The sequence below is a fragment of the uncultured Photobacterium sp. genome (assembly GCF_947502415.1).
Taxonomy (GTDB): Bacteria; Pseudomonadota; Gammaproteobacteria; order Enterobacterales; family Vibrionaceae; genus Photobacterium.
Genome location: NZ_CANMZV010000028.1, coordinates 1 through 55,292, shown reverse-complemented (window position 1 = coordinate 55,292; position 55,292 = coordinate 1). Strand labels below are relative to the sequence as shown.

Annotated in this window: 53 protein-coding genes; 35 read left to right on the top strand and 18 right to left on the bottom strand. The window is 48.7% G+C overall.

Going from position 1 to position 55,292, the window contains the following annotated elements; genetic code table 11:
- Positions 1-239: 239 nt before the first annotated feature.
- Entirely contained in the window at positions 240-1,400 is a 1,161-nt protein-coding gene (locus Q0852_RS21105; protein WP_299021820.1) for a 2-octaprenyl-3-methyl-6-methoxy-1,4-benzoquinol hydroxylase, read from the bottom strand.
- Positions 1,401-1,802: 402 nt separating this feature from the next.
- Between Q0852_RS21105 and miaB the strand changes: the two genes are divergently transcribed.
- The 6 genes from miaB (at position 1,803) to Q0852_RS21075 (ending at position 9,349) form a co-directional block, all read left to right on the top strand.
- Entirely contained in the window at positions 1,803-3,227 is a 1,425-nt protein-coding gene (miaB, locus tag Q0852_RS21100) for a tRNA (N6-isopentenyl adenosine(37)-C2)-methylthiotransferase MiaB (protein WP_299021818.1), read from the top strand.
- 84 nt (positions 3,228-3,311) lie between these two features.
- Positions 3,312-4,391: a PhoH family protein gene (locus tag Q0852_RS21095; RefSeq protein WP_299021815.1), complete on the top strand. Its 1,080-nt coding sequence runs from the start codon at positions 3,312-3,314 to the stop codon at positions 4,389-4,391.
- Positions 4,391-4,855 carry an rRNA maturation RNase YbeY gene (ybeY, locus tag Q0852_RS21090; protein ID WP_299021813.1) on the top strand — a complete coding sequence of 155 codons (465 nt, stop codon included), beginning with the start codon at positions 4,391-4,393 and terminating at the stop codon, positions 4,853-4,855. Before Q0852_RS21095 ends, ybeY begins: the two co-directional genes overlap by 1 nt.
- Before the next feature lie 87 nt (positions 4,856-4,942).
- The gene (corC, locus tag Q0852_RS21085; RefSeq protein ID WP_299021823.1) at positions 4,943-5,815 is read left to right on the top strand and encodes a CNNM family magnesium/cobalt transport protein CorC; all 873 of its coding nucleotides are present in this window, start codon (positions 4,943-4,945) and stop codon (positions 5,813-5,815) included.
- Positions 5,816-5,818: 3 nt separating this feature from the next.
- On the top strand, positions 5,819-7,372 hold the full coding sequence (lnt, locus tag Q0852_RS21080) for an apolipoprotein N-acyltransferase (protein ID WP_299021811.1): 1,554 nt from the start codon (positions 5,819-5,821) through the stop codon (positions 7,370-7,372).
- Between the two features lie 408 nt (positions 7,373-7,780).
- The gene (locus Q0852_RS21075; protein ID WP_299021808.1) at positions 7,781-9,349 is read left to right on the top strand and encodes a S8 family serine peptidase; all 1,569 of its coding nucleotides are present in this window, start codon (positions 7,781-7,783) and stop codon (positions 9,347-9,349) included.
- 66 nt (positions 9,350-9,415) lie between these two features.
- Here Q0852_RS21075 and Q0852_RS21070 read toward each other — a convergent pair whose 3' ends face one another.
- Positions 9,416-9,898: a zinc ribbon-containing protein gene (locus tag Q0852_RS21070; RefSeq protein WP_299021806.1), complete on the bottom strand. Its 483-nt coding sequence runs from the start codon at positions 9,896-9,898 to the stop codon at positions 9,416-9,418.
- Positions 9,899-10,085: 187 nt separating this feature from the next.
- Here Q0852_RS21070 and leuS point away from each other — a divergent pair, with 187 nt between their 5' ends.
- The 12 genes from leuS (at position 10,086) to lipA (ending at position 22,842) form a co-directional block, all read left to right on the top strand.
- Positions 10,086-12,662, top strand: coding sequence for a leucine--tRNA ligase (gene leuS, locus Q0852_RS21065; protein WP_299021802.1), 2,577 nt, complete (start codon positions 10,086-10,088; stop codon positions 12,660-12,662).
- 153 nt (positions 12,663-12,815) lie between these two features.
- Positions 12,816-13,472, top strand: coding sequence for an LPS assembly lipoprotein LptE (lptE, locus tag Q0852_RS21060; RefSeq protein WP_299021799.1), 657 nt, complete (start codon positions 12,816-12,818; stop codon positions 13,470-13,472).
- Positions 13,469-14,497, top strand: a complete 1,029-nt coding sequence (gene holA / locus Q0852_RS21055; RefSeq protein ID WP_299021797.1) for a DNA polymerase III subunit delta — start codon at positions 13,469-13,471, stop codon at positions 14,495-14,497. Before lptE ends, holA begins: the two co-directional genes overlap by 4 nt.
- Before the next feature lie 117 nt (positions 14,498-14,614).
- Positions 14,615-14,932 carry a ribosome silencing factor gene (rsfS, locus tag Q0852_RS21050; RefSeq protein WP_299021794.1) on the top strand — a complete coding sequence of 106 codons (318 nt, stop codon included), beginning with the start codon at positions 14,615-14,617 and terminating at the stop codon, positions 14,930-14,932.
- A 7-nt stretch (positions 14,933-14,939) separates the two neighbouring features.
- The gene (rlmH, locus tag Q0852_RS21045) at positions 14,940-15,410 is read left to right on the top strand and encodes a 23S rRNA (pseudouridine(1915)-N(3))-methyltransferase RlmH (RefSeq protein WP_299021792.1); all 471 of its coding nucleotides are present in this window, start codon (positions 14,940-14,942) and stop codon (positions 15,408-15,410) included.
- A 6-nt stretch (positions 15,411-15,416) separates the two neighbouring features.
- A complete protein-coding gene (gene mrdA / locus Q0852_RS21040) occupies positions 15,417-17,375 on the top strand; it encodes a penicillin-binding protein 2 (RefSeq protein ID WP_299021791.1) in 1,959 nt (652 codons plus the stop codon).
- Positions 17,372-18,493 carry a peptidoglycan glycosyltransferase MrdB gene (mrdB, locus tag Q0852_RS21035; RefSeq protein WP_299021789.1) on the top strand — a complete coding sequence of 374 codons (1,122 nt, stop codon included), beginning with the start codon at positions 17,372-17,374 and terminating at the stop codon, positions 18,491-18,493. Before mrdA ends, mrdB begins: the two co-directional genes overlap by 4 nt.
- Entirely contained in the window at positions 18,494-19,300 is an 807-nt protein-coding gene (locus tag Q0852_RS21030; RefSeq protein WP_299021787.1) for a septal ring lytic transglycosylase RlpA family protein, read from the top strand.
- A gap of 192 nt (positions 19,301-19,492) precedes the next feature.
- Positions 19,493-20,668 (top strand): serine hydrolase, encoded by a 1,176-nt coding sequence (locus tag Q0852_RS21025; RefSeq protein ID WP_299021785.1) that lies wholly within the window; start codon positions 19,493-19,495, stop codon positions 20,666-20,668.
- A 162-nt stretch (positions 20,669-20,830) separates the two neighbouring features.
- Complete coding sequence (gene ybeD, locus Q0852_RS21020) at positions 20,831-21,106, top strand: DUF493 family protein YbeD (RefSeq protein ID WP_299021783.1); 276 nt, start codon at positions 20,831-20,833, stop codon at positions 21,104-21,106.
- Positions 21,107-21,226: 120 nt separating this feature from the next.
- Positions 21,227-21,874 (top strand): lipoyl(octanoyl) transferase LipB, encoded by a 648-nt coding sequence (gene lipB / locus Q0852_RS21015; protein WP_299021781.1) that lies wholly within the window; start codon positions 21,227-21,229, stop codon positions 21,872-21,874.
- Complete coding sequence (gene lipA, locus Q0852_RS21010) at positions 21,874-22,842, top strand: lipoyl synthase (protein WP_299021778.1); 969 nt, start codon at positions 21,874-21,876, stop codon at positions 22,840-22,842. The genes lipB and lipA overlap by 1 nt, the downstream gene beginning before the upstream one ends.
- Positions 22,843-22,965: 123 nt before the next feature.
- On the opposite strand, the gene bamC is transcribed toward lipA, so the two are convergent.
- Entirely contained in the window at positions 22,966-23,994 is a 1,029-nt protein-coding gene (gene bamC / locus Q0852_RS21005) for an outer membrane protein assembly factor BamC (RefSeq protein WP_299021776.1), read from the bottom strand.
- Positions 23,995-24,024: 30 nt separating this feature from the next.
- Entirely contained in the window at positions 24,025-24,906 is an 882-nt protein-coding gene (dapA, locus tag Q0852_RS21000) for a 4-hydroxy-tetrahydrodipicolinate synthase (protein ID WP_299021774.1), read from the bottom strand.
- A gap of 257 nt (positions 24,907-25,163) precedes the next feature.
- Between dapA and Q0852_RS20995 the strand changes: the two genes are divergently transcribed.
- The gene (locus Q0852_RS20995; RefSeq protein WP_299021772.1) at positions 25,164-25,703 is read left to right on the top strand and encodes an ACT domain-containing protein; all 540 of its coding nucleotides are present in this window, start codon (positions 25,164-25,166) and stop codon (positions 25,701-25,703) included.
- A 9-nt stretch (positions 25,704-25,712) separates the two neighbouring features.
- A complete protein-coding gene (gene bcp / locus Q0852_RS20990; protein ID WP_299021769.1) occupies positions 25,713-26,180 on the top strand; it encodes a thioredoxin-dependent thiol peroxidase in 468 nt (155 codons plus the stop codon).
- A 98-nt stretch (positions 26,181-26,278) separates the two neighbouring features.
- On the opposite strand, the gene Q0852_RS20985 is transcribed toward bcp, so the two are convergent.
- Entirely contained in the window at positions 26,279-27,067 is a 789-nt protein-coding gene (locus tag Q0852_RS20985; RefSeq protein ID WP_299021766.1) for a DUF4198 domain-containing protein, read from the bottom strand.
- A gap of 46 nt (positions 27,068-27,113) precedes the next feature.
- The gene (locus Q0852_RS20980) at positions 27,114-27,428 is read right to left on the bottom strand and encodes a hypothetical protein (protein ID WP_299021764.1); all 315 of its coding nucleotides are present in this window, start codon (positions 27,426-27,428) and stop codon (positions 27,114-27,116) included.
- A gap of 258 nt (positions 27,429-27,686) precedes the next feature.
- On the opposite strand from Q0852_RS20980, the gene Q0852_RS20975 reads away from it, so the two are divergent.
- From Q0852_RS20975 to Q0852_RS20965, 3 genes are read left to right on the top strand one after another with little or no spacing between them, the layout of a single operon-like run.
- Positions 27,687-27,914 (top strand): FeoA family protein, encoded by a 228-nt coding sequence (locus Q0852_RS20975; RefSeq protein WP_299021763.1) that lies wholly within the window; start codon positions 27,687-27,689, stop codon positions 27,912-27,914.
- 40 nt (positions 27,915-27,954) lie between these two features.
- Positions 27,955-30,492, top strand: coding sequence for a ferrous iron transport protein B (gene feoB / locus Q0852_RS20970; RefSeq protein ID WP_299021760.1), 2,538 nt, complete (start codon positions 27,955-27,957; stop codon positions 30,490-30,492).
- Entirely contained in the window at positions 30,492-30,770 is a 279-nt protein-coding gene (locus tag Q0852_RS20965) for a FeoB-associated Cys-rich membrane protein (RefSeq protein ID WP_299021758.1), read from the top strand. Before feoB ends, Q0852_RS20965 begins: the two co-directional genes overlap by 1 nt.
- A gap of 113 nt (positions 30,771-30,883) precedes the next feature.
- Here the strand turns inward: Q0852_RS20965 and Q0852_RS20960 are convergent, their stop codons facing one another.
- Both Q0852_RS20960 and Q0852_RS20955 read right to left on the bottom strand, forming a co-directional pair.
- Positions 30,884-31,951, bottom strand: coding sequence for an AI-2E family transporter (locus Q0852_RS20960; RefSeq protein ID WP_299021755.1), 1,068 nt, complete (start codon positions 31,949-31,951; stop codon positions 30,884-30,886).
- Between the two features lie 7 nt (positions 31,952-31,958).
- Positions 31,959-32,186 carry a sulfurtransferase TusA family protein gene (locus Q0852_RS20955; protein ID WP_299021754.1) on the bottom strand — a complete coding sequence of 76 codons (228 nt, stop codon included), beginning with the start codon at positions 32,184-32,186 and terminating at the stop codon, positions 31,959-31,961.
- 193 nt (positions 32,187-32,379) lie between these two features.
- Between Q0852_RS20955 and Q0852_RS20950 the strand changes: the two genes are divergently transcribed.
- The 4 genes from Q0852_RS20950 to Q0852_RS20935 all read left to right on the top strand — a co-directional run bounded on the left by Q0852_RS20950 (position 32,380) and on the right by Q0852_RS20935 (position 35,360).
- Entirely contained in the window at positions 32,380-33,834 is a 1,455-nt protein-coding gene (locus Q0852_RS20950) for a M48 family metalloprotease (RefSeq protein ID WP_299021752.1), read from the top strand.
- Positions 33,835-33,974: 140 nt separating this feature from the next.
- Positions 33,975-34,325, top strand: a complete 351-nt coding sequence (arsC, locus tag Q0852_RS20945; protein WP_299021750.1) for an arsenate reductase (glutaredoxin) — start codon at positions 33,975-33,977, stop codon at positions 34,323-34,325.
- Positions 34,325-34,915 carry an NAD(P)H:quinone oxidoreductase gene (wrbA, locus tag Q0852_RS20940; protein ID WP_299021747.1) on the top strand — a complete coding sequence of 197 codons (591 nt, stop codon included), beginning with the start codon at positions 34,325-34,327 and terminating at the stop codon, positions 34,913-34,915. The genes arsC and wrbA overlap by 1 nt, the downstream gene beginning before the upstream one ends.
- Positions 34,916-34,925: 10 nt before the next feature.
- Positions 34,926-35,360 carry a DUF2069 domain-containing protein gene (locus Q0852_RS20935; protein WP_299021746.1) on the top strand — a complete coding sequence of 145 codons (435 nt, stop codon included), beginning with the start codon at positions 34,926-34,928 and terminating at the stop codon, positions 35,358-35,360.
- Between the two features lie 53 nt (positions 35,361-35,413).
- On the opposite strand, the gene Q0852_RS20930 is transcribed toward Q0852_RS20935, so the two are convergent.
- Complete coding sequence (locus tag Q0852_RS20930; protein ID WP_299021745.1) at positions 35,414-36,610, bottom strand: DUF2066 domain-containing protein; 1,197 nt, start codon at positions 36,608-36,610, stop codon at positions 35,414-35,416.
- 359 nt (positions 36,611-36,969) lie between these two features.
- Between Q0852_RS20930 and Q0852_RS20925 the strand changes: the two genes are divergently transcribed.
- Positions 36,970-38,220 (top strand): uracil-xanthine permease family protein, encoded by a 1,251-nt coding sequence (locus Q0852_RS20925; protein ID WP_299021743.1) that lies wholly within the window; start codon positions 36,970-36,972, stop codon positions 38,218-38,220.
- 218 nt (positions 38,221-38,438) lie between these two features.
- On the opposite strand, the gene upp is transcribed toward Q0852_RS20925, so the two are convergent.
- Positions 38,439-39,065: a uracil phosphoribosyltransferase gene (upp, locus tag Q0852_RS20920; protein WP_299021741.1), complete on the bottom strand. Its 627-nt coding sequence runs from the start codon at positions 39,063-39,065 to the stop codon at positions 38,439-38,441.
- Positions 39,066-39,263: 198 nt separating this feature from the next.
- On the opposite strand from upp, the gene purM reads away from it, so the two are divergent.
- Positions 39,264-40,304: a phosphoribosylformylglycinamidine cyclo-ligase gene (purM, locus tag Q0852_RS20915; RefSeq protein ID WP_299021738.1), complete on the top strand. Its 1,041-nt coding sequence runs from the start codon at positions 39,264-39,266 to the stop codon at positions 40,302-40,304.
- 4 nt (positions 40,305-40,308) lie between these two features.
- On the top strand, positions 40,309-40,953 hold the full coding sequence (purN, locus tag Q0852_RS20910; RefSeq protein ID WP_299021735.1) for a phosphoribosylglycinamide formyltransferase: 645 nt from the start codon (positions 40,309-40,311) through the stop codon (positions 40,951-40,953).
- 64 nt (positions 40,954-41,017) lie between these two features.
- Here the strand turns inward: purN and Q0852_RS20905 are convergent, their stop codons facing one another.
- The 3 genes from Q0852_RS20905 to dauA all read right to left on the bottom strand — a co-directional run bounded on the left by Q0852_RS20905 (position 41,018) and on the right by dauA (position 44,193).
- Positions 41,018-41,797: a class II glutamine amidotransferase gene (locus tag Q0852_RS20905; protein ID WP_299021732.1), complete on the bottom strand. Its 780-nt coding sequence runs from the start codon at positions 41,795-41,797 to the stop codon at positions 41,018-41,020.
- 25 nt (positions 41,798-41,822) lie between these two features.
- A complete protein-coding gene (gene lpcA, locus Q0852_RS20900) occupies positions 41,823-42,404 on the bottom strand; it encodes a D-sedoheptulose 7-phosphate isomerase (protein ID WP_299021729.1) in 582 nt (193 codons plus the stop codon).
- 61 nt (positions 42,405-42,465) lie between these two features.
- On the bottom strand, positions 42,466-44,193 hold the full coding sequence (gene dauA, locus Q0852_RS20895) for a C4-dicarboxylic acid transporter DauA (protein WP_299021725.1): 1,728 nt from the start codon (positions 44,191-44,193) through the stop codon (positions 42,466-42,468).
- 430 nt (positions 44,194-44,623) lie between these two features.
- On the opposite strand from dauA, the gene fadE reads away from it, so the two are divergent.
- Positions 44,624-47,080, top strand: a complete 2,457-nt coding sequence (gene fadE / locus Q0852_RS20890; protein WP_299021722.1) for an acyl-CoA dehydrogenase FadE — start codon at positions 44,624-44,626, stop codon at positions 47,078-47,080.
- Positions 47,081-47,152: 72 nt separating this feature from the next.
- Here fadE and Q0852_RS20885 read toward each other — a convergent pair whose 3' ends face one another.
- Both Q0852_RS20885 and dnaQ read right to left on the bottom strand, forming a co-directional pair.
- Positions 47,153-48,394 carry a TIGR03503 family protein gene (locus Q0852_RS20885; protein ID WP_299021720.1) on the bottom strand — a complete coding sequence of 414 codons (1,242 nt, stop codon included), beginning with the start codon at positions 48,392-48,394 and terminating at the stop codon, positions 47,153-47,155.
- A gap of 7 nt (positions 48,395-48,401) precedes the next feature.
- Positions 48,402-49,133, bottom strand: coding sequence for a DNA polymerase III subunit epsilon (gene dnaQ / locus Q0852_RS20880; RefSeq protein ID WP_299021718.1), 732 nt, complete (start codon positions 49,131-49,133; stop codon positions 48,402-48,404).
- A 51-nt stretch (positions 49,134-49,184) separates the two neighbouring features.
- Between dnaQ and rnhA the strand changes: the two genes are divergently transcribed.
- The gene (gene rnhA / locus Q0852_RS20875) at positions 49,185-49,646 is read left to right on the top strand and encodes a ribonuclease HI (RefSeq protein WP_299021715.1); all 462 of its coding nucleotides are present in this window, start codon (positions 49,185-49,187) and stop codon (positions 49,644-49,646) included.
- Positions 49,647-49,671: 25 nt separating this feature from the next.
- Here the strand turns inward: rnhA and Q0852_RS20870 are convergent, their stop codons facing one another.
- On the bottom strand, positions 49,672-50,415 hold the full coding sequence (locus Q0852_RS20870; RefSeq protein ID WP_299021713.1) for a class I SAM-dependent methyltransferase: 744 nt from the start codon (positions 50,413-50,415) through the stop codon (positions 49,672-49,674).
- A gap of 40 nt (positions 50,416-50,455) precedes the next feature.
- On the opposite strand from Q0852_RS20870, the gene gloB reads away from it, so the two are divergent.
- Both gloB and Q0852_RS20860 read left to right on the top strand, forming a co-directional pair.
- Positions 50,456-51,214, top strand: coding sequence for a hydroxyacylglutathione hydrolase (gene gloB / locus Q0852_RS20865; RefSeq protein ID WP_299021711.1), 759 nt, complete (start codon positions 50,456-50,458; stop codon positions 51,212-51,214).
- A gap of 70 nt (positions 51,215-51,284) precedes the next feature.
- Complete coding sequence (locus Q0852_RS20860) at positions 51,285-52,907, top strand: LysM peptidoglycan-binding domain-containing protein (RefSeq protein ID WP_299021709.1); 1,623 nt, start codon at positions 51,285-51,287, stop codon at positions 52,905-52,907.
- Between the two features lie 135 nt (positions 52,908-53,042).
- Here the strand turns inward: Q0852_RS20860 and Q0852_RS20855 are convergent, their stop codons facing one another.
- The gene (locus Q0852_RS20855; protein ID WP_299021708.1) at positions 53,043-53,888 is read right to left on the bottom strand and encodes an endonuclease/exonuclease/phosphatase family protein; all 846 of its coding nucleotides are present in this window, start codon (positions 53,886-53,888) and stop codon (positions 53,043-53,045) included.
- Positions 53,889-53,966: 78 nt separating this feature from the next.
- Entirely contained in the window at positions 53,967-54,302 is a 336-nt protein-coding gene (locus Q0852_RS20850) for a DUF1904 domain-containing protein (RefSeq protein ID WP_299021706.1), read from the bottom strand.
- A 344-nt stretch (positions 54,303-54,646) separates the two neighbouring features.
- Between Q0852_RS20850 and Q0852_RS20845 the strand changes: the two genes are divergently transcribed.
- Positions 54,647-54,988, top strand: coding sequence for a hypothetical protein (locus Q0852_RS20845; protein WP_299021704.1), 342 nt, complete (start codon positions 54,647-54,649; stop codon positions 54,986-54,988).
- Positions 54,989-55,292 lie beyond the last annotated feature (304 nt).

Here is a 55,292-nt window from a genome sequence, read left to right as displayed (position 1 = left end):
AATTGGTAGACGCACCAGATTTAGGTTCTGGCGCCGCAAGGTGTGAGAGTTCAAGTCTCTCCTTCCGCACCATTATTTAGAAACCCACCTTTTGGTGGGTTTTCTTATGTCTGCAGTAAAATCGACTGCTGATAATACTGATTTTACAACCTACCAAATGATCGTATCTCTCTGGTTGTTAAGCCGAATGTTGTTAATAACACTCGGCTTTTTCTTTATCTGCCGATTATATAATCGTCCTACATCCCCATTGCATATTTCAGCACCTGCTTTTTCAACGGGCCAGTATGATCAGCCAGCTTCAAACCAATATTGCGCGCCATTTTTACCGGCAGCAATGAGTTACTGAAAGTGGTATAGAAAAAATCCATCCCGGTTTGCATCAGCAAATTATCCGGACGGCGACGACGTTCATACGCTCGAAGCACTGCCGGTTCGGCCCACTCTTTACCGCCCTTCTCCACCTCATGAAGCAGGACATCGACATCTTTAAAGCCCAGGTTAACACCCTGCCCAGCGAGCGGGTTAATCGTATGGGCGGCATCACCGAGTAAAACCACACCAGGCTTAAAATAAGTCTGGGCATGACGGCGAGTAAGCGGGAAACTACCGGAATTAAGCACCTTAAATTCGCCCAGCTCATCGGGGAAATGGGCACAGATCTGCTCATGTAGCTGAGCAGGTGCCATCGCACTGAGCTGTCGGATCCGCTGAGGACTGTCATACCAGACCAGCGATGCTTGATGGCCCGGCAACGGCAAGAAAGAACGAGGACCATGAGGAGTAAACATCTGCCAGGTAATATCCTGTTGGGGCAACGCCGTCTCTACATTGATCAGCATGCAGTGCTGGCGGTAATCCCAGGCTGTAATGCCGATACCTGTCTGTTGCCTAACCTGGGAATTGGCGCCATCCGCACCAACCAACAAGCGAGTATAAATCTGATGGCCATTATCCAGTACCACCCGGTAACCACCATCGACTGGCTCAGCCTTTTCCATCCGAGACGGGCAAAGTAACGACAACGTAGGATAGTCAGCAAACTGCTGCCAAAGGCCCAGCTGAATAATGCGGTTTTCGACAATGTAGCCCAGGCGATCAAGGTTCATCTCATCAGCATTGAAGCGAGTACGGCACTCAGGATGTTCCCATGTTTCCAGGCGTTTAAACGGACATAGCCGCATCTGCAAGATGCTGTCCCAGGCCCCCAAGCGCATCAGAAGGGCAACAGAATTTGGGGAAATGGCTGACACCCGCAAGTCCATTGGCTGCTCAGGATGATAAGGCTGTGGCTCTTTTCCCTCAATAACGGCAACGCTCATTCCCTGCTGCGCCAGTCCTAGTGCGGTCGCAGCACCGACCATACCGCCGCCTGCCACCACTACATCAAATTGTTCCATGTCTGTTCTCATCTCAGTGCTATACCCAATAACTCTCTGAATCTGACTCTCTATATCCGGGTCAGACAATACCAAACAGAATAATTGCTCATGTTACCTGATTCCCCCCAAGCCAGCAGCGATAATTAGCTGGCAAAACTTGATAATATGATATGTTCCATTTGTTATCAGGAAGAAACACCACCGACTCGACAACGGAATGCAAACTACAATATAGACAGCAATTATCCCTCGATGAAATAAATCCATATTTTATTCGGGGTGGTGATGTTCTGGTCAGGCCGAGCTTAAAGCAGTACAATACGCCGCTTGCTACAGCTAACAGCCGCTCTTTCGCCGCCGTTAGCCGAATGATGCAATGTTGAATGCAATGAATAAAACACTACGAGCGAAGAGTTAGACATGGCTAAGAAACTGCTTATAAAAACCTGGGGCTGCCAGATGAACGAATACGATTCATCAAAAATGGCCGATCTTCTCAATGCAGCCAATGGCTTCGAATTAACGGAAGAACCAGAAGAAGCAGACGTTCTGCTACTGAACACCTGTTCAATCCGTGAAAAGGCGCAAGAAAAAGTTTTCCACCAGCTAGGTCGCTGGAAAACACTAAAAGACAAAAAGCCTGATCTGGTGATTGGTGTAGGTGGTTGTGTAGCAACTCAGGAAGGCGACTCTATTCGTCAGCGTGCTCCTTATGTTGATGTAATCTTTGGCCCGCAAACCCTGCACCGCCTGCCAGAGATGATTAAGCAGTCTGCTTCTGATCATGCACCAGTAATGGACATCTCTTTCCCTGAAATTGAGAAATTCGACAGCTTGCCTGAGCCTCGTGCCGAAGGGGCAACTGCATTCGTTTCAATTATGGAAGGTTGCTCGAAATACTGTACTTACTGCGTAGTACCATATACCCGCGGTGAAGAGGTTAGCCGCCCATTGGACGACGTTCTATATGAAATCGCGCAGCTAGCTGAACAAGGCGTTCGTGAAGTTAACCTGTTAGGCCAAAACGTAAATGCCTACCGTGGTAATACTTATGAAGGTGATATCGCTACATTTGCTGAGCTTCTTCGTCTGGTTGCGGCCATCGATGGTATCGACCGTATCCGCTATACCACCAGCCACCCAATCGAGTTTACTGATGACATCATCTCAGTATACGAAGATACCCCAGAGGTAGTGAGCTTCCTGCACCTGCCGGTACAAAGTGGCTCGGACCGTATCCTGTCGATGATGAAGCGTCCGCACACGGCTATCGAGTACAAGTCGAAGATCCGTAAGCTACGCAAAGCTCGTCCGGATATCACTATCAGCTCAGACTTCATCGTGGCATTCCCTGGCGAAAGCGATCAGGACTTCCAAGACACCATGAAGCTGATCCGCGAAGTAGACTTCGACATGAGCTTCAGCTTTATCTTCTCAGCACGCCCTGGTACTCCAGCCGCTGACTATCCGTGTGATCTACCTGAAGAAGTGAAGAAGCAACGCTTGTATGAACTGCAACAACAGATCAATACTCAGGCTATGCGCTATTCACGCCAGATGCTAGAGACTGAACAGCGTATTCTGGTAGAAGGCCCATCGAAGAAGAACATCATGGAACTTCGCGGCCGTACCGAGAACAACCGTGTAGTTAACTTTGAAGGCTCCGCCGATCTGATTGGCCAGTTCGTTGACGTGAAGATCACTGACGTATTTACGAACTCACTACGCGGTGAACTGGTACGCACAGAAGCCGAAATGGATCTGCGTGTAGCAATGTCTCCAAGCGAAGTAATGGAAAAAACACGCAAAGAAGATGAATTGGGTGTAGGCGTATATACTCCTTAGTAAGAAGCCAGTCTGAAGACAAGTAGGACGCGCCCTGAACAAATGGTCGCCCGCATTTCGGGCGACCGCAATGAGAGGCAAATCTTGAGCAAAATAATTACTGTAGAATTCAATCTGGAACCCGCCGATAACCTGCGCCTTTCCAGCCTTTGCGGCCCTTTCGACGACAATATCAAACAACTTGAACGCCGTTTGGGTGTAGAAATCAACCACCGCGGCAATAGCTTCAGCGTTGTAGGCAAACCTCACACCGCCCAGGCCGCTGCCCACATTATCAAAACCCTGTATGTCAGCACGGCCCCAGTCCGTAACAACATTCCAGATATCGATCCTGAGCAAATTCACCTGGCGATCAAAGAAACCGGTGTCTTGGAACAGATGACAGAAAGTACTATCCCGTATGGCAAAGAAGTTCACATCAAGACCAAGAAAGGTGTGATCAAGCCACGGACACCGAACCAGGCTCAGTACATTAGCAACATGGTTACCCACGATATCACTTTCGGTATCGGCCCTGCAGGTACGGGTAAAACCTACCTGGCCGTTGCTGCTGCCGTTGATGCGCTGGAACGCCAGGAAATCCGCCGTATCCTGCTTACCCGCCCTGCGGTTGAAGCCGGTGAAAAATTGGGCTTTCTGCCGGGAGACCTGAGCCAGAAAGTCGATCCATACCTGCGCCCGCTCTATGACGCCCTTTTTGAAATGCTGGGCTTCGAGCGCGTAGAAAAGCTGATTGAACGCAATGTGATTGAGGTTGCTCCTCTGGCGTATATGCGTGGCCGTACCTTGAATGATGCCTTCATCATTCTGGATGAAAGCCAAAACACCACAGTCGAACAAATGAAAATGTTCCTGACCCGCATCGGCTTCAACTCTCGGGCAGTGATCACCGGTGACGTCACCCAGATCGACCTGCCGCGCGGCGCTCGCTCCGGTCTGCGCCATGCAATTGAAGTCCTATCAGATGTCAACGAAATCAGCTTCAACTTCTTCCAGGCCGATGACGTGGTCCGCCATCCGGTTGTGGCACGTATCGTGCAGGCCTACGAGGTATGGGAAACTGAAGATCAAAAACAACGCAAGTTGGCAGAACAACGCCGTCGTGAACAACAACAGGCCGTTGCCCCTCTTGCTACAACTGCTACAACGGAAAATAATAACTAATGGCGATTTATCTCGATCTGCAATATGCCACTGAAAGTCAGGAAGGCATGCCAAGCGAAACTGACTTTCAGCAATGGCTAGAAGCAGCTGTCACTCCATTCCAGGCCGATGCCGAAGTAACCATCCGTCTGGTTGACGAAGAAGAGAGTCACGCTCTAAACCACGAATACCGCGGCAAGGACAAACCAACAAATGTACTGTCATTCCCGTTTGAGGCTCCACCAGGAGTGGAGATAGATCTGCTGGGTGACTTGATCATCTGCCGCCAGGTAGTTGAGAAAGAAGCCAAAGAACAGAATAAACCGCTAAATGCCCACTGGGCACATATGGTTGTACACGGCAGTCTCCATCTGCTAGGTTATGACCATATTGAAGATGATGAAGCCGAAGAAATGGAAGGCTTGGAAACGGAAATTATGGTGAAGATGGGCTTTACGGATCCGTACGCCGAAGAAAAGCTGTAACATTATCTAAAAGCCGTTGTCGAATAGCTAGTGATAACATCCCGTGGCACTGCCACCCAACTGACAGAGAATGATTTCTTACAAGCAATGAACGAAGATAACTCCCAAAATTCTGAAGGTCCGAGTAGAAAGTCCTTCTTTGAACGTATCGGCCAATTATTTCAAGGTGAACCACAAAACCGTGAAGAGCTGGTCGAAGTCTTCCGTGATTCGGAAGAAAACGATTTGATCGATCACGACACCCGCGACATGCTCGAAGGTGTCATGGAAATCTCGGAAATGCGTGTTCGTGACATCATGATCCCACGCTCCCAGATGGTCACAATCGAACGTTCTCAGAAGTTAGAAGACCTGATTGATTTAATTGTTGATGCCCAACACTCACGCTATCCGGTGATCAGTGACGATAAAGATCATGTCGAAGGCATTTTGCTGGCAAAAGATCTATTGCGTTACCTGCTCCCGAACAGCGAGCCATTTGATATGGACAAAGTGCTTCGCCCGGCCGTTGTAGTACCGGAAAGTAAGCGCGTTGACCGCCTGCTGAAAGAGTTCCGAGAAGAACGCTATCACATGGCGATCGTAGTCGATGAATTTGGCGGGGTATCCGGTGTTATCACCATTGAAGACATCCTAGAGCAGATTGTCGGCGAAATCGAAGACGAATTCGACGATGAAGAAGAACAGGATATCCGTCAGCTAAGTAAGCACACTTTCTCGGTTAAGGCACTGACGACCATCGAAGACTTCAACGAGATGTTCCAGACCCAATTCAGCGATGAAGAAGTCGATACGGTTGGTGGGCTGGTAATGACCAGCTTTGGCCACCTGCCGAATCGAGGTGAAGTGGTTGAACTCAGCGGCTACTCGTTCAAAGTCACATCAGCCGATAACCGCCGTGTTATTCAGTTGCAAGTGACCGTGCCTCACGAAGCACACCAACCGACAACGACATCATAGATAATGAAAAAAACTTCATTACAAACGCTGGGGCGGCTTTTGCCGGCAGCCCCGGCGGGTGCACTCGCCACCCTTTCATTTGCCCCTTATAACTACTGGTTTCTTGCGCCAGTTTCTCTTTTCGGTTTTTTCTTCCTGCTTCAGAACCAAAGCATCAAGCGCTCCGCCCTGATCGGCTTTCTTTGGGGGCTTGGCCTGTTCGGAACCGGCATCAGCTGGGTTCATGTAAGTATTGATACTTTTGGCGGTATGCCGAAAATTGCCAGCCTTTTCCTGATGAGCATGCTGATAGGTTACCTGGCGCTTTTCCCGGCCGCCTTCGGGGCCCTATTCAACCGTTTCAACCGCGGTCGCCCTCTCCACCAGCTGCTATTGAGCGGCCCGGTACTCTGGCTGCTACTCGACTGGTTCCGGGGCTGGTTCCTGACCGGTTTTCCCTGGCTATGGATGGGCTACAGCCAAATAAACAGTCCACTGTCGCCAATCGCCCCCATTCTCGGCGTTGAGGGGATCACCCTCGCCCTGGTACTGAGCAGCAGTGCCTTCGTAGCAGCATGCTGCCACCGAAACTGGAAGCCTCTGCTAATCCCGGCATTGATCATCGGGTTTGGCATCCTCGCAGGCAATATTCAATGGGTAACCCCGTCTCCGGAAAAAAGTGTCGATGTTGCTCTTATCCAGGGGAATGTCCCGCAAGCGCTGAAATGGCTGCCAAGCCAACGCTGGCCGACCTTAATGAAGTACACGGATCTCACCAGGGAAAACTGGGACGCCGACCTGATCGTCTGGCCGGAAGCGGCCATCCCAGCCCTGGAAACCCAAGTGCCGACTTTCCTGCAAAATCTCGATAGTGCCGCGCGCCACAACAACAGCACCGTGATCACTGGCGTACTGGATCAGAAGGAGAACGGGGAATATTTCAATAATATTCTGACCCTGGGAATAAATGCTGACGGCCCGTATAAATACGAATCCGCAACCCGTTACAGCAAGCACCACTTACTGCCGTTCGGTGAATTCGTACCATTTGGGGAACTGCTACGTCCACTAGCCCCATTATTTAACTTGCCGATGTCGTCTTTTAGCCGGGGGGGATTTATCCAGCCAAATCTGGAAGCTAACGGCTATTCGCTTGCGCCAGCCCTGTGCTATGAAATCGCCTTCAGCGAGCAGGTACGGCAAAATGTCAGTATCGATACCGAACTCCTGCTCACATTGTCAAACGATGCCTGGTTCGGTAAATCTATCGGGCCATTCCAGCACATGGAAATTGCCCAGATGCGCTCCCTTGAGCTTGGCAAACCCTTACTGAGAGCTACCAACAACGGCATCACTGGCGTTGTTGACCATACGGGTCAAATCGTTAAGCAAATTCCGCAGTTTGAAACAGCGGTACTCAGGGCAACGCTCGTACCGACGGAAGGGCTGACTCCATACACCACATTGGGCAACTGGCCACTTTACCTTTATGTACTCTGGTCACTGGCATTATCAGCACTCCTTATCTGTCGCCAGGCAGGACACTTTCGTGATCACCGCCCACAGGAAATTGATTAACTTACAACAGCATGCAAAATAGCTGAATAGAAACTGAAAAGGCGAAGATTAGTTCTTCGCCTTTTTTTATGTCCTGCTAAGATATATCCCAACAGCAGCAATCAGCCCCTCCAGTAACTAAGGAAGCCTTGATTCATAGCATTCACTACATAACTACATGCCAATACAAAATATGGCAATAACGACACAAATGCCAAATAATTCATCTGCAGAATGCTGCAAAAACAAATCATAATTTTGCCACATATCACCATTTCAAATTAACCGGTTTGAAACCTTCAAATCTTTTTCTGATATGCGTTCAGTTTCTTAAACTTCATCCTGAAAAAACCAATCAATTTGTCAACACTTGGGGCTGAGGAACCATTACTTACCTCATCACAACAAAGATATAAACAAGGATGAAAAATGAGAACCATACCTACAGCAACTGCACTGGCTGTGCTCCTTGCAACCTGTCCAGCCCTTGCCCAAAATAATGAACTCATAACAGATCAGATTATCGTTAAATACCGCAGTCATAGCCCTGTCATGCTCACCGAAGCTGCAGCCAGCAACAGTGTGGCCCACTTGCAGCAAATCACTGACAGCGAAATTCAATATGTTCGTCCAAGCTCTCACGACACCCATGTTCTCAAGGTACCGGATCAACAGAACCTGGAAACAGTAATCGAACAACTCCAGCAAGATCCCAACATCGAATATGCTGAACCTGACCGCATCATGTGGCCAACTGCGATCCCTAACGATCCTGGCTACTCTCTCCAATGGCATTACTCCTCTGCTGTCAGTGGCATTAACATGCCAAAGGCCTGGGATCTCACCACCGGCGGATCTGACGTAATCGTTGCCGTTATTGATACCGGCGTTCGCTTTGATCACCCTGATCTAATGAACAACCTGCTCCCTGGCTATGACTTTATCAAAAATGCCGCCGGCGCCCGTGATGGTGATGGCCGCGATGCTGATGCAACAGATGAAGGTGACTGGTTAGTAGCAGGTCAGTGCGGTAGAAACTACCCACCTCGCGACAGAAACTCATCCTGGCATGGCACCCATGTTGCGGGGACAGTTGCTGCCGAAGGTAACAACGGCCAAGGTGTAACGGGTGTGGCCTGGAATACCCGCATTGTACCAGTACGGGTACTTGGTGCTTGTGGCGGCTATACCTCTGACATCACTGACGGCATGCGCTGGGCTGCAGGCCTTCCTGTTGCCGGAGCCCCTGCCAACCCATATCCAGCTCAAGTATTGAACCTCAGCCTTGGTGGCCAGGGAGCTTGCGGGTACACCTACCAGCAAACTATCAATGAGGTCCGGGGAGCTGGTGCAACCATCGTTGTCGCTGCCGGTAATGACAATCAGAATGTCCGCGATTTCAACCCTGGAAACTGCCAGGGTGTCATCTCTGTTGCATCCAACAACAAAGAAGGCAACCGTGCCTTCTATTCTAATTTCGGTGACATGATTGATATCACTGCACCGGGCGGCGGTCGCTCAGAAGGCATCCTGTCAACTTACAACTCTGGTAAGCGTCAAGCAGAAAAGAATACCTACAACTACTCCATGGGTACCAGTATGGCGGCGCCACATGTTGCAGGTGTTGCTGCTCTGATGTACTCACTGGATGCGAGCCTGACACCGGATCAAGTCGAGCAATATATTAAGGAAACAACACGCCCATTCCCTGCGGGCAGTACTTGTAACACTGCCATCTGTGGTACCGGTATTGTTGATACCTTTGCAGTCTTAGAACGAGTGAAAGGGGTTAAGCCTAATCCTGGACCAAACCCACAACCAGGTACTGTCGATTGCAGCAACTTATCGCTATGGTCTGCATACAACGTTTACCAGGCTGGAGAGCAAATCCAGCAAAACGGTGCTGCCTATGAGGCAAGATGGTGGACCCAGAATCAGTCACCAGTCGAGAACAATTCTGACTGGGGCGTCTGGAGCAAACTAGGTCAATGCAAGTAAGGTGTTGATACAGTAATAATGAAACAGCGGGCCGTCGGCCCGCTGTTATTTTGTAATCGAAGAAAATTAAGGCGATAGCGGACGACGAGTAAACTGTGTGTGGCCGCAATGTGGGCAAGGCTCCAACCGCCTCACGTGAGTATACTGCTCGTGGTAACCGCATTTTTCACAAACCAGATTACCTAACCCGACAATCTCACCGGCCTGATATACGCCCTGATGCTGGAGATCATCCATCACTTCATGCCATTCAAGCTGGGTTTTATCAGTCACCTCTGCGAGCCCGCTCCAGATAGTTTCGGACACCAGCTTATAGAAAGGGCTTTCAGAGAATGGTTCAGGGCTTTCCTTGACACTCTGAGCAAACTCTTTGAGATCACGTTTCAGATAGGCGGAAATCAAGGCCCACTCATCCTTGGTCATGTCGCTGGCAGCCTGACGGTACTTTGCTGTCGTTTCAGCCCACTGCCTTAGCTCATCAGGGCTGTGCTTCAAAGTTTCTGTCACCTGCTCAAGCAGTGCTTCGTATTCCTTTTTTTGCTTAGCCATAGGTCACCTCCTATTTCTGTGGCTCAATTCTGGCTATTTGAGGAATAAACTCCTGCAATCTGGACAAGAACTAACAATTACTATCCGAATTGGCCTCAGCTATTGTTGACACCTCTACCTTTAGTTATTCTATGTCGATTATATTGAATGTGTATGTACTTAACTCACAAAATCCTGGATGTCATCGATGCAAGAACAATATCGCCCACAGGACATTGAACAACAAGTTCAAGAGCACTGGGACAACAACAAGACCTTTGTTGTAAGTGAAGACCCAAATAAAGAAAAATTCTACTGTCTCTCCATGTTCCCGTACCCGAGCGGTCGACTGCACATGGGGCACGTTCGTAACTACACCATCGGTGATGTAATTTCCCGTTACCAGCGCCTTCAAGGCAAGAATGTAATGCAGCCAATCGGCTGGGACGCATTCGGCCTGCCAGCAGAAAATGCAGCGGTGAAGAACAAGACAGCGCCTGCGCCTTGGACTTACGAAAACATCGAGTACATGAAAAACCAGCTTAAATCACTAGGCCTGGGTTACGACTGGAACCGTGAATTCGCAACATGTACGCCTGAGTACTACCGTTGGGAACAAGAGTTTTTCACTAAGCTTTACAACAAAGGTTTGGTTTACAAGAAAACCTCTTCAGTAAACTGGTGTCCTAACGACCAAACTGTACTGGCTAACGAGCAAGTAGAAGACGGTTGTTGCTGGCGTTGTGATACTCCGGTAGAACAAAAAGAAATTCCACAGTGGTTCATTAAGATCACTGAATACGCACAAGAGCTACTAGACGATCTAGACAAACTAGACGGTTGGCCTGAAATGGTGAAAACCATGCAGCGCAACTGGATCGGCCGCTCTGAAGGTGTTGAACTGTCTTTCGAAGTTGAAGGCCAAGACGCACCACTAGAAGTGTACACAACACGTCCAGATACCCTAATGGGTGTAACGTACGTGGGTATCGCAGCGGGTCACCCTCTGGCTGAGCTTGCAGCGAAATCAAACCCTGAACTTGCGGCATTCAACGAAGAATGTAAAAACACCAAAGTTGCTGAAGCAGAACTAGCAACGATGGAGAAAAAAGGCATGGCAACCGGCCTTTACGCAATCCACCCACTAAACGGTCGTCGTGTTCCTGTATTCGTAGCGAACTTCGTACTAATGGATTATGGCACAGGTGCGGTAATGGCGGTACCTGCGCACGATCAGCGTGACTTTGAATTCGCAACCAAATACGGCCTTGATATCATTCCTGTTATCAAGCCTGAAGACGGTAGCGAGCTAGACGTATCTGAAGCGGCATACACAGAGAAAGGTGTACTGTTCGATTCTGGCGAATTTGACGGCCTAGACTTCCAAGGGGCGTTCGATGCAATCGCAGCGAAACTGGAGGCAGAAGGTAAAGGTAAGAAAACCGTTAACTTCCGTCTACGCGACTGGGGTGTATCTCGTCAGCGTTACTGGGGTGCTCCAATCCCAATGGTAACGACTGAAGACGGCGAAGTTCATCCAGTACCTACTGACCAACTACCAGTTATCCTACCAGAAGACGTGGTAATGGACGGCGTAACTAGCCCAATCAAAGCGGATAAAGAGTGGGCGAAAACCACCTTTAACGGCGAGCCAGCACTACGTGAAACAGATACCTTCGATACCTTCATGGAATCATCTTGGTACTACGCACGTTACTGTTCACCACAAGCTGACGATATTCTAGACCCAGAAAAAGCAAACTACTGGCTACCAGTAGACCAGTACATTGGTGGTATCGAGCACGCTTGTATGCACCTTCTGTACTCGCGCTTCTTCCACAAATTGCTACGTGACGCAGGTTACGTAACATCTGACGAACCGTTCAAGCAACTGCTATGTCAAGGTATGGTACTGGCTGATGCCTTCTACCACACTAACGACAAGGGCACCAAAGAGTGGATTGCACCGACTGACGTTGAAATCGAGCGCGACAGCAAAGGCCGCATCGAAAAAGCAACCGACAGCCAAGGCCGCGACGTAACACACTCAGGCATGATCAAAATGTCTAAGTCGAAAAACAACGGTATCGACCCACAAGAGATGGTAGACAAGTACGGTGCTGATACCGTTCGTCTATTCATGATGTTTGCATCGCCTGCTGACATGACGCTTGAGTGGCAAGAATCTGGTGTTGAAGGTGCTAACCGCTTCCTAAAACGTGTCTGGAAACTGGTTAAAGAACACGCAACTAAAGGTGCTGCTGAAGCAGTAGACGTTGCAGCACTGTCTTCTGATCAGAAAGTACTGCGTCGTGATGTTCACAAAACGATTGCAAAAGTAAGCGATGATATCGGCCGTCGTCAGACGTTCAACACCGCAATTGCTGCAATCATGGAACTGATGAACAAACTGGCTAAAGCCGCTCAAGAATCTGCACAAGATCGTGCCCTACTTGATGAAGCGCTAAAAGCTATCGTTCGTATGCTATACCCAATGACCCCACACATCTGTTTCGAAATGTGGGAAGCACTAGGTGAAAGCAACATCGACCAAGCACAATGGCCTGAAGCTGACGCTAAAGCATTAGTTGAAGACGAGAAGCTAATCATTGTTCAAGTTAACGGTAAGCTTCGTGCGAAACTGACTGTTGCAGCAGACGCAACCAAAGAACAGGTTGAAGAGCTGGCGCTGAACGACGAAAATGTTACTAAGTTCACTGACGACAAAACTGTTCGTAAAGTGATCTACGTACCAGGTAAACTGCTGAACATTGTTGCGAACTAAAAAGGTTCGAACTAAAGCAATTTATTTGTGCCTAATCCATGGTCCCTGGCTTACAGGGATCATGGATGGCTCCTACCGGTCCACCCTATCCCTTACCCGGTTCAACCATGTTGACCGGTTAGTTTTCACTAACTTTTTCATGGAGCAGACTCGGTGAAAGCTTTCTTATCTCTAAAAAGCACAATCCGAACCCTCTTGATTGCAGTAATGGCCCTGGCCACTGCCTCTTGCGGTTTCCACCTTCGCGGTAACTATATGCTACCCGACGATATCGCCAAATTATCCCTGACCAGCTTTGACCGTTTCGGCCCGTTAACCCGACAGGTTGAATCGCAGTTTAAACTGCACGGCATCGAATCTGTCCCGCCATCGCCGACAGTACCGAACCTGCACCTGATCAGTGAATCAACCGGCGAACGTACTCTGTCGCTATACCAAAACAGCCGTGCCGCCGAATACGAACTGACCTATAACGTCAGCTACCGTATTGTTGTACCGGAAAAAGGCAGCCAGACCTATACCACTAAGGTCAACCGCACCTTCCTCGACAACCCACTGACAGCCCTGGCAAAGTCAGTCGAACGCGATATGATTGAAGACGAAATGCGCCAACAGGCTTCTCGTCAAATCATGCGCCAGCTTGCCCGTCTGACCGCCGACTTCAACAAGTTGGAAGAAGAAAAGCTGGAAGCCATGATGGAAGATGGTACCGAAACTAACACCAGCGTTACGACAGAAGCCATCGAAGATACACAAGCAGGTAATACCCTGTTTGCCGATGACGAAAACCCGAGCAACAAAGCAGAATGAGAATCTACCCGGAACAACTGGCGCAGCAGCTAGGCAAAGGGCTGCGCCAAGCCTATCTTCTATTTGGTAATGAACCACTCCTTAAACAGGAATGCGGCGATCAAATCAAACAAGTAGCCCAGCTGGCCGGCTTTGATGAACGCCACACCTTTACCATTGACGCCCAACTCGACTGGAATCAAGTCCTTGACTGCACCCAGGCCATGAGCCTATTTTCTGCAAGGCAGATCATCGAGCTGGAGGTCCCGGAATCCGGACTCAATGCCAACCAGGCCAAAGCCCTGCAAGAGGTGATAGCCACCCTGCACAGCGACATTCTGCTCTTGATGCATGGCCCGCGCCTGAACAAAAAACAAGAAAGTGCCAAGTGGTTCAAAGCGCTTACCGAGCTTGGCTTATATATCCCCTGCAATACCCCGGATGCCCGCCATCTACCGCGATTCATTCAGGGACGCTGCCAAAAGCTAGGGCTTAACCCTGACCATGAGTCAGTCCTGATGCTAGCCCAATGGCATGAGGGGAACCTGCTGGCTCTGGCACAAAGCCTGCAAAAGCTGACACTGCTTTATCCTGATGGAGCCCTAACGGTTGTTCGTCTCGAAGAGGCTCTGAGCCGCCATAACCACTACACCCCGTTCCAGTTGGTCGACGCCCTGCTGGCAGGCCAAAGCAAACGTAGCCAGCGGGTGCTCCGCCAGCTAGAAGGAGAAGGTATCGAAGCCGTCATCCTGCTGCGAACCTTGCAGCGCGAGCTGACCCAACTCTATAAAATGCAGGAGATGGGTAGCAAGGGCACCCCGCTGAACATCATTTTTGAGCAGTTTCGTGTCTGGCAAAGCCGCCGTGAAGTCTATATCGGTGCCCTGCACCGGCTGCCGCTCAGCACTCTGATCCAGCTATTACAGCAACTGGCCCGGCTGGAGATAAAAGTTAAAACTGATTTCGATTTTCAGCCTTGGCCGGCGTTATCCGCCCTGTGTGCCGAAATGTGTGGAATTCGGACACATACCATGGAGAAATTGTAAAATTACTGCCAACTTGTATCGAACAAGGTTGAGCATGGTATACTGCGCCGCTAAATTGTGACTCAGAGCGATCTGGGACTAAATTAATTACACCAATCACCAAATGAGGGGATTCCTTTGCAGGTTCAAGAACTACACGATTTTATTGTTGATAAAGTTGACGATATTAAAGCCCAAGACATTGTGACTCTAGACGTACGCGGTAAGTCAAGCATTACAGAGTTTATGGTTGTGTGTACCGGTACATCAAACCGTCACGTATCCTCGATTGCTGACCACGTCAACAAAGAATCCAAGCTGGTCGACTACCCTCCTTTCGGTATCAGCGGCGAAGAAGACGGTGAGTGGGTGATTGTTGATATGGGTAGCGTTATGCTGCACATCATGCAGGAAGACGCACGTAACCTGTACCAACTGGAGAAGCTTTGGGGCTAATTAACAGATGAAGCTTCAACTGATTGCTGTTGGCACCAAGATGCCAAAATGGGTCGAAGAAGGCTATAAAGAATATAGCCGCCGCTTCCCGAAAGACATGCCGCTAGAGTTAATCGAAATCCCGGCCGGCAAACGCGGCAAAAATGCCGATATTGCGCGTATCCTGCAAAAGGAAGGCGAAGCAATGTTAGCTGCCGTACCAAAAGGCAACCGCATTGTCACTTTGGATATTCCTGGCAAGCGTTGGGATACAGAGCAATTGGCCGGCCAGCTAGAAAGCTGGAAACTAGACGGGCGAGATGTCTCAATCTTGATCGGCGGCCCAGAAGGACTGGCTCCGGCCTGCAAGGCAGCAGCAGATCAAAGCTGGTCATTATCTCCCCTGACTTTACCTCATCCTCTGGTACGAGTGGTGATGGCTGAAAGCCTTTACCGCGCGTGGAGTATTACTGCCAACCACCCATACCACAGAGAATAATTGCCAATGAGACAAAAGCGAACCCAGATCCGCGACCACCGCGCTGAGTCGGCGCTGTTTTTCCGCCGTGCTCTTGTCTCATTTATCGGCATCATCGTGCTGGTAAGTTTACTGCTGGCCAACCTGTACAATATCCAGGTCAGCCAGCACGAAGACTACCAGACACGATCAAATGACAACCGGATCAAAATTGTTCCGGTTGCTCCTAACCGCGGCCTGATCTACGACCGTAACGGCATTCTGCTGGCAGAAAACCGCCCGGTATATTCACTGGAAATCACCACCGAAAAAGTTCCAAACCTGGAAGAAACCTTTGTCCAGCTTACAGAACTGATGGGGATCACGGATGAAGACATCAAACGGTTCCGCAAAGAGCGCCGCCGTACCCGTCGATTTAAATCAGTCCCGCTGCTAAACCAGCTGACAGAAGCCCAAGTGGCACTATTTTCTGTCAATCAGCACTATTTCCCAGGCGTTGAGGTCAAAGCCTACCTCAAGCGCTATTACCCTTATGGTGAAGCCCTGACCCATGTTCTAGGTTACGTTGCCAAAATCAACGATCGCGATCTCCAAAAGTTAGAGCGCGACGAAAAGATCAACAACTACAAGGCAACCCGCGATATCGGCAAGATCGGTATCGAAAAATACTATGAAGACCTGTTGCACGGCACCTCCGGCTATCAAGAAGTTGAAGTTAACAGCCGCGGACGGGTCATTCGTACCCTCAAATACGTCCCCCCAATCCCGGGCAAAGATATTCGCCTGAACCTGGATATCGAACTGCAACTGTATGTTCAGGAACTACTGACAGAGCGTAAACAAGATCCGGACACCGGCGAAGAAATCATCAAGCACAAGCGCGGTTCCGTGGTCGTCCTCGATCCACGGGATTCATCAGTACTGGCGATGGTATCCAGCCCGAGCTACGATCCGAACCTGTTCGTCCACGGCATTTCAGGTAAAAAATACCGTGAGTTGCTGAACGACAAAAACCGCCCGCTGGTTAACCGCGTCACCCTGGGGATCTACCCGCCGGCCTCCACCATTAAGCCAATGATCGCAGTTGCGGCACTAAGCGAAGGTGTGATCACTACCCGAACAACCCGTAATGACCCTGGTTACTGGAAAATACCGAACTCTAAGAGCCGGGCATTCCGAGACTGGCGGCGCTGGGGCCACGGTAAGGTTAACATCTACAAAGCCATTGAAGAGTCAGTCGATACCTTCTTCTATCAGGTCGCTTATGACCTCGGTATTGACCGCCTGTCCAACTGGATGGGCCGCTTTGGCTTCGGAGAATACACCGGCATCGATATCCACGAAGAGAGTCAGGCCAATATGCCGACCCGTGAATGGAAACAAGCCCGATTCCGCAAACCTTGGTATCAGGGTGATACTATTCCGGTCGGAATCGGCCAGGGTTACTGGACCGCAACACCACTGCAAATAGCCAAAGCAACAAGTGTCCTGGTTAACGACGGGCTTGTCGAAGCTCCGCACCTGCTCAAAGGCATCATAGATGATGAGACAGAAATGCCGGCCAAGTTTGACAACTATCCGCCAATTACCAATGTCGACCCTAAATACTGGGAGGTCGCCAGAGAAGGTATGTACAACGTGCTATTTGGCAAAAAAGGTACAGCAAGACGTGCCTTTGCCAAGGCTAAATACAAAGCCGGCGGTAAATCAGGTTCCGCGCAGGTCTTTAGCTTGGCCGAAAACCAGAAATATAACGCAGATGAACTGAAAGAACACCTGCGCGACCACGCACTGTTCACGGCATTTGCTCCATATGAAAAACCAGAGGTGGTAGTTTCCATGGTTCTGGAAAATGCCGGCGGTGGTTCATCCAACGGTGGTCCGGTCGCCCGCAAGATTTTTGACCATATGTTACTCAAACCCAAACAAACCGATCAATCACAGCAAGCGGTGAAAGATGCCAAGTTAGCAGAGGTGAATCAATGAGTATCATGACTGCAACAGGAAAAAAAAGAACACTCAGCAACCGCCTACATCTGGATATGCCGCTGTTGCTTGGGATCTTGACGCTTATGGGCTTTGCCCTAATGGTCATGTACAGCTCCAGTGGTCAAAGCCTCCCAATGATGGAACGCCAGGCGGTTCGCATGCTTTTGTCACTGGGGATCATGTTTATCCTGGCACAAATTGCTCCGCGCCATTACGAAACCTGGGCTCCCTACCTATTCGGAGTCGGGCTGCTACTATTACTCGGCGTATTGCTTTTCGGCGAAGCCTCCAAAGGGGCACAACGCTGGCTTAACTTGGGTTTTGTCCGTTTCCAGCCCTCGGAACTGATCAAACTGGCAGTCCCCCTGATGGTAGCGCGATTTATCGGTAATCAACCACTACCGCCCAGCTTCCGTAATATCATTATTGCCTTGGTGATGATTTTTGTTCCGACAATTCTGATCGCCAAACAGCCTGACCTCGGTACCTCCATCTTGATCGCGGCATCAGGTATCTTTGTCTTGTTCCTATCGGGGATCAGTTGGCGACTCATCGGCGCAGCAGCTGTCATGCTTGGCGCTTTCATCCCGATTCTTTGGCTGTTTCTGATGCGCGACTACCAGCGCACCCGGGTACTCACCCTGTTCAATCCGGAGTCCGACCCACTCGGGGCTGGCTACCATATTATCCAATCAAAAATCGCTATCGGCTCCGGCGGCCTGACAGGCAAAGGATGGCTACACGGAACCCAGTCCCAGCTGGAGTTTCTGCCAGAACGTCACACGGACTTTATCTTCGCGGTGATTGCTGAGGAATGGGGGCTAATTGGGGTTATCTGCCTGCTAGCCATCTACCTCTTTATCATTGGCCGAGGTTTGATGCTGGCTAGCCGGGCCCAGACAGCCTTTGGCCGGATGATGGCTGGCAGTATCGTATTGAGTTTCTTCGTCTATATTTTTGTTAACATCGGGATGGTAAGCGGCCTGCTGCCTGTAGTTGGGGTTCCCCTTCCACTGGTCAGTTACGGCGGCACCTCCATGGTCACCCTGATGGCTGGCTTCGGGATCCTGATGTCAATTCACACCCATAGAAAAATGTTGTCTAAGGCGACCTAAATGCGCGCATACTCTCTTTTATTTTTGTTATTACTGGCGGGCTGTAGCTCTACACCAAGCAATGAACGCTACGACCTGGCTGACGATGTCGCCCCGAAATCGTCACTGACCCTGGATCATATAGAGGATGCCCAACCCCGCTATGAATCTCAAAGCCTTGCCGGAAACAAAGATTACACCCTGCGCGGTAAAGATTACAAAATCGTCGACAACAATAACGAATTCACCCAGGAAGGCTACGCCTCATGGTACGGACAGAAATTCCATGGCCACAAAACCTCCAATGGTGAAATCTATGACATGTACTCAATGACGGCGGCTCACAAAACGCTACCGCTGCCAAGTTATGTCAAAGTTACCAACACCAGCAACGGCAAGGTAGTCATTGTACGTGTCAACGACCGCGGCCCATTTCACGAAGGTCGGGTCATTGACCTGAGCATGGCCGCCGCAGCCAAGCTGGACGTCATCAAAAATGGCACGGCGCCGGTTAAAATTGAACTGATCCGTGTAGCAAAACCCGAGTCTCCCGACGAATGGCAAAGCGCCAATCCGCATTTCTATTTTGTCCAGCTGGCAGCAGTAACCGATGAGAACAAAGCCAAACAAATGGCTCAGCAACTAGAGCAAGACTTTGCCACCCAGGTTGATCTGAAAAAAGCCGACGCAGCTGAAGTATACCGACTACGCCTCGGTCCTTACCTCGACCGCGATGAAGCAATTACCCAACGGGATAAAGCCAAAACCAGCCTTTATCCGGGCGCTTTTATCATCACCTCACAACGCGAGTTGGAACAAAAGCAATAATTTAGACTCTATATCCAGGCACTCTCAAGATACTTGGGTATATCTACTGCTAGCACACACGGATTAATGTCAAAGAATATCAAGAATCCCAAACAAGCCCTGTTTCAGAGGCTGCAACCGTGGGTTCTCGATTTACAATCTGATATAGTGTGTGCAGTTTTTTTGCAATCGACAAATTAAGTTACAACTATCATGAAGAAATCTGCTGCACTTATTCGTTCTGTAGCTGTATCAGCAACCCTGCTGGCTTCAGTGTCTGTCGCAGCTGCACCAGCTGTCGTACCTGAAGCACCGCAGATCGCTGCCAAAGGCTATGTATTAATGGACTACCATTCCGGAAAAATCCTGGCCGGAAACAAAGAGTATGACCAGATCCCACCAGCCAGTCTCACCAAGATGATGACCAGCTACGTCATTGGCCAGGAGGTCAAACGCGGCAACATCTCGATGAATGATACTGTGGTGATCAGCAAAAATGCCTGGGCGAAGAACTTCCCTGGCTCATCCAAGATGTTCATCGAAGTTGGCAGCGAAGTTAAAGTCTCTGATTTAAACCGCGGCATCATCATCCAGTCGGGCAATGATGCCTGCGTGGCAATGGCTGAACACGTGGCCGGCTCAGAAGACTCTTTTGTCGATTTAATGAATGCCTGGGCCAAAACCCTGGGGATGGATTCAACCCATTTCGGCAACGTACATGGCCTGGATAACCCGAACCTGTACACTACGCCATATGACATGGCGCTGCTGGCACAGGGTCTGATCCGCGATGTTCCAGAAGAATTCGCAATCTATAAAGAGAAGTCCTTTACCTACAACGGTATTACCCAGTACAACCGCAACAGTCTGCTTTGGGATAAGAGCCTGAATGTTGACGGTTTGAAGACCGGGCACACCAACAACGCAGGTTACAGCCTGGTAAGCACCGCGACTGAAGGCAAGATGCGCCTGGTTGCTGTGGTAATGGGTACCCAAAGCCCGAATGCTCGTAAGGCTGAGAGTAAAAAGCTGCTTAACTACGGCTTCCGCTTCTTTGAAACTGTCTCTCCACACAAGGCTGACGAAACCTTCGTGACCGAGAAAGTATGGATGGGTGATACAGATGAAGTATCACTGGGTGTTGCTGAAAATACATTCGTGACCCTGCCTCGCGGCCAAACCAAAGACCTAAAAGCCAGTTTCGTACTGGAAAAAGAGCTGAAAGCACCAATTTCCAAAGGTGACGAAGTCGGTAAACTTTACTACCGCGTTGGTGATGAAGATATTGCAGAGTACCCACTGCTGGCACTGAATGATGTTAAAGAAGGTGGCCTCTTTAGTCGCTTAATTGATTACATTATGTTGCTATTTAAAGGCTGGCTAAGCTAATCCAGCTCACTGATTATCAATAAAAAAGAGGTAACATCTGTTACCTCTTTTTGTTTCCGGCCACCATTGTGGCCCGCCTCAGATGCTTGTTTTATAGCGGGCGACCCATTAATATGCTCGGCTAAAACACAGTTATACCAATGCAAAATCCTGGAGTTCAGAATGCAGCAGCAAGAACAGCCAAAACTGAAAGATCTATTAGAGTTTCCTTGTAAATTTACCTACAAGGTGATGGGCTACAATAAACCTGAACTATCAGATCTGGTTGTTGAAGTTATTCAGCGTCATGCCCCTGGTGACTACTCTCCTTCCGTAAAACCAAGCGGCAAAGGTACTTACAGTGCTGTTTCTGTTTCAATTACGGCAACATCAATCGAGCAGGTTGAAACGCTATATAAAGAACTGGGTGAAATTGATATTGTTCGCGTAGTCCTATAAGCCGACACAGTATAAAACCCTACAATTTGGCGGCTGTAAAACCAGTCGCCAAGTTTTATAATACACCCATTGTGTGGTGTCATTTCCCAGGCACCGCCTGACGAAACAATGGGTGTTAAATTGCAAAAAAGAATTATCATTCGAAATCTTGGCCGCCGGGATTACCAAAAAACTTGGCAAGCCATGCACGAATTCACAGATCAGCGTAATGCCGAAACCACAGACGAAGTCTGGCTGGTTGAGCACGATCCTGTGTTCACCCAAGGTCAGGCAGGCAAAGCCGAGCACTTGCTCGATACTGGCGATATCCCAGTGGTACAAAGCGACCGTGGCGGTCAGGTAACCTATCATGGGCCAGGCCAACAAGTCGCTTATATTCTCGTTGACCTGCGACGTATAAAACTCGGTGTGCGTGATCTGGTTACACACATTGAAAATACGGTAATAAATACTCTTTCCCACTTCGGGATTGAGTCCAATGCCCGTCCTGATGCTCCAGGCGTGTATGTCGATGGCAAAAAGATATGCTCGCTCGGACTTAGAATCAGGCGTGGTTGCTCTTTTCATGGTCTGGCACTCAATATAAACATGGACCTGGCGCCATTTTTACGCATCAACCCATGCGGCTATCAGGGGATGGAAATGACCCAGGTAGCAACCCAGAATGGCCCATCTGAACTGGCGGAAGTTCAGCCCGTACTTATAGAAGAGCTAGTCAAACTGCTCGATTATCAGAGCGTTGAGTGGATAACGGAAAGCAATTCATAATGAGCAAACCTATTAAAATAGAACAAGGTATCAAATATCGTGATGCCGACAAAATGGCGCTGATTCCTGTCCGTAATGTGGCAGAAGAAGCACCAAAGGAAGTTTTACGTAAGCCGGAATGGATGAAAATCAAACTTCCGGCTGATAGCCAACGAATCCAAGACATCAAGTCAGCAATGCGCAAGAACAAACTTCACTCGGTGTGTGAAGAAGCATCTTGCCCTAACCTGGCAGAGTGTTTTAACCACGGTACTGCTACCTTCATGATTCTGGGTGCAATCTGTACCCGCCGTTGCCCATTCTGCGATGTTGCCCACGGCCGACCGTTACCGCCGAATGCCGAAGAGCCAGTCCAGCTAGGCAAAACCATTGCAGACATGAACCTACGTTATGTCGTAGTGACCTCGGTTGACCGCGATGACCTACGCGACGGTGGTGCCCAGCATTTTGCTGATTGTACCCGTGAAATTCGAGCCAAGAGCCCGAACATTAAAATTGAAACTCTGGTTCCGGACTTCCGTGGCCGTATGGACCGTGCGCTGGAAATCCTGCGTGATAACCCGCCAGATGTCTTCAACCATAACCTTGAAACCGCACCGCGCCTGTACCGCAAGGCCCGTCCAGGAGCCAACTACCAGTGGTCACTGGATCTGCTGAAAAAATTCAAGGAAATGCACCCTGAAGTTCCGACCAAATCAGGCCTGATGATGGGCTTGGGTGAAACCAAGGAAGAGATCATCGAGGTACTGAAAGACCTACGCACTCATGGTGTAACCATGCTGACACTGGGCCAATACTTGGCTCCAAGCCGTCACCACCTACCGGTTGAGCGTTATGTGCCGCCTTCAGAATTTGACGAACTGAAAGAAATCGCACTGGAGCTGGGTTTCACCCATGCTGCGTGTGGCCCGTTTGTCCGCTCTTCTTACCATGCCGACATGCAGGCACAAGGTGAAGAAGTGAAGTAAGTTTTGCGCTAACGTGCAAAGCCGAAATATAAAAAAACCGCTGCGGAATAACCGAAGCGGTTTTTTTAATCTCAGCATTCTCTTGATATCGATATAAAAAGCGAGTTATACCAATATAAAAAGTTAGCTGTTGTTGGCGCGCTCAATAGCCGCTGCAAATACCGGAGCCAAACTCTTCAGCGCATCCTCGGTAACAGGCTTACCATCGGTATCAGTCACATTGACAGAAGTCCGGTTGCCCAAATCACCAAGCTGAAGGTTGTAAGTACGGCTATCAAGCTGGATAGGCTTAGTGCCGAGTTCAGTCCAGAACTCATCATCCGGAGAGCGGAATTTCACTTCAACTGTACCTTGCGAACGGTTACGGCCTTCAACAGTGAAACCAAGCTGGCTTAATACATCCGGCAAACGCTCCCAGAACACGTTGTATGGTGCACGAGCAATAATGACTGGTAAACCACTACGATCCTGTCCCATAGAGATTGGGATCTGCTTGACCAGCTCCTGAGCTCGTAGTTTTGCCTGATCACGCACCTGCTGATCATAACGGGACGTTACCAAGTTAGTCATTAAAATACTGTAACGCTCTTTGTTAATCGCCGAAACAGGTTTATTTTCTCCACCTTCACGCCAGTCAATCAAAGAGATCCGGTAACTATAACGATTAGGAGCCGATGTCTTTTCGATCCGATAACGACTACCGATCTCGCTTTCTTCATCTTCATTCGACCAGTTAACCCAATCTGTTTCCATCACGTCAGCAGACTGACTGCGCAGCTGGATATTTTTCTCACTAATCAAACGCTGAGTCAGCTGCCAGACTTTGGTCAACTCATCAGGTTTCACCAACAGCAAAGTTACACCATCGGCATCTTTGACTGTTCTGGCTCCCGGGATCAAAGCCAGCACCTGCTGAGGTGGACGAATATCAACATCAGCGCCGAGCTCACCCGGAAAGTTCTCGGCCGGAATCACATAGTCATTCACCTGGCTGGCCTGGGCACCGCTCGGCAAATTCCACGATCCTAATGGCTTCGTTTCAAGATAATTGAAATCCTGATTGGCCTGACGACGACGTTCAGCACCGCCAGAACATCCCGCCAAAGTGGCAACCATTACTGCTGTCACCACCAGCCTGTATTTATTATTCATTAAGCTTCTGCGCTCCTACGCTCTAGCAAATTACAGCAGCACATTGGCATCTTTAAGCGCTTCACTCACCACTTGTTGTGCCGGCTCACTCAGCTCAGTCAGCGGTAAGCGCAACGTTCCGTGCTTAATCAAGCCAAGTTGATGGGCTGCCCATTTTACAGGAATTGGATTTGACTCAACAAACAACTGCTCATGCAACGGCATCAAGCGTTCATTAATTTCCCTTGCTGCATCAAACTGGCCAGAAAGCGCCAGCTTATACATAGTTACCATTTCTGCTGCAGCTACATTAGCCGTCACCGAAATAACACCATGACCACCTTCAACAACAAAATCCAACCCAGTGGCGTCATCGCCGCTTAATTGGATGAAGTCTTCGCCACAAAGTTCCCGAGTTTTTTTAACTCGCGACAAATCAGCTGTCGCATCCTTAATGCCAACAATATTATCTAACTTGGCCAGACGAGCGACCGTTTCCGGCAGCATATCAACACCTGTACGAGAAGGAACATTGTATAAGATCTGAGGTATGTCTGTAGCTGCGGCAATAGCTTTAAAATGTTGATACAAACCTTCCTGAGTCGGCTTGTTGTAATAAGGTGTCACAGTCAAGCAGCCAGCAACCCCGGAGCCTGAAAAAAGTTTACTGAAGGTGATGGCTTCATGAGTGGCATTAGCTCCGGTCCCGGCAATAACCGGAATTCGGCCTTTGGCATATTCTATGGTTTTAAGAACCACCTTCACATGTTCATCTACAGTCAACGTTGCTGACTCACCCGTGGTTCCAACCGCCACAATTGCATCTGTCCCAGCTGCAATGTGGTATTCCACTAGTGATGCCAAACTGGCGTAATCAACTTCACCAGTGTCATCTAATGGCGTAACTAGCGCCACCATGCTTCCTGAAAACATGTCCATCTCCCCTGTATATGTAAGCTCTCATGGTACTTTTCAGTTACAGTAAACTCAAGACAGGAGTATGTAAATCAGTTAAGTAAAACCAGTCCAATACTTGCCAATAATCTATTATATTTCAGCGCAATCACAGAAGTTAATTCTATGCAATAAGACTTCTTCAATTTTGGAACTAGCACGACCTGCACCAATAGCTTGATTTACAATGACTGTGCTACCATGCAACTGATAATAACAATCAGATGTGTATAAATATGGAACATTACTTAGTAGTTACCGCTGTTGGTACGGATCGCCCAGGCATATCCGATGAAGTCACCCGGCTGATCAGCCAATGCAACTGCAATATTGTCGACAGCCGACTCGCTATTTTCGGCAGGGAATTCACCCTTATCATGCTGCTTTCTGGTAATGGTAATGCCATTTCCCGGGTGGAATCGACATTACCATTAAAGGCACAGGAGCATGATCTGCTGACCGTTATGAAGCGTACATCCAAACATGAGTACCGCTTTTTACCATATACCGCTGACTTCCATGTCGAAGCCGACGATATCCCGGGGCTGACTGAACAATTCACCCATTTTTTTGCCTGCCGGCAAATTGATATCGCTTCACTCAGTGCCCATACCCATGAAGCCAGCGAAGAAGGTCACCCGAACCGTTTCCAGTTACAGATCAGTGCTAATTTGCCTGAAGGCTGCAACTTAATGACAATACAAGAAGAATATGAAGCACTTTGCCAGGACTTGCTTGTTAATGGCACTGTGACTTTCATCGGCCATAATCAATAAGGAAAAACTATGAAGACGTTGACCGCTGGTACACCAGCGCCAAACTTCACGCTCATGAATCAAGACAACCAGCCTGTCAGCCTGGCTGACTTCAAAGGCAAAAAAGTACTTGCCTACTTCTATCCAAAAGCCATGACGCCTGGCTGTACCGTTCAGGCCTGCGGCCTGCGTGACAGCAAAGCAGAACTGGATGCTCACAATGTCGTGGTATTGGGCATCAGCATCGACCCGGTCAAACGCCTACCTAAATTTATCGAGCGCGATAACCTGAACTTCACCCTGCTATCTGATGAAGACCATACTGTAGCCGATCAATTTGGTGTCTGGGGTGAGAAAAAGTTCATGGGCAAGATCTATGACGGCCTTCACCGCATCAGCTTCTTAATCAACGAGGAAGGGGTAATCGAACACGTCTTCAACAAATTCAAGACCAAAGACCACCATGAAGTAGTCCTGAATTACCTCAACGACGCCTAATACCAAACTGAAAATAATCAGGCTTGAATCATAAAAAATCCCCCTGCGCATGGCGTCGGGGGATTTTTTTGATGCCTGATGAATGCAAACAAAAGAACTTATAGCTCTTTCGCGTTCACCCAGATCACAGCATCCTGAGACAATTCTTTGCCTTTATGCTCAGTTACTGGGCCTGCACCTAGACAAGCAAAGCCCCAAACACCAGCTTTAGGAATACCGAAAGTAAATTCACCATCCTGATCAGTAATCGCTACGATAGCGGTTTCAGGCGCATCACGGTGAGTTGTCTTACCAAACGCGTTACCTTTCATATCGATATCTGTGTTGATGTATTCAATCTCACACTCAACACCCGCTACTGGTTTGCCTTCAGACAATACCTGACCAGTAAAAGTGCCACCGGCAAATACCTGATATGGTTTGTTCAGCGGAACAATCTCAGTCGGTAGGTTCAAAGGCTGGTCCCACCCCGTTGGCAGACCACCTTTGTTCACATAAGACTTAGTGATTTGCTGAATGTAGATGTCTTCGCCTTTTTCATAGTAAGGTGCAGGAACAACGCCAAATACGTAATCACCGTTACGCTTCACTTTGTAGTCAGCCTGATAAGCTTTAGCTGTGTTTTCAGGACCTTTCCAGCTGATCTGCTCAAGCTTGTCCATCAGATCAATACGCTTATCTTTAAATTGAACAAAAAACTGCTCTGGCTTATCCATATCCATTACATGGCCGTTTTCCATCGGGTGACCGAAAACAAGTTTCATGTTCATACTAGTTGGTTTTTCTACAATCACATCTGGAGTGTAAGCCAACTGGAAGTGAGCATTCGCGGCACCAGATACAGCCAAAGCGGCAACACCAAGAGATGTAAGAAGCGTTTTTTTCATTTATTTCATTCCTTTATACTTAGAGGCCCAGCCTCATGACTGCGTATTATTCAGTAATATCTTCACTAGAGATTTCAACTAAGTGACCAGGACCAGCATTAAACTGTACCTTGTAATCACCTTCTGGCTTGTTAAATTCGAACTCACTGTCTTCACTCATCTTGCCTGCCAGCAGCTTCTTGCCATTAGCATCGACGACAGCCAGTTCAACGCCAGCCGCTGAAGAACCATCAGAAAAGCCGCCCTCGCACAACACGGTGCCGTCACCATTGTCGTAACAGGAACACAAAGGGGTATGAGCCATAGTAGCCAGCGGCATCATGGATAACATGAGCGCAAATGAAAGTTGTTTTTTATTCATGACGTGACCTGATTTAAATCGTTATTGGGGCTCACTGGCAGCTATTAATGACAAACCAATAAGCAATATCCTGAATACTGGGAAACAAGATACCAATATTGAAAATGAGAATCTCTCCTATTATTACCTTTATTGAGCCAGATCAACAATAATAATAACAATTCTCAACACCCTTGAAAGTAATTGATTTTTATAAATAATATCTTTGAGATAACCATCTTGAATATATTCTTTTTTATCAATTCGTGAGTATTCCTTATGACACTGAACGATATTCTTCCAAACCAAACCGTTGTTGTTCACCGTCATCACGCCACAGGCATGATCAGGCAACGCCTGATGGATCTGGGCATCATGCCGCAAGCTACTGTCACCATGATCAGAAGTGCACCATTAGGCGATCCCATTGAAATCAAAATTGATAACACCCATGTCTCACTGCGCCGTTCAGAAGCCGCAGGTATTGAAGTGACAAACATTGCTTAATCAAAAGCATGTTGTTAATGCCTTAGAAAGGAACGCAAAAATGTCAAATCGCACGCCGCTGGTTGCCCTTTCTGGGCAACAAAATGCTGGCAAATCCACACTTTTCAATCTGCTCACCGGAGCCCGGCAACACATTGCCAACTACCCAGGTGTCACTGTCGATAAAAAATACGGCTACTTCCGCCACCAAGGCCAAACATACCAAGCCGTTGACTTGCCTGGCACCTATAGCCTCTCATCATTTTCGCTAGAAGAACGTGTAGCCAGAGACTTCCTCTGCTCCGAGCAACCAGATCTGGTTATCAATGTCGTCGATGCAGCTAACTTGAAGCGCTCGCTGCACCTGACCGTACAGCTTCTGGAGATGGAGTGCCCATCTGTACTGGCATTAAACATGATGGATGTGGCTGATAGGCAGGGAATTGCGATTGACACTGAAAAACTCAGTCAACGCCTGTCGATTCCAGTCGTAACAACCGTCGGGCGAAAGGGGGAAGGACGCCAGGCACTATGCGATATCATCGAAGCAAATACAATCAAGCCACCAGCAAAGCCAAGTCCTCAAAATGAGAGCCAGCCACAATACCCGGCGTTGTCAGAATCAATGGCAATGCTAGAGTCTGCACTTGCTCCCTTAGAAGCCAAAGTTGCTGAGTTGCCTCGCCGCTGGCTCCAGCTCAAACTACTGGAAAATGATAGCCAGATCATCACCAAACTGGCTGATCTACTATCAGAGCCCGAGTTGACCATCCTCCGTGATATCGCAGAGCAACAACGTCATCAATTTGAGCAACAGCACAATACCAGCGTTAATGATTATATTGCCGCCCAACGAGAAGCCTTTATCCAGTCACTGCTTAATGACGCAGTAAGTATTGCACCAAGCCAGGGGCCAACCCTGTCACAGCGCATTGACCAGCTGGTGCTTAATCGCTTTCTGGCTCCGGTATTCCTGGTTCTGACCGTGTTTATGATCTACCAGTTGGCTATAGTCCAAGGCTATGAGCTCACCAACTACAGTTGGCCTTACCTGGCAAGCATGCGCGAGTTGGTGGCCGGAATGCTGCCGCAAGCTGGCTTCCTGTTTGATCCCTACACCCGATCCCTCGGATTGTGGATCGTTGATTCAGCCAATACACTACTGAACTATGTTCCGATCTTCATGATTCTGTTCGCCCTGATCGCCATTTTGGAAGACTCTGGCTATATGGCACGTATCGCTTTCGTGGTGGACAAAGTACTGAACCGCTTCGGACTACATGGCCAAAGTACCCTGCCGTTAATCCTCAGTGGTGTATTCGCCGGAGGCTGTGCTGTTCCGGGGATCATGGCAACCAAAGGGATTCCTGACCACCGCGCCAGAATGGCTACCATACTTACAGTGCCATTTATGAATTGTCTGGCAAAAGTGCCACTCTATACCCTGCTGGTTGGCATTTTCTTCGAGCAAAACAAAGCATTAATGATGTTCTACATCTCAACGATGACCATCATCGCCGCCCTGCTTGTTGCAAAATTACTCTCTGTCACCGTATTGCGTGGGGCGGAAAGTGCGCCATTTGTTATTGAGCTGCCACGCTATAACCTACCAACCGTTCGAGCTGTCCTGACCCGCTCATTTGAGCGTACCTGGATTTATATCAAGAAAGTCGGCACCATCGTTGTCGCCGTTTCTGTAGTGATTTTCACCCTACTGCAATACCCGGGATTACCGCAAGAGCGCGAAACCTTCTATCAGCAACAAGCTGAGCAAGCAGTCCACAAATTTACCAAGTCGATGAAAAACAACTCTTATCTGGAAGTCGCCCAGGGCGAGCAGTTGGTTTCTCTGGTGAATTACTACAATGACTACAAGCGGGCCAAACTTAACGCCAGCGGTGCTAAAGCCTCTAAAGCGGTCAATGTTACGTTCGAACAACGAAACCCAGCCTTCTACCCGCTTGTAAAAGCCCCTAAGGGAGACAAACAGGCGAAGAAAGCCAACCGAGCCTTGCGTAAACTGGCCAGTGCCCGTAAGTCCATCCGCAGGAAAATCAAGGAAGAACGTCTGACTAACTCCGTTCTTGGTTCAATAGGCCGTTCTATGGAGCCATTTACCCAATTTGCCGGCTTCGACTGGAAGATCAACGTCGCATTGCTATCTTCGTTTGCCGCTCGTGAAAGCAGTGTGGCAACCCTAGGGGTACTGTTCCAACAAGAAGATGACCAAAACAACTCTCTGGAACAGCGCATGGGTGATCAAAGCAACAACCTGACTTCGCTGACAGCCGTTGCAATGATTCTATTTTTTGCCCTGTATCCACCATGCCTAGCAACCACCATCATGGTAAGGGTTCAGACCGGACAGTACCGCTGGATGCTATTAGCCTTGATTTTCCCAACAGCACTAGGGCTGGGTGTCGCCAGTGCGACCTACACCCTAGGTATGGCATTGGGACTTTCCGGTATTGCCATGATGAGTGGGGTGTACCTCAGCGGCTTGGCCCTGCTATTGATCGTCGGGTTATTCCCCGCGTTCAAAAGTAAAATAATGCCAAAAACAGCACCCACCACATTAGGTAACCACGGAGTACGATAATGACAACCAAGACTGCACCGACTTTACCGGTAATGCCGGACTTAAATGCAACTACCGACTGGATGGATATCGTCGTTGTCAGTCTGGTGGTCTTCATCGCCCTGGTTTATCTCTATTTCAAATGGTGGAAAAACAAAGGCCGCTGTACCGGCTGCAGTGGCTGTGGGAAAAAAAACGCCACCCGTAAGTCTCATTGCCAGACGATAGGGACGATCGCCACCCTGCGCCCCATCGATGATGACGCGAAGCCATCATCTTCCCCGTCCACTAGCAGGTGACAACCAACGGGCAATCACAATGCATTGCCCACGGCTAAAACAAAAATGCCCGCATAACCTGCGGGCATTTTTTATCCTTTATTCGAAAAGAACCAACAAGCTTATTCTGCCGTCTACTCTTCGTCTTCACCGGGTTCATTAGATGGCAGTGCATTCCATACAGCTTTTACCAGCGTCGCCAGCGGAATGGCAAAGAACACACCCCAGAACCCCCAAAGTCCACCAAAAACCAGCACGGCAATGATGATGGCAACAGGATGAAGATTCACAGCTTCAGAGAACAAAACAGGTACCAGCACATTACCATCCAGAGCCTGGATGATGCCGTAAGCCACCAGCAACCACCAGAAATCCGGGCTAATGCCCCACTGAAATAGGCCTACCATTGCTACAGGTAGCGTCACTGCCGCAGCACCGATATATGGGATCAATACAGAAAACCCGACTAAAACCCCCAGCAATACAGCATAACGCAAATCCATTACCGCAAAAGTAATATAGCTGACGATGCCAACAATCAGAATTTCGGTAACCTTACCGCGAATATAGTTGGTGATTTGCTCGTTCATCTCAGCGCCGACCTTACTTGCCAGGCGACGGTTTTTCGGTAGCAATCCGCTCAAGGTCGCCAGCATTTCTTCTTTATCTTTAAGCAAGAAGAACACCAGTAAAGGAACCAAAATCAGGTACACCGCCAAAGTTGCCAAGCTAACCAACGAGGCCAGTGAGCCTTTGACCACACTCTCGCCCATCCCAAGCACTTTCTCCCGCAAAGTGTCCATGAATGTGACCACCTGATGCGGCTGAACAAAATCCGGATAGCGCTCAGGAAGACTTGAGACAAAACTCTGTAATCCGTTGAACATTGTCGGCACATCTGCAATCAGATTACTGACCTGATGCCAGATTGTCGGTACAAGACCAAAAATGGCCATGACCATAAGCCCGGCAAACAGCAGTAGTACCAGCATGACAGCTATTGAACGAGGCAGCCCGAGTCGGGTTAGCCTCATGACCGGCCACTCCAGCAAGTACGCTAACACAATAGCCACCAGCAGCGGGGCAATCAGGTTGCCAAAGAAATAAATGGTCAGGAAGCCGACTAATAAGATGGCAACGAGACTGACTGCATGGGGATCTGAAAATCGTCGCTGATACCAGCGATTTAGCATGTCCAGCATAAAATGTTTACTGCCTTTTGGTCACGGTTATTACGAGCTCTTGCTGACTAACAGCCTGCTCTTCAACATTAAACCCATGGTTTAACAGGTAACGGGGGATATCTTGTCTGGCTCCCGCGTCAGAAATATGAATTCTCAAACGCTGGCCGAAACGGAGGTCTACGGTCGCTCGCTTAGCCAATAACAGTGCCATAGGGCATCGTTCAGACGTCAAATCAAGCGATAGGATTTCCATTCCGGTAGGCTGACAGTTATTATCCATCGGAGTATTGTAAATGACATCGATGCGACAAAAAAGAAACCTGACATAGGTTTCGTTGTCTTAAGCCCTGTAAGTTATCTCTATTCAGCAATGATTTAACCAAATTGACCGAATCTTGACTATTGCTGACAAAACGAATTTCAGAAAAGGCGGTTCTACTATCAACATGTTTCGATTAACTAAGGCACCAACCTACCTCTTAATCAGTGCCTTATTGGGTTCAAGCCTGATGGCTCAGGCAGATAGCTTCAACAGCCTGCCGGAAATAGGGACGACAGCAGCGTCAACACTGACGATTGAAAAGGAAATGGAATACGGTGATGCCTATATGCGAATGCTGCGGGCCAGTATGCCGGTCATCAGCGATCCCCTACTATCGGAATATGTTCAGGATCTCGGGCACCGCTTGGTTGCCAATGCCAACGATGTTCGCACTCCATTCAACTTTTTCCTGATCCAAAACCGTGAAATCAACGCCTTCGCTTTCTTTGGCGGCCATGTAGCAATCCACAGCGGACTCTTTTTGCACGCTAACTCGGAAAGTGAACTGGCCTCGGTCATCGCCCACGAAATTGCGCACGTAACCCAACGTCATCTCGCCCGCAGCATGGAAGATCAGGCAAAGAAATCACCGGCCACTATGGCGGCTTTGATCGGCTCCCTCATGCTGGCTATTGCCTCACCTGAAGCGGGAATTGCAGCAATCCATGCTACCACTGCAGCCTCGGCTCAGGGCCGGATCAACTATACCCGCAGCAATGAAAAAGAAGCCGACCGTATCGGTATCAATACGCTAGCTAAATCCGGTTTCGATGTTCAGGCCATGCCACGTTTCTTTGGCCGACTGGCTGATCAATACCGCTATGCCAGCACACCACCAGCCATGCTACTGACCCACCCGTTACCGGAGTCACGAATTTCCGATACCCGTAGCCGCGCTGGCCAATTCCCGTCCCGCCGGGTAGATACCTCTGAGCGATACCTACTTGCTCGAGCGCGGATCGTTGCCCGCTATGCAGGCATTGACAGCGAAGCGGCACTGGACTGGTTCAACCGCCAGCTAAAGAAAGCTCGAGGAGCAGATAAAAATGCACTTAATTACGGTAAGGCTCTGGTATATATCGATTCTGGAAAATACCAGCAAGCCCGCGAGCTGCTGACCCCGCTGCTCGCGGCTGCGCCAGATAACCGCTTCTATATCGATTCCGCGACGGATCTTGACCTCTACGAGAAAAAATATGATCTGGCGATCTCGCGGCTTGAAAAAGCTCTTAAGGCCAATCCGGATCACTACGTACTGCGCCTAAACTTAGCCGCTGCACTGCAAAAAGCTGGCCGCAGCACCGAGAGTATCTCGATACTGACCCGCTACACCTATGATAATGCCGACGACAGTAACGGCTGGTATTTACTGGCCCAAGCCTATGCAGATATCGGGCGCCGGGATGCAGAACTGGCCGCCCGCGGCGAGTTGATGGCACTAAGAGGCCAGTGGGACAAAGCTATCCAGCACTACATCCAGGCCAGCCAGCTGGTTGATGTAAACTCACTTGACCAGGCTCGCTACGATGCCCGTATCGACCAGCTTCGCCATGCCCGTGCCAGGTTCGCAAATCTTTGATCCAGTAACTAATCTTTCCTTTTCCTCCCGGTTGCAGTTCCTCTACAATGGAACTGCAACATTTATTCCCCATTCTGCTAACCTGACCGCTCAACCAGATACAGGCAAATGGGTAAAATACCAAACTATTAGGAAAAGCTATGTCAGTTACTATCTACCACAACCCTCGCTGCTCGAAGAGCCGCCAAACCCTAGCCTTACTGGAAGAGAAAGGAATCGCCCCGGATGTGGTGAAATACCTCGAAGAAACCCCGAATGTCGAGCAACTAAAGAACCTTCTCAGCCAACTCGGCTTCAGCTCTGCTCGCCAGATGATGCGCACCAAAGAAGCCATCTATAAAGAGTTAGCCCTCGGTGAAGACGCGGTGACCGAACAGCAGCTTTTTGAAGCCATGACAAATAACCCGAAGCTGATCGAACGACCTATCGTTGTCAATGGTGACAAAGCGGCACTGGGCCGGCCACCTGAGCAGGTACTGGATATCCTATAATGCACAGCCTTCTGGTGCTCTACTACAGCCACCATGGCAATACCCGGCAGCTCGCCAGACAACTGGCTCGCGGTATCGAACAAATCGACGGTTGTGAGGCCATCCTCAGGACTGTCGCCGATATCGACATCCAAGGGACACTGACCGAATCACCAGGCACAGGTGATCCGTTTGTCACGCTAGAAGATCTCAAAAACTGCTGCGGCCTTGCTATGGGCAGCCCGGTTCGCTTCGGTAATATGGCCGCCCCACTAAAACACTTTATTGACAGTACCAGCGCCCAATGGCTGGCCGGAACCCTGATAGGCAAACCCGCTAGTGTCTTTACCTCATCCTCATCCATGCACGGTGGGCAGGAAACAACCCTGCAATCGATGATGCTACCGCTGCTGCACCACGGTATGCTGATTGTCGGACTGCCGTATTCAGAACCACTACTGCATACCACCCGTTGCGGCGGTACGCCGTATGGAGCATCTCACCTTAATCAGGGACAGCATAAGTTGTTGGAGAATGATGAAGCCGCCCTGGCACAAGCATTAGGAAGGCGGCTGGCAGAAACAGCAAAAAAGCTCCACTGCGATAGTTAAGGATAACCGTATGAAAGCAATGAGCAAGTCGACTCAAAACCTTCGCTACACCGCCCTTATAGCTAACCTATCTTTAATTCTCTGGGTTGGTCTTTGGCAAAGTACGATATCCCCTCATCCCCACCTCAACAGCTTTATTCTTGCCGGGATATGGGTATTGCCTCTGCTACTGCCATTGAAGGGAATTCTTGAAGGTAAGCCCTACACCCATGCCTGGGCCAATTTTATTTTAATGTTCTACTTCCTTCATGCACTGACCATTCTTTGGGTTGATGACGGCGAGCGACTACTGGCAATTATCGAGCTGGGGCTGGTCTCTTGCGCCTTTATCACCAATATTCTTTTTGCCCGAAGCCGAGGGCGTGAGTTAGGAAACAAATTGAAAAAGCTATCTCAGGTAGAAAGAGAAGAGAAAGAAGCTCACGAAAAGCAAAAGAGTGAGTGATAACAAGCAAAAAAAACGGTGGCATAAGCCACCGTTTTAATCTGCCTCACCCTTTACGGGTTCCAGTAGTACTGATTGCTCCGACTCAGAGCAGGTTCAACCGTAGCTTTTACATCTATAGCTTCAGGATCCTGTAGCTGCGGCTCTGTTAACGGGAATGCCCTCCTATCAGTATCAGCAGTCAAACTATCATCAACCGCCAGACTGTCGTTTACCGGTTTCACCATCGCTGTTTTTCTCAGACTATCTAACGGTGCTAACCGGTTATCACGGCTCAATTCACGTTTAAATGCGGCTTCCGAGCTTAACAGATTCACATCAAACACTACCTTGTCGCCATGCAACTTACTGGCATTAACCGTCGCCACCGAGGTCAGGTTCGTCAACATACGTTCAAGAGTAAAGAAGTCCTCTGTTGACTGGATATTTGCTACCTGAATAGCAAACTTACCCTCACTTGCCCCCCCCAACTGGACAGCATATCGCTCCGCCAGCAGATCAGCCACCTGGTTCATCATCTCACTCAATGCCTGAGACGAAGAGTCCGATGTACGCCCTTCCTCCGGAGCTACCTGAGAAGTCGTCAGGCTTTCTGGTTTACCGGTAAATAGCTGCCAACCCAGCAGGACATTCTCAGCCGATTGCTGGCGAAACCTTACCACCAAAACGGCATCAGGCTGATAGCGCATACTAGCATCGGCAATCGGCTGAACAAAACCGCCCCACAAATCCGGAATATTAATTGCGGTAACATCTTCGAAATCACCAATCGGCATCAGCACAGGCACACCGCGCATATCTGCGGCCTGTTTCAACTGTGGTAGGTATACGCTGCCAGACTGATCCCAAATAATACTCCGGTTACGGTTGGTATCCTCTACCATCCAAACCAGTACCGACGGACGCTGCTCATCCCATAAAGTAGCATTAGCCTGAGTCAACAGATTCCGGATCTGTGCGCGATCGAAAGTCAGCTCCAACGTCTGCAGCCCTTTCAGGTTGCCGTAACCAAGCTGGCTCACATAAGGCGTGTTATTGACCACCGCCTTACGGATAACTTCATTCTGCATAATTGCGCTTTGGCCCGACACTTTAATCAGGACTTGCTCCAGCGCTTCTTCACGAGCTTTTTTTTCCGACTGTTTGTCCGTGTCAGGCAAGACAACCTGTGCCTGGTACAAGTTGGTGACGGTTGCTGCTTTAAGCGGCAAGGCGAATAAAGCAAACATTAATAGAGCAAAACGCAACATAGAAAACTCATTCATCACTTAGTTAATACCTGATCATAAAATGATCGAACCAGTATCGGCAACAGCTACAGCCACAAAATTATCTTTATTATTAGGATTTCTTTTTCATAAGGGAAGCGATGGTTGAGCATCGGCACGCATTCGCATCTCCGGTAACTCGAAACAGGAACGTCAGTATTGATAATTTTTAATCAATAGATATCAGATAAATGTAATGATTTCATTATTCCGTGACAGTAATCACAAATATAATCAGTCACTACTGTTTGTCATATTTATAACAAACACCGATTAGGCAAACGATTACATCCGTGCTAGGATTGCGCGATTTTTTTTTACAGACAGGGTGGAATATAAAAATGATGCAGATATTACAGGGTGCCCAGATGCTCTTTGTCGCATTTGGTGCATTAGTTCTGGTACCGTTATTAACCGGACTTGATCCTAATGTTGCCCTCTTTGGTGCCGGTTTCGGTACTCTCCTCTTCCAAGTCATCACCAAACGTTCCGTTCCTATCTTCCTTGCTTCCTCCTTTGCTTTTATTGCTCCTATTATGTACGGCGTCCAGGCCTGGGGCGTTGCCGCAACCATGGGTGGTCTAATGATGGCCGGTGTGGTCTATGTCTGCATGGGGGTACTTATCAAAGTACGTGGTGTTGCCTTTATCCATAAGTTACTGCCACCAGTCGTAGTCGGCCCGGTAATTATGGTAATCGGCCTTGGCCTGGCGCCAGCTGCGGTCAATATGGCATTAGGTAAAACTGGCGATGGGGCCGTTCAGCTGATTGACGGCGATGCAGCTCTCTGGATTTCGACTATCTCGCTTCTGACAACAATTATCGTCAGCGTTTTTGCCAAGGGCTTCTTTAAACTGGTCCCTATCATGGCCGGGATCATGGCCGGCTACTGCCTGAGCCTGGGCTTTGGTGTCGTTGACTTCACACCGGTTACTCAAGCTAGTTGGCTGGCAATGCCGAATTTCACTTTCCCGGAATTTAACATCAACGCGATGTTATTTATGATCCCGGTCGCTATTGCACCTGCCGTGGAGCACGTGGGCGATATGCTGGCGATCTCCAATGTAACCGGAAAAGACTATCTGAAAAAACCGGGCCTACATCGCACCATGGCTGGTGACGGAATTGCAACAATTGCAGCTTCAATGGTTGGAGCACCACCGAATACCACCTACTCAGAAGTTACCGGCGCAGTAATGCTAACCAAAGCATTTAACCCTGTGATCATGACCTGGGCTGCAGTAACAGCACTGGTACTGGCATTTATCGGTAAGCTGGGCGCTATTCTTCAAACCATTCCGATTCCGGTAATGGGCGGTATCATGATCCTATTGTTCGGTTCGATTGCAACTGTCGGCCTAAATACCTTAATCAAAAACCAAGTCGATCTGCACAAAGCACGCAACCTGGTTATTGTCGCAGTCACACTGGTATTCGGTATTGGCGGTATGGCTTTCGGCATCGGTGAGTTCAGCCTGCAGGGTGTCAGCCTGTGCGGTATCGTAGCCATCGTACTTAACCTTGTCCTGCCGGATGACTTGGGCGAGAACCATGTTGTCGATAATGCTCAAATGGAAGATGGCTCCGTTTAACTAACCAGATAAATAACAAATATTTCCAAGCGCAGAAGTCCTCTTCTGCGCTTTTTATTCTCCCCACTGTTTTCTTCTGCTACCAAACAGCCCAAACCAACCTACCGGTTCATCCACTATGAGCTTATACCAGTCGCCACCACTTACCGGTATAACTTACGGCTCAAACAAAAAAGCCGGGCAAATGCCCGGCTTTCAATTATTCTAATTTGCGTGAATTACTTCGTACCGAAGATCTTATCACCCGCATCACCCAGACCAGGAACAATGTAGCCCTTGTCATTCAGCTTCTGATCGATTGCTGCCGTGTACATCTCAACATCAGGATGCGCTTTCTCAAGCGCCTCAATACCTTCAGGTGCTGCTACAAGTACCAAAACCTTGATAGATTTACAGCCGTTTTCTTTCAGCAGATCGATAGTCGCAATCATCGAACCACCTGTTGCCAACATTGGGTCAACAACCAGCGCCATACGCTCATCGATATTTGATGCCAACTTATGGAAATAAGGTACCGGCTCCAACGTTTCTTCATCACGGTAGATACCTACTGTTGAAATACGTGCACTAGGCATATGCTCAAGTACACCATCCATCATACCCAAACCTGCGCGCAGAATTGGCACAACAGTTACTTTTTTACCCTTGATCTGGTCAATTTCCACTTGACCATTCCAACCTTCAATAGTAACCTTTTCTGTTTCGAAGTCTGAAGTCGCTTCATAAGTCAGCAAGCTACCAACTTCCGTAGCCAACTCACGGAATCGCTTAGTACTGATGTCACCTTCGCGCATAAGGCCAATCTTATGTTTTACCAGTGGGTGTTTAACCTCAACGACTTTCATTTCTGACTCCTAAGCAAACAAAATTTCAAAAAATCGCACTATTATACACTAGACCATTCAGTGTCCGATAGGGGTAGTTGCTCCGTTTGCTCAGGAATTACACAGCTATATTTATTGACGCAAACGTTTCCCTTTCCGTCCTGACTGCTGTTATCATACCCCCGCTTTTATTTTCTTTAATGCGGTGAGGGATCTCTGGTGAGCGGCAATAACTCTTCTCTTAGTTACAAAGATGCTGGCGTTGATATTGATGCGGGAAATGCATTGGTTGATCGTATTAAAGGGGTGGTCAAGCGCACCCACCGTCCGGAAGTGATGGGCGGCATCGGTGGTTTCGGAGCGCTTTGCTCGCTACCGACCAAATACAAAGAACCGGTACTGGTCTCCGGCACCGACGGTGTAGGTACTAAATTGCGACTGGCAATGGACCTGAAAAAACACGATACCATCGGTATCGATCTGGTTGCCATGTGTGTGAATGACCTGATTGTCCAAGGTGCCGAGCCTCTTTTCTTCCTCGATTACTACGCCACCGGCAAACTGGATGTTGATACTGCCGCTGACGTCGTTGCTGGCATTGGCGAAGGCTGCACTCAATCTGGCTGCGCCCTGATTGGCGGAGAAACAGCGGAAATGCCGGGTATGTACCATGGTGAAGACTATGATGTTGCAGGCTTTTGTGTCGGCGTTGTCGAGAAAGCCGACATCATCGACGGCAGCAAAGTTGCAGCTGGCGATGCCCTGATTGCTATCGCTTCAAGCGGCCCGCACTCCAACGGCTTCTCGCTGATCCGCAAGATCATCGAAATCTCACAAGCCAATCTCAATCAGGAACTGGATGGTAAACCGCTGGCCGAGCACCTATTAGAGCCAACCAAAATCTATGTCAAATCTACCCTGAAAATGATGGAAAGCTGCGATGTGCACGCCATATCCCATATTACAGGCGGTGGTTTCTGGGAAAATATTCCCCGCGTATTACCCGCAGGCACAAAAGCTGTCATCGACGGCAACAGCTGGCAATGGCCGGTAGTTTTCAACTGGCTTCAGGAAGCGGGTAATGTCGACACTTATGAAATGTACCGCACTTTTAATTGCGGCGTCGGCCTGGTAATCGCCCTGCCTAAAGAGCAAGCTTCGCAAGCGATTGAAATCTTAAATGCAGAAGGCGAGAGCGCCTGGCTGTTAGGTAACATTGCCGCAGCCGAGGCTGGTGAAGAGCAAGTGGAGATAAAGTAAGCCGATGAAAAACATCGTCGTCCTGATATCTGGCAACGGCTCTAATCTTCAAGCCATCATTGACGCATGCCAGGCTGGCATTATCAACAACGCAAGAGTTGCAGCAGTCATCTCCAACAAAGCCGATGCCTATGGCTTAGAGCGGGCCCGCGAAGCTGATATCGAAACAGTATCTCTGGCGGCCAGTGATTACAACGATCGTGAAAGCTACGATCAGGCTCTGGCCGAGCAAATTGATAGCTTCAATCCTGATCTGATCATCCTGGCTGGGTTTATGCGGATCCTGAGTGACAACTTTGTTCGCCACTATCTTGGACGCATGCTCAATGTCCACCCGTCCCTGCTGCCCAAATACACCGGGCTTCACACCCACCAGCGAGCGATTGATGCTGGCGATAAAGAGCACGGAACCAGTGTTCACTTTGTTACCGAAGAGCTTGATGGCGGCCCAGTAATACTGCAAGCCAAAGTACCTATCTTTGAGGATGATTCTGTTGAAGATGTCACAGCACGAGTACAGCAGCAGGAACACCGTATTTATCCGTTGGTCGCGAACTGGTTTCTACAAGGAAGGCTGTCCATGAACAATGACAACGCTACCTTCGACGGAAAAATCCTACCGGGACAGGGTTACGCCGCTGAAGACTAATTCGTAATCCTTTCATACAAAAAACGCGACCTCAGGGTCGCGTTTTTTCTAGGGCCGGGGCTGCCTATAAAGTCCGATTATATATCTGCTCACCAAAATGGAACATGTTGAACTCCCCTACTTGCATCTTGTGCCAATTTTCATCATTGGTCAGTGGCTGGGTCGCAATCACCGTCACAACATCATTCGGCGTTGTTTCCTTCTGGAAATCAATCGTCACATCTTCATCAATCAATGAAGCCTGACCAAAAGGTGCCCGCCGGGTGATCCAGTGCAAATTGTTAGTGCAGTAGGTAAGTACGTACTCACCATCACTCAGCAACATATTGTAGACCCCGAGTTTACGCAGCTGATCACAACTCTTGGCGACAAATTCAAAGACCTGTTCGAGGTCTTCAGGCAAAACAGGAAAGCGCGAGTCAAGTTGGTTCAACAACCAGCAAAATGCTTTTTCACTGTCAGTCTGGCCTACCGGACTAAACCGACCGGTATCAAGTTCATCGTAGCCTGTCAGCTGTCCGTTATGGGCAAAGGTCCAGTAACGCCCCCATAGCTCACGAGTAAACGGGTGGGTATTTTCAAGACTGACTCCCCCTCGGTTCGCCTGCCGGATATGGCTGATCACCGCACAACTTTTGATCGGGTATTCCTGAACCAGTTCAGCAATACGCGAGCGACAGCTCGGATTAGGGTCTTTGAAGGTACGGAAACCACGCCCTTCATAAAACGTAATCCCCCAACCATCACGATGTGGGCCGGTATTACCGCCTCGCTGCATCAAGCCGGTAAAGCTGAAACAAATATCCGTTGGCACATTGGCGCTCATGCCAAGCAGTTCACACATTGTCCGTTATGACCTCTTTGTCCAGTTAGCTTGAAGCCATCTCTTTTTCAACCAGCATGATCAAAATATGGATAATTTTGATATGCACTTCCTGAATGCGGTCTGCATAACCAAAATGTGGTACGCGAATCTCCACATCAGCCAAACCAGCCATCTTGCCGCCGTCTTTGCCTGTCAGGGCAATGGTCTTCATTCCCTTGACCTTCGCCGCCTCAATCGCCTTCAGAATATTACCCGAGTTGCCTGACGTTGACAGACCGAACAATACATCGCCCTGTGCACCGACCGCTTCAAGGTAACGCGAGAACACGTGGTCATAACCGAAGTCATTACTTACACAAGAAAGGTGGCTAGGATCTGAAATCGCAATACCCGGATATCCCGGACGGTTATCACGATAGCGTCCTGTCAGCTCTTCGGCAAAATGCATTGCATCACAGTGTGAGCCGCCATTACCGCAAGACAGCACCTTGCCACCTTGCTTGAACGACTTTGCCAACAGTTTGGCAGCGGCTTCGATATCTGCAATGTTCTTGTCATCGCTTAAAAAGCGGTTCAGAACTTCTGCGGCTTCATTCAGTTCTGCACGAATCAAATCTTGGTACATAGGCTAATCTCAGGTTATTCATACAATATTATCGTCCAGCCGGGCGCACCCGGCTAAACATTTATGCGCCTTCGCTTGCAGTGTACAAAGAAACAGGCGAAGGTGTCGACTCCTGAGAGAGCAGATTGTGATGGTTTGATGCCAAATGCTCACGTAATAACGGTGCTGACGAGTAAAGCAAGATGTTATCAGCATTAAGAACACCGGCAGTGGCCAGTTTTTTCTCAACATTCGCTGCCACACCCAACAGAATCACCGGGTACTGGTGAATCCGGTCTAAAGCACTTTCAAAGGCATGAATAGCAGTAATATCCATCATAGTCACATCGCTGAAATCAAGCACCACCGCTTTAGTCTCTGCCCCGGAAAGTTCAATCATATTGAAAGCTTTCTCGCTGGCTGCAAAAAATAGCGGGCCGTTGATGTCATAAACCACCACATCATCACCGAAATCCAGGTGCTCGTGCTCACGATTAACCACCGTCACATTGGTCAGGGTGGCAATGCGCTGGATAAACAATAAGCTTGCCAGCAACAGGCCAACAACAACTGCAACCACCATGTCGAATACCACAGTCAAGGTAAAGCAGGTTAGCAATACCGCGACATCACGACGAGGAGCCACTTTCAGGGTATGAACGAAGTGCGGCGCTTCCGACATATTCCATGCCACCATGATCAGCAAACCAGCCAGAGCACTCATCGGAATATAAGAAAGCATCGGCGCCAGTACAATCATCGCCGCCAATACAAACAGGGCATGGATAATAGCCGAAACCGGAGAAAATGCGCCGGCACGAATGTTAGTTGCGGTACGGGCAATAGCCGCTGTAGCCGGAATACCACCAAAGAAAGGCACCACCATATTAGCCAAGCCTTGGCCTACCAGCTCCGCATTCGGGTTATGCTTGGTACCTGTCATACCATCAGCAACAACCGCACACAGCAAAGATTCAATGCAACCAAGCATCGCAATAGTAAAGGCCGCAGGCAACAACTCAACCACTAAATCCCAGCCAAAGGCGGCGTCTTGCCAAGGCATCACAAACTGAGGCAATACCTGCGGGATGCCATGACCAATTAAATCACCAATCTGGTACTGGAATTTTTCTCCCAGCAGGCTGACATGGCTTACTCCCCACTGGTTAAACACAAAAGCCAGCACCGTACCGGCTGCCAGAGCTACCACATGGGCAGGCAGACGGGTTTTCAGCTTCGCCCATAAAATAAAGGCCGCAATTGTTGCCAGCCCTACCACCGCATCAGTGTAATTTGTCGAAGGCAAGGCACTGGCATAAGCCATCACTTTTTCCGGGAAATGTATAGGACTTCCCTCAACAGTCAGTCCCAGCAAATCTTTAAGCTGAAGAAACGCGATAACCAAACCGATCCCCGCAGTAAAACCTGTCGTGACCGGATACGGTACATAAGCCACCAGCTGGCCCAGACGCATCACGCCCATCAACAGCAAAATCACACCGGACATCAGCGTCGCCAGCATCAAACCGGACAGGCCATACTGCTGAGTAATAGGCAGCAGGATCACCACAAAGGCCGCCGTAGGGCCTGTAATATTAAAACGTGAACCGCCAAACAAAGCAGCCAGCAAACCGGCAACAATCACCGTATAAAGGCCATGCTGAGGTGGAACTCCCACAGCAATCGCTAACGCCATCCCTAACGGGATCGCAACAACACCAACAGTAACACCAGCAACAATATCGGAACGCAACGCAGAAAATGAAAAACCTTCCCGCAACGCTTGCTTTAAAGCATGAAATAACAACACGACAAACCCCTGCACATACGTACAAAAGAAAAAATAGGAATAAAGCTGTCATCCCGAATGAGGGAACCGGCGGGCAATTGTCAGTCGGAGTTCGGGAAAGGCAACAAATGACTCATGGAGTCATCCACACCCTAAATTGACGTCGATGTCAAACTCAGGAATAACGTGAACGGCATCACACTGGGAAACGATCTTAATTGTATGACTATTTTTCGCAAGTACATTTTTTCATCTCACTGATCTTGATCAATCCCTTTTGTAACAAGGGATAGCAAGACATTTCCACGTAACGCCCCACTTTCAGCCTGGAAATTAATTTTACAATTATTTAAAAATCCCCTTACAATTACAACAAGTGGTAAGACCTCTTACCTTGCATAAAGCATACCCAGAAAATAAAAAAATCAACGCCCCGATAAGGAGAATCATCATGGTTACACTTGTGTACCTACTTGGGCTAATTGGTATAGCCGGTGTACTCGCGTACCACCGAGCTAACCTCCGAACCTATACTGCCGCCTTCGTTGCCATGCTGGCACTAGGCTCTGTTCTGGATATCGTAGGTCAATACAGCTGGATAGCTTTCCTGCTGGTTGCTGTACCGATTAATGTGATTTCATTACGAAAAAACCTGCTAAGTAAACCGGCTCTAAAAGCATTCAAGAGTGTGATGCCTGAAATGTCGCGCACGGAGAAAGAAGCCATTGATGCTGGCACTGTCTGGTGGGAAGCGGACTTGTTCCGTGGTGCACCTGACTGGAACAAGCTGCATGATATTCCGGCTCCTCGTCTGAGTGCCGAAGAGAAAGCCTTCCTTAACGGGCCGGTCAATGAAGTCTGCCGCATGGTTAATGACTACCAGGTTACCCATGAACTTGCAGACTTATCTCCTGAAGTCTGGCAATACCTGAAAGATCACAAATTTTTCGCCATGATCATCAAAAAAGAATACGGTGGTCTGGAGTTTTCTGCGTATGCGCAATCTCTGGTGCTGCAAAAACTCACCGGTGTCTCCGGCGTACTTTCTTCAACCGTCGGTGTACCGAACTCACTTGGTCCGGGCGAATTGCTCCAGCACTACGGAACCAAAGATCAGAAAGACCATTATCTACCTCGCCTTGCCGAGGGTAAGGAAGTTCCCTGCTTTGCTCTTACCAGCCCGGAAGCTGGCTCTGATGCCGGTTCAATTCCTGATTTCGGTATCGTGAAAAAAGGCATGTGGCAAGGAGAAGAAGTTCTGGGGATGGAGCTGACCTGGAATAAGCGTTACATCACCCTGGCTCCGGTTGCCACCGTACTCGGTCTGGCCTTTAAACTTTTTGACCCGGATCACCTGCTTGGTGACGAAGAAGAACTGGGAATCACCTGTGCACTGATCCCGACCGACATCGACGGTGTCGATATTGGCCGCCGCCACTTCCCGCTCAACATTCCGTTCCAAAATGGCCCGACTCTAGGCAACAAGGTCTTCGTACCTATCGATTTCATCATCGGCGGCAAAGAAATGGCCGGTCAGGGCTGGCGTATGCTGGTCGAATGCCTCTCCGTCGGACGCGGTATTACCCTGCCATCAAACTCGACCGGTGGCATAAAAACCGTTGCCATGGCAACCGGAGCCTATTCCCGTATCCGTCGCCAGTTCAAACTACCAATAGGTAAGATGGAAGGGATTGAAGAGCCACTGGCACGTATTACCGGTAATGCCTATGTCCTGGATTCAGCCAGCAGCCTGACTGTTTCAGGTATCGATCTGGGTGAAAAGCCATCCGTCATTTCAGCCATCGTCAAATACCACTGTACCCACCGCGGTCAGCGCAGTGTCATTGATGCGATGGATATTGTCGGCGGTAAAGGGATCTGCATGGGTCCGAGCAACTTCCTCGCTCGCGGCTATCAGGGAGCGCCGATTGCAGTAACCGTCGAAGGGGCTAATATCCTGACCCGCTCAATGATCATCTTCGGTCAGGGGGCAATCCGTTGCCATCCTTATGTCTTGGATGAAATGGATGCTGCCTATAATGATGATACGGATAAGGCTCTCAATGACTTTGATAATGCCCTGTTCGGCCATGTCGGCTTTGTGATCAGTAATATGGTTCGCTCTTTCTGGTTTGGCCTGACAGATGGTCGTGGCTCATCGGCTCCCCGTAAGGATGCAACGGCCCGCTACTACCAGCAGCTCAACCGTTACAGTGCAAACCTAGCACTACTGGCCGACATTTCAATGGCCGTGCTTGGCGGTTCGCTCAAGCGAAAAGAACGCCTGTCTGCCCGCCTAGGGGATGTATTGAGCCAGCTTTACTTGGCATCGGCTACCCTAAAACGCTATGCCGATGAGGGATATAAGCAAGATGATCTGCCAATTGTCCACTGGGGGTTACAGGATGCCCTATACCAAACACAAGAAGCACTTAGCGAGTTCCTGCGTAACTTTCCGAACCGCCCTATTGCTGTAATGCTGAGCGCGCTAATCTTCCCTCTTGGTCAGGGCCGGGTTAAGCCAACGGATAAGCTGGATCATAAACTCGCCCGTATTATCCAAACTCCTTGCGAAACTCGCAGCCGGATTGGCCGAGGTCAGTTCCTTGAAGCAACTGAAAATAATGCGGTCGGTATGATTGAACTGGCACTAAAAGATATCCTCGCATCAGAGCCTATCTATGACCGAATCTGCCAGGCCGCAGGAAAGAAATTCCCATTCATGCAGCTTGACCAGCTGGCAGCGAAAGGACTGAAGCTCAATGCCATAAACGAGGAAGAAGCAGAACTACTATGTCGGGCTGAAGAAGGTCGAATGCGTACCATCAATGTCGATGATTTCGATCCGGAAGAACTGGCGGCAAAGCCTTACCAACCAGGTGAAAAAAATAAAAATATTGCGGCCTGATTTAATCAAGGTCGAATGAAAAAAGGGAAGCATTCGCTTCCCTTTTTATTTCTGGTTTGTTTGCAAAACCACTTAAGGCGCTGGCACCACCAGCGACTTATCTTCCAGCACTTTCTTCAATTTACGTTTGCGCCACAGGAAGCTAATCGCCACCACCAGCACAACAATCAAAAGATTAACGACAAGAATAACTTTCAACGCCTTGGTGCGAGCTGCCTGTTTTTCTTCCTCCAAGCGCTGCATTTCAGCCCGCTTCGCTTTTGCTTCCTGCTGAGCCCGGAATTCTTCAAGATTACGGTCCAGCTGCAACTCTGCCATCACTGCAAAGTGGTTCTTCGGCAATTTAAAGATAAGTTCACGGTTGTTAAAATTATCCGTCGCATATAACCATCCAGACCACGCATAACTGCCTGGCAACTTTCCGTTAGGCAACCTAACCTTCAGTCCGTCTTCATCGGTAAGCGCATGTTGCTGACTGATAATCACCTTACCTTCCGTGTCCTCCTGTTCGATATGAGCGGCTAACGAGCCAGGCAGCAAAGCTCCTTCCTCGGTCTCGACAACAACCTGATGCGACTCATTCGCCCCGCGTCCCTGGATAAAGCTAGCTGTCATTGGCGGAGGATAAATAAGCACCTGCTGCTCAACCGTTCGCAGAAAAATTCCGTTGCCTGAGTTGAGCTTAACGCGATATTTACCCGGCATAATGTCGATAGGCAGAGCAACAGTAAAGACCCCGTCACCCGGAACTTCATCAAAATCCAGCCCGTCGTCAGCAAACTCCCCCAGCACTATCGGCCCCGGCCGTGCCTCTTTCGGCAAGCTTTCAACATCCTCGACAAATTCGTAAAACACCACCGATAACTTAAGGCGGTCAAGGAAATCATGCGCGGTCAGTAACTTCCCGCCCTGAGTAAGGCGAGCTGTAAACTTCAACGTTTCAGATTGATACAGCCTAGACGGCAAATTAGCCACCTCGAGCTTCAAATCCGACAAAACCGTCACCTGATTAGTCGGAGTCACCTTACCTACAGCTTGCCAAGGGCCGGGCATCGGCTTCTCAATAGAAATAATGTCCATCCCGGGTTCATCGTACCAGGACACATTCTCAGGATGGCGCCAGGAGTAATATTTCACCCCATCAGGACGCACCAACACTACCGAGCGACTGTCTACCTCTCGCTTAACAACAAACGAGACCTGCTCCACCGTTGGATCCACACGAAAGCGGTTATCCAGCCACGACATAGCGGTACTGTCTTTCGCCCAAGACAGCACCGGGAGCAACATCACCAGAAGTAATAACCACCGCATATAACACCTATTGACGCCAAAGCGAGACGTCACCTTTTTTCTCGATAATATCCAAGCGCGATTCATGCGCTTGTAATTCATCGGCCGATGCACGGATGATCTTTAGCGCTTTTCTTCCTGAAGCCAGACGCCGGATCGTACTTTCTGCACCGTCATCACTATCGCTGTTACCGGAACTCAGTGCCAGCGATGTCTGGCCACCGGTCATCATCAGATAAACATCTGCCAGGATCTCGGCATCGAGCAATGCCCCGTGGAGAGTACGGTGCGAGTTATCTATACCGTAACGGGAACAAAGCACATCAAGGTTGTTTCTTTTCCCCGGAAAAAGCCGCTTGGCCATTTCCAGGGTATCGGTCACCTTGCAAAAATCTTCCGTCTTACCTATCGGCCGACCCAGCTTACTAAACTCGTAATCCATGAAGCCGATATCGAAGGGCGCGTTGTGAGCCACCAGCTCCGCCCCGCGAATAAACTCCATAAATTCTTCATGGATATCTTTATAAGACGGTTTATCTAGCAAAAATTCATCTGTAATACCGTGAACATCAACCGCTTCAGCATCGATTTCCCGATCCGGTTTGATGTAAACGTGAAAACTGTTGCCAGTCAGTTTACGGTTGATAATCTCAACCGCACCGATTTCAATAATACGGTGCCCTTCATAGTGAGGGCCGGTCATATTCATACCGGTTGTTTCGGTATCGAATACAATTATACGTTCGTTAGTGGCTTTCATAGTAGCGATTGTGTCAGACTAAAGTTTTTCCTAAAGCGAATACTACCAAATATGACTAAGCAGGTAGAAATTTTCACCGACGGTTCTTGCCTTGGAAATCCTGGTCCTGGAGGCTACGGTACTGTTTTGCGCTATAAACAGCATGAGAAAGAGCTCAGTGACGGCTTTTTCATGACCACCAACAACCGAATGGAATTGCTGGCGGCGATTGTCGGCCTCTCGAGCCTGAAAGAGTCCTGCCACGTTGATCTCACAACCGACAGCCAGTACGTTCGTCAGGGAATCACCCAGTGGATCCACAACTGGAAAAAGCGCGGCTGGAAAACCGCAGATAAAAAACCAGTCAAAAATGCCGACCTCTGGCAACGCCTCGACGAGGAAAGCCAACGCCACCAAGTAAAATGGCACTGGGTAAAAGGCCACGCAGGGCATCCAGAAAACGAGCGTTGTGACGAGCTTGCCCGAACCGCAGCTGAGTCTCCGTCGAAAGACGACACAGGCTACCAAGCATAACGAGCTTCCAATACAGCTCTAATGGCTAGCCTTTAACTCTCTGGCTTACCTTAGTACGGCAATTGACCCCGAGCGGCGCTAACTGGCGCCGTATTTTCCAGGTCGGCTTGATTGGCTTGAGTGGAAACGTACGCTTACGCGCAACAATCAAGTACATACTACCAACCGAAGAACAGGTATCAACCAAAAGGTTTTCCGCCCAAGCCAGACAGGCCTGATGGCGCGTTGCCGGTAATACCGCAAAGTTCTCGTGGAAAACAACTTCATAGTTAAGCACACCAAGCCAATCCTTTATCCGCATTGGCATAAACATCCGCCCCTTCCACGGATATCGCTTGCGATTCCAGGGCAATATCCCACGCATTCCGAGAAGACTTATTGGATTATAGCCACTTATCAGCATATAACCGTCATCAACCGTCACCCTGTCAACTTCACGCAATAAACGGTGAGGATCGGGGCAGTAATCTAACTGGTGGGCCAATACGCAGGCATCGAAGGATTTTTCAACGAAAGGAAGGGCAAAAGAATCCGCAATGACGTTATGCTGTGGGTTGAACTTATCAATACAAATTTGATGCTGAATGTTACAATAACCACTGGCTAACTCACAACTTAAACCACCCAGCTTCAGCATATGGTAGCCAAACAGTTTAGGCCACCATTCGTCAAGCTGTGCCTGTAGCAGCTCCGATGCCCATGCACCATTGACGACTTGCGACCAGGAATGTGGCGGTTCAATCTCTTTTAATGCGCGGGCTGGCTTCATAAGTTATGGCTCAACACCTCAAAGGCTGGAGACAAATTACATGCTGACAGTAAAAAGCATACCTGCATTTAACGACAATTACATCTGGTTGATTCACAGTCCAGATAAACATTGCGTTGTTGTTGATCCCGGTGAAGCAGCACCTGTAATCAAGATGTTAGAAGAACAGCAACTCACACTGGATGCCATTCTGATCACCCATCATCACCATGACCATATCGGTGGGATCAGTGAGCTAAAGCGCAAATACCCGCAAATCACGATTGTCGCCCCTACCGCAGAACCCATTCCCGGTGTTACCCAGACCGTCGACGACGGTGATCAGGTCGAAATTTTTGGTGAACGCTTTATGGTAATCAGCGTCCCTGGCCATACCCTGGGCCACGTTGCCTATGTCGGTGACGAAAAGCTCTTCTGCGGCGATACACTCTTTTCAGCAGGCTGCGGACGCCTCTTTGAAGGTACACCGGCCCAAATGTATACCTCACTACAGAAAATTGCCGCCCTTCCAGATGAAACCGAGGTTTACTGTGCCCACGAATACACCAGCAGTAACCTAGCCTTTGCGCTTGTTGCTGAGCAGGACAACCCGCATCTGCAGCGCTACCGTGAAGAAGTCAGCCGACTTCGTGCGCATGGAGTCAGTACTATCCCGTCGACGCTAAGGCAGGAAAAATTAATCAATCCATTTTTACGCTGCGATCAGTCCAGCATCAAAAAATCAGTGGCAGATAAAGCATTTGACGATAGCGATCTGGAAACCTTTGCCGCACTGCGCCGCTGGAAAGACGAATTTTGACCTTCATCACTTGTCTCCAAGGTAGTTAGGACAGTATCATCACGGACTATTTTGGCTTTAGGCAGGTTCCATGAAATCCCGATTTTTTTTAGCAAGTGCGCTATTACTGGCTGGTTGCCAAATTACAAACACGACAAATACAGCAGAAGAACAGAAAAATACCAATACAAATACAGCAGAAGAACAGAAAAATACCAATAAAAACGAGAAAGAAACGCCCGTTCAAATACAGACTACTGCCACACCGGCAGCTGTAACTGCGCCAGAAAAAACAGTTGAACCTGTCGTTATTGAAACAGTAAAAGTTCCTACACCACAAGAGCAGGAAGATTTGTGGCAACGCATCAGCATGCAACTGGCAGCGGATATCCCGGATAATAAGCGTGTACAGTATTACCGTAACTGGTATTTACGCTATCCGGGCCATTTGAAAACCGTTGCCGAACGTGCAGAACCTTTCCTGCACTACATCACAGAAGAAATCGAAAAACGTAACCTTCCCCTGGAACTTGCACTCCTGCCTATTGTTGAAAGTTCATTTGACCAATTTGCCTACTCCCATGGCCGAGCTGCCGGTCTATGGCAAATTATCCCTGATACAGGGCGTCGCTTTGGTTTAGAGCAGAACTGGTGGTATGACGGTCGCCGTGATGTTGTAGAATCCACTCAGGCAGCTCTGGATCTTCTGGAATACCTAAACCGTAAATTTGATGGTAACTGGCTGCATGCGCTGGCAGCATACAATACCGGTGAAGGCCGAGTCTTCCGTGCCATCCGCCATAATAAGGCCGCCGGTAAACCAACCGACTTCTGGTCTCTGGATCTCCCGAACGAAACCAGCGGCTATGTTCCTAAACTGCTGGCAGTTGCCGATGTCATCAAGAACCAGGCCAAATACGGTATCACTGTACCGGCGATTACGAACAAGCCAGCAGTCACTATTATCAAGCCAGGAACCCAAATGGATCTGGCGATGGCTGCCGACTATGCCGGTATGAAGCTTAAAGAATTACAAAACCTCAACCCGGCCTATAATCATTGGGCAACAGCCCCAAGTGGCCCGAACCACCTGCTATTACCTATCGACAATGCCGCGCGCTTCAACAAAGCATTCGAGAAAAATGGTCGTCAGGGAATGAAAGTCGTTCGCTACAAGGTTAAATCTGGCGATACATTAAGTGTGCTAGCTCATAGGCACCAGACGACGACCAAGCAGATCCAGCAGGCTAACAATATGACCGGTACCAACATCCGAGTTGGCCGTCATATCCTGATCCCGGTTGCAATGAAAGACGGCGAGACTATTTCGGCTCTCCTTGCGGCCAGAACACAAAAAAAACATGGCGGCGGCTACCGTATTATCTATCAAGTTCAGCCGGGGGATAGCCTATGGACAATTGCACGTAGCCAGAAAGTCTCTATTGCTCAAATCACCAAATGGAACGGTATCAATAAGAGCAAACCACTTCGTGTCGGACAAAAACTGACGCTTTGGAAAGACACCCAAAACGGCGGTGTGATCCGCACAATTTTCTATGAAGTTCGTTCGGGCGATAACCTTAGTACCATTGCCAAGCGATACAAAGTAAAAGTGTCAGATGTGGTGAAGTGGAATCAAATCAAAGGCCAAAAATACCTCAAACCAGGCCAAAAGCTGAAGCTATATGTCGATGTCACGAAGGTAAGTGTGTAACGCCTCATAAAAGCTCATTCATCGTGCGGGGGAGTGTATTCCACTTCCCCACAAACGACGACTTTACAGCATGCTTGCTATTTGCCGGCCCATTCACGTTGCAAGCTTTAACTGTAACGAGTTAGCAACTGATGATTATTGCAGACTAAAGCTGGCAATGATCGGGTTATGATCAGAGGCATTAGTTTTAGGAGCCTCAGCCCCCAAAAGACTTAAGTCACGGTAGTACAGATGATCCAGCGGTTTACCTAAAATCTTCACCCGCTGATCTTCCCGCAAGTGAACATCACTAAGCCCAAGACTTGCTGCGAAATCATTAACGGCATCCATACGGGCCTGTCGCCAAGTATTAAAGTCCCCAGCCAAAATAATTGGCCCGTCATGCAGGGTCAGTACCGACTTAAGGCTATTTAGCTGCTCACGATACTCATCAAGCCCAAAAGCAAAATTCACCCCATGCAAGTTAACGACAACCAAGGTACTGCCATCAGATAATGCAAACTCAGACAACAAAGCTGATTTAGGTAAACGGATCCAAGGTTCCATAGCCAGATAAGCGCAGGTTTTCTTGGCATTCACACTGGATAGGTTCATAACCCCTGCCGGAGTGTTCATAAACTTAAAGGCATTCGCCATTCGTACTTTCCAGGAAGAATCATCCAAATAATCTCTCAGACCCGGATTCAGGCTAGCTTCCTGAAGCAACACCAGCTCACTGTCCTGTGAAAAATTATCCAGCGCTGTACGCCAATTTTCCCGTTGCTGTTTATAAATATTCCACACCGAGACAGTGAACTGACCATCAGTATCTAAAGGCATTGCAATATCGCTCTCTATACAGCGATAAGAAAATTGAGGCGCCAGTACATTTGCACTAACTTCCGGAGCATCTGCCACATCAAATGACCAATTCAATGCACCGACACCCAACGCTCCTGCGACTACTCCCAATCCAGCAACAACTTTTGTATAGCGCGACATCATAATTACCTTTTTTGGAACAAAAGAACCCCTGGCCACGGATCTGCCATAAACAGTAAACAGAAAAAATTCAATTGATTAATAATGCTCGCCGTTATCATAATACGCATGCGGCTTAAGAGCAGTGAAGATAACAGCAACATCTTGCTCCGGCTCTTCTAATGCAAGACGAACAGCGTCCGTGACCTTACGGGCAACCTGATCCTGAACATCCTGGCCTCGATCAAACCAAAATACTTCGACAAATGGATAGGCATCAGAAACATCACCATCAAAAATGAAGGTTGTTGAAATATGCTCGATTGTGAAATCTTCGCGAGGACAAGCCATCAAAGGCTGAAGATCATCCACTAATGCTGTTGACAGTGATTTTACAGTATCAAACTCCACAGCACGGAAACGAAGATGAGGCATGTTGACTCCAATGTGAGTTATTTTCAAAGCCCACAAGATACCACTCCTGCTATCTATTACCCACCCATTTATGCCTAATTTCTATACTCTACTGACTAATAAATTAGCCAATATCTAAAACTCATTAGTCTAGCTACTTGATAAAAATAATAAACACACCATTTGGAGTAAGATCACACTTTTTAAAATCAAGATTAAATCACATCAGCTTTAACAAGCATGAACTTACACCTAAAACAGTTTACCCAAACCTATTCGCTAAAACGCGATTACACTATGGATTGGCTATTTCAGGCAAGTTTGCTAACCTTTACAAACAATAAAACACTGTTTAGTTATACCTTATGAAAAAAGCACTCATACTCTCAGTCACGCTACTTCTATTATCTGCACCAAGCATTGCATCCAACCAAGATCGCAATGAAAACAGAATAGCTAAGCTTGAACAGCAGATTATGCTGCTCTCCAAACAAGTCCAGTGGTTACAGAAACAAATCGAACAAGAGCGCGAATATCAAAGCAATAATAATCATATGTACCAATGCCAATTAGCTGCCTTCGGCAATGAATATATCGGTCGATCATCGAGTCGGGGACGCGCCGTTACCAAGGCTGTAGAAGATTGTAATGAAGCTCAGAGCGCAATGTTCTGCCGTCCAGAAAACGTAAAATGTGTTAAGTATTAACACCTCCAAGCTCCCCTTGCATAAATAACAAAACACAAAAAGCCCCGACATTTCTGTCGAGGCTTTAGAAAATGGTAGAAAGCTCTAGCCCTTCAACTAGGACCTTAAGAGAGATTCGAAAACTTTGCCCCAACCGCGCTTTTTTTGGGTATTCGGGGAATCCATGGCTCTGCCAATTAGAGGCATATAACGAAAAAGGCTCCAGTCTTTCGACTAGAGCCTTGAATGTGGCAGGGGTGGAGAGATTCGAACTCCCAACACGCGGATTTGGAATCCGCTGCTCTGCCAATTGGAGCTACACCCC

Bases quoted from the DNA above. Each gene is read 5' to 3' on its own strand.
- Q0852_RS21105 (WP_299021820.1), bottom strand. From the start codon at position 1,400: ATGGAACAATTTGATGTAGTGGTGGCAGGCGGCGGTATGGTCGGTGCT.
- miaB (WP_299021818.1), top strand. From the start codon at position 1,803: ATGGCTAAGAAACTGCTTATAAAAACCTGGGGCTGCCAGATGAACGAA.
- ybeY (WP_299021813.1), top strand. From the start codon at position 4,391: ATGGCGATTTATCTCGATCTGCAATATGCCACTGAAAGTCAGGAAGGC.
- corC (WP_299021823.1), top strand. From the start codon at position 4,943: ATGAACGAAGATAACTCCCAAAATTCTGAAGGTCCGAGTAGAAAGTCC.
- lnt (WP_299021811.1), top strand. From the start codon at position 5,819: ATGAAAAAAACTTCATTACAAACGCTGGGGCGGCTTTTGCCGGCAGCC.
- Q0852_RS21075 (WP_299021808.1), top strand. From the start codon at position 7,781: ATGAGAACCATACCTACAGCAACTGCACTGGCTGTGCTCCTTGCAACC.
- Q0852_RS21070 (WP_299021806.1), bottom strand. From the start codon at position 9,898: ATGGCTAAGCAAAAAAAGGAATACGAAGCACTGCTTGAGCAGGTGACA.
- leuS (WP_299021802.1), top strand. From the start codon at position 10,086: ATGCAAGAACAATATCGCCCACAGGACATTGAACAACAAGTTCAAGAG.
- holA (WP_299021797.1), top strand. From the start codon at position 13,469: ATGAGAATCTACCCGGAACAACTGGCGCAGCAGCTAGGCAAAGGGCTG.
- rlmH (WP_299021792.1), top strand. From the start codon at position 14,940: ATGAAGCTTCAACTGATTGCTGTTGGCACCAAGATGCCAAAATGGGTC.
- mrdA (WP_299021791.1), top strand. From the start codon at position 15,417: ATGAGACAAAAGCGAACCCAGATCCGCGACCACCGCGCTGAGTCGGCG.
- mrdB (WP_299021789.1), top strand. From the start codon at position 17,372: ATGAGTATCATGACTGCAACAGGAAAAAAAAGAACACTCAGCAACCGC.
- Q0852_RS21030 (WP_299021787.1), top strand. From the start codon at position 18,494: ATGCGCGCATACTCTCTTTTATTTTTGTTATTACTGGCGGGCTGTAGC.
- Q0852_RS21025 (WP_299021785.1), top strand. From the start codon at position 19,493: ATGAAGAAATCTGCTGCACTTATTCGTTCTGTAGCTGTATCAGCAACC.
- ybeD (WP_299021783.1), top strand. From the start codon at position 20,831: ATGCAGCAGCAAGAACAGCCAAAACTGAAAGATCTATTAGAGTTTCCT.
- lipA (WP_299021778.1), top strand. From the start codon at position 21,874: ATGAGCAAACCTATTAAAATAGAACAAGGTATCAAATATCGTGATGCC.
- bamC (WP_299021776.1), bottom strand. From the start codon at position 23,994: ATGAATAATAAATACAGGCTGGTGGTGACAGCAGTAATGGTTGCCACT.
- dapA (WP_299021774.1), bottom strand. From the start codon at position 24,906: ATGTTTTCAGGAAGCATGGTGGCGCTAGTTACGCCATTAGATGACACT.
- Q0852_RS20995 (WP_299021772.1), top strand. From the start codon at position 25,164: ATGGAACATTACTTAGTAGTTACCGCTGTTGGTACGGATCGCCCAGGC.
- bcp (WP_299021769.1), top strand. From the start codon at position 25,713: ATGAAGACGTTGACCGCTGGTACACCAGCGCCAAACTTCACGCTCATG.
- Q0852_RS20985 (WP_299021766.1), bottom strand. From the start codon at position 27,067: ATGAAAAAAACGCTTCTTACATCTCTTGGTGTTGCCGCTTTGGCTGTA.
- Q0852_RS20980 (WP_299021764.1), bottom strand. From the start codon at position 27,428: ATGAATAAAAAACAACTTTCATTTGCGCTCATGTTATCCATGATGCCG.
- Q0852_RS20975 (WP_299021763.1), top strand. From the start codon at position 27,687: ATGACACTGAACGATATTCTTCCAAACCAAACCGTTGTTGTTCACCGT.
- feoB (WP_299021760.1), top strand. From the start codon at position 27,955: ATGTCAAATCGCACGCCGCTGGTTGCCCTTTCTGGGCAACAAAATGCT.
- Q0852_RS20965 (WP_299021758.1), top strand. From the start codon at position 30,492: ATGACAACCAAGACTGCACCGACTTTACCGGTAATGCCGGACTTAAAT.
- Q0852_RS20960 (WP_299021755.1), bottom strand. From the start codon at position 31,951: ATGCTGGACATGCTAAATCGCTGGTATCAGCGACGATTTTCAGATCCC.
- Q0852_RS20955 (WP_299021754.1), bottom strand. From the start codon at position 32,186: ATGGAAATCCTATCGCTTGATTTGACGTCTGAACGATGCCCTATGGCA.
- Q0852_RS20950 (WP_299021752.1), top strand. From the start codon at position 32,380: ATGTTTCGATTAACTAAGGCACCAACCTACCTCTTAATCAGTGCCTTA.
- arsC (WP_299021750.1), top strand. From the start codon at position 33,975: ATGTCAGTTACTATCTACCACAACCCTCGCTGCTCGAAGAGCCGCCAA.
- wrbA (WP_299021747.1), top strand. From the start codon at position 34,325: ATGCACAGCCTTCTGGTGCTCTACTACAGCCACCATGGCAATACCCGG.
- Q0852_RS20935 (WP_299021746.1), top strand. From the start codon at position 34,926: ATGAAAGCAATGAGCAAGTCGACTCAAAACCTTCGCTACACCGCCCTT.
- Q0852_RS20930 (WP_299021745.1), bottom strand. From the start codon at position 36,610: ATGTTGCGTTTTGCTCTATTAATGTTTGCTTTATTCGCCTTGCCGCTT.
- Q0852_RS20925 (WP_299021743.1), top strand. From the start codon at position 36,970: ATGATGCAGATATTACAGGGTGCCCAGATGCTCTTTGTCGCATTTGGT.
- upp (WP_299021741.1), bottom strand. From the start codon at position 39,065: ATGAAAGTCGTTGAGGTTAAACACCCACTGGTAAAACATAAGATTGGC.
- purN (WP_299021735.1), top strand. From the start codon at position 40,309: ATGAAAAACATCGTCGTCCTGATATCTGGCAACGGCTCTAATCTTCAA.
- Q0852_RS20905 (WP_299021732.1), bottom strand. From the start codon at position 41,797: ATGTGTGAACTGCTTGGCATGAGCGCCAATGTGCCAACGGATATTTGT.
- lpcA (WP_299021729.1), bottom strand. From the start codon at position 42,404: ATGTACCAAGATTTGATTCGTGCAGAACTGAATGAAGCCGCAGAAGTT.
- fadE (WP_299021722.1), top strand. From the start codon at position 44,624: ATGGTTACACTTGTGTACCTACTTGGGCTAATTGGTATAGCCGGTGTA.
- Q0852_RS20885 (WP_299021720.1), bottom strand. From the start codon at position 48,394: ATGCGGTGGTTATTACTTCTGGTGATGTTGCTCCCGGTGCTGTCTTGG.
- dnaQ (WP_299021718.1), bottom strand. From the start codon at position 49,133: ATGAAAGCCACTAACGAACGTATAATTGTATTCGATACCGAAACAACC.
- rnhA (WP_299021715.1), top strand. From the start codon at position 49,185: ATGACTAAGCAGGTAGAAATTTTCACCGACGGTTCTTGCCTTGGAAAT.
- Q0852_RS20870 (WP_299021713.1), bottom strand. From the start codon at position 50,415: ATGAAGCCAGCCCGCGCATTAAAAGAGATTGAACCGCCACATTCCTGG.
- gloB (WP_299021711.1), top strand. From the start codon at position 50,456: ATGCTGACAGTAAAAAGCATACCTGCATTTAACGACAATTACATCTGG.
- Q0852_RS20860 (WP_299021709.1), top strand. From the start codon at position 51,285: ATGAAATCCCGATTTTTTTTAGCAAGTGCGCTATTACTGGCTGGTTGC.
- Q0852_RS20855 (WP_299021708.1), bottom strand. From the start codon at position 53,888: ATGTCGCGCTATACAAAAGTTGTTGCTGGATTGGGAGTAGTCGCAGGA.
- Q0852_RS20850 (WP_299021706.1), bottom strand. From the start codon at position 54,302: ATGCCTCATCTTCGTTTCCGTGCTGTGGAGTTTGATACTGTAAAATCA.
- Q0852_RS20845 (WP_299021704.1), top strand. From the start codon at position 54,647: ATGAAAAAAGCACTCATACTCTCAGTCACGCTACTTCTATTATCTGCA.